The organism is Paenarthrobacter sp. NPDC089322 (genome assembly GCF_040684895.1).
Classification (GTDB): Bacteria; Actinomycetota; Actinomycetes; order Actinomycetales; family Micrococcaceae; genus Arthrobacter.
On sequence record NZ_JBFBGW010000004.1, the window covers coordinates 1 to 56888 of the forward strand.

Consider the following 56888-nt stretch of genomic DNA (forward strand, 5'->3'; position numbering starts at 1 on the left):
ACACACTGCACGCGTCCACTATGTGGTTCCCAACCAACAACCCCCGGGAACACAACACAACTGAATAACAACACCACAGTTCCCCAAACCAGGGAACACGTTGTAACCACAGACTTCCCACCCACCCCCACACCCGGGGGCCCGGGCCGGGTAACAAAGTTACGGCGGTCATAGCGTGGGGGAAACGCCCGGTCCCATTCCGAACCCGGAAGCTAAGACCCACAGCGCCGATGGTACTGCACCCGGGAGGGTGTGGGAGAGTAGGACACCGCCGGACACACATTCAGGGGGAGCCCCGACCATGACGGTCGGGGCTCCACCCATTTAACCCATGAACGCAGAGCCAACGGGGGCAAAGGGTCGGTGGGTGGCGGGGCCCGGTGTGCGCCCCCAAAAAGCAAACAACAGGGCGCAGAGCGGGCCTAACAACCAAGGGGACGCAGGTAGAGTTGGTGCTCATGGACAGTCTTTTCAGCCACCCCGATTCGGAGCCTGGACCCTCGCAGGCAGACACTGATGGCCTTGAGCCGCTGGTTGTCACCGTAGTGGTTCCCAGCACTGTGTCCCACGCCTTCATGGGCTTCACGGACCACCCGCACCTCTGGTGGCCGCTTGCGGAGGAGAGCGTGTTCGGAGCCGGCTCCCACGTGGAGTTCGAAGAAAACCTGATCCTGGAGACCGCAGAGGATGGCCGTACCTCGGTTTGGGGAACCATCGACGATTGGCAACCGCCGTTGTCCTTCCATGCCAGTTGGTACCCCGCGAGCACACCCCTCTGGTCTACTGAGCTGCGCGTTTCCTTCCGTGCCGTGGAGGACGGGACAGAGGTGCGCTTGGTGCACGATGGCTGGGAAGGCGCTGAGGATCCTGCGGCCAGCCGTGCGTCGTATGCGGAGGGCTGGCCCCGCGTGCTGGAGCGTTATGTTCGATTCATGGGCGGAGCCGTTGCCTAGAATCCGACGGCTGGACCCTGCGGACTGGCGACTCCTGAAGAATGTGCGCCTGGAGATGCTTGCCGATACTCCTATGGCGTACGTCGAAAGCCTGGAAGCTGCACGCCGGCAAACCGATGCCCAATGGCAAGCGCGTGCTGCCGCAATGACAGGGGATTCGAGCATCACCTTGGTGGCGGACGGCGGGACGGAAGGTTCAGCGTTCTGCGCATTGATGAGAGTGGCCGTGAAGCAGCCCCAGGATACCCACAAACCACGGCAAGCGATGCTCATCAGTGTGTACGTCGCTCCGGAACACCGTGGGTTGGGGCTGGCAGACGAGTTGCTCCGCGAAGCCTGCGTGGCAGCCCGGACAGATCTGGGTGCCAGGATCCTGGAGTTGGGGGTGCATGAGGACAACACAAGGGCATTGGCCTTTTACAAGAGGCAGGGATTCGACGCTACGGGTGCCAGCCGACCCTATCCGCAGGACACGTCCAAGCGGGAACTCGTGATGGAACGGCGCCTGAGCTAGCTGCTTGATGCCCTAATCGGTCAGCCGGGGCACTGCAGTGCTGGACCTGACAACGAGCTTGGTGGGATGTTCGGCGTCCGTGGGTTCCATGACCAAGCCGTTGTTGATGGCGCCAAGGAGCGTTCGTACAGCGATGGCTCCCTGCCCCTTGGCGTCCTGGTCGATGGTGGTGAGGCCCATGACATTGCCGAGGTCGTGTCCGTCGATGCCGATCACCGAAAGATCGTCAGGTATCCGTAGCCCGAAGTCCCGTGCAGCGAGAATGGTCCCGATTGCCATCTCGTCGGAGGCTGCAAACACTGCGGTGGGCCGTTCAGGCGTGCCGGCCAAAAGCTGCCGCGCAGCGGAATATGCACCCTCAGTAGTGAAGTCCGCGGAAACGATCCATTCGGGCCGGAGCGCGCACCCGGCGTCGTTCATGGCTTTCTCGAAACCACTGCGCCGGGTTCCCGGCAATTTGAAGTCCTGCTCGTAGGCCGCGTCTCCGGTGATGTGGGCGATCTTCGTGTGCCCCAGCCCAAGGAGATGGTTGGTGGCCTTCTGCGCGATCGCGGTCTCGTCGATCCGGATGGTTGATGCCCCTGGCAGCGGACCGCCGATGCCAACAATGGGACGGTGGACGGCCAGAAGCTGCTGCATTTCTGCCTCGCTCAGCTCCAACGATACAGCGATGACCGCATCAACACGCTTCCGGAGCAGGAAGTCGTTGAAGACGCTGTGCCTATGCCGGGGATCCTCACCGATGTTGTACAGGGTCAGGTCATAACCTGCTTCGAGCAGTGCCGCGGAGGCGCCCTCGATCACGGCTGAGTAGAACCAGCGATGGACTGAGGGTACAACGAGGCCGACATTGTGCGTCCTGCCGGATGCCAGGCTCGAGGCATGGTAGGACAGCACAAAGCCAAGCTCGGCGGCGGCAGCCCGTGCGCGTTCCCGGCTTCCCGGGGAGACATGGCCTTTGCCGCTGAGGGCGCGGGAAACGGTGGCAACGGAGAGCCCTGCGCGCTCGGCGACGTCCTTGATGCCGGTCATGCCGCTCCTCGGGTAAGAAATTAGCTGGTGCTGAGCCAGATGCTCTCACCTGAGCCTAATGGATGGGCACTCCGCGGGTCGGCCACATCCGGTGCGCTGCGGAGGATGACACTGCCGTACGGCAGCGGTATCGGCTTGCTCCCGATGTTCATGATGACCAAGGTTTCGCCGTTGAGGTACGCGAGCGAGGATTCCGTGCAGTAGTCCTCCACCCACGCCAGGGAGCCCTGCCCCAGCCGGCGCATGGCGCGCTGGTCCAGCATCTGCCGGTAGAGGTTAAGGTGCGACGACGGATCGGCCTGTTGCTTGTCCCTCGCCAAGGTGGTCCAGGACTCGGGCAGCGGGAGCCAAGGGTCGGCGCCGGACCCAAACCCGGCATTCGGTTCCGAGGAGCGCCACGGCAGCGGCACGCGGCAGCCGTCCCGGCCGATCCTGGCTCCGCCTGTACGGGCAAACGTCGGGTCTTGGCGCATTTCGGCAGGAATGTTCGTGGAGTCGGGCAAACCCAGCTCTTCACCTTGGTACAGGTAAGCACCTCCGGGCAGGCCGAGCATGAACATCGTCGCCGCGGCAGCCCGCCGTCGTCCTAGTTGCTCGTCTGGTTGGAGGTCGTCAGGGCCTATCCCGTCCCCGTCACGGGGCCCCGGCCCGTCGTACCCGAAGCGGGAGGCGTGCCGCACGACGTCGTGGTTGGAAAGAACCCACGTGCTGGGTGCACCGACGGCGTCGAGAGCCACCAGTGATTCCGTAATGATGTGGCGGAGCCGGTGCATGTCCAGGCCTGCATGAAGGTAGGGGAAGTTGAAGGCTTGGTGCATCTCATCGGGACGAACCCACTGGGCGAGCCGGGGCAGGGGATCGACATTGGCCTCGGCGCACAGGATGCGGTCCGGGCCGTACTCCTCCAGGAGTGCCCGCCAGCCGCGGTAGATATCGTGCAGGGCGGGCTGGCCGAACATGGGCGCCTCATGCCCGGGGAAGCCTTCCGAGCTGTTGCCGTCGGCCCGGCCGCCCCAGTCGGGAAGGCCTGCAGCTTTCACCAAAGCGTGGGCCACGTCCACGCGGAACCCGGAGATACCGCGGTCGAGCCAGAAGCGCAGTACCCTCTCAAACTCGGCATGGACCGCGGGGTTGTCCCAGTTGAAGTCAGGCTGTGACGAATCGAAGAGGTGCAGGTACCACTGTCCGGGCCGGCCATCCGGCTCCGTGATCCGCGTCCAAGCGGGACCGCCAAAGTGCGATTGCCAGTTGTTGGGCGGTTCCATGCCGTCGATTCCCCGGCCGTCGCGGAAGACAAACATGTCCCGCTCAGGGCTGTCGGCAGGTGCCGCGAGTGCCGCTTGGAACGCGGCGTGCTGGTCGGATGAGTGGTTGGGGACCAGGTCTGCAATGACGCGGAGGCTGAGGCGGTTGGCCTCGGCGATGAGGGCGTCGAAGTCTGCGAGCGTACCAAAGAGGGGATCGACATCGCAGTAGTCGCTCACGTCATAGCCCGCATCGCGCTGGGGTGAACGGTAAAACGGCGACAACCACACAGCATCCACACCCAGCTCCGCGAGCTGCGCAAGCTCGGCCGTGATTCCTGCGAGATCGCCGATGCCATCGCCGTTGAGGTCGCGGAAGGACCGTGGATAGATCTGGTAGATGACTGCCGAGCGCCACCATCCATATGCGGAGGACGCCTCATGGACAGGGGTTACGACGGCGAATGCAGCAGCGGGAACAGAAGCCTCAGCTGAGAGCAATGAATCAACGGACATGAACACATCGTAGGAGAACCCGCTCTCGAATGGAAGCGCTTACATTTTCTAAACCCTGCGCCTGGCTGGATATTGAGAATGCGGCCTACCGTCCAGGATGTGCCGCGATATACATGATGGAAACGCTTGCAGATGACAGGGAACCTCCCTCAACCGTGCTGCAGGCACAAGGGATTTAGCTCTGCCGTGCCAAATAAAACCTGCTGTCCAAGGACGGCTGGGTTTCAGGCCGCTGGCTAGACTGTGAGCACTGAAAACACTGCGAAGACTGCCGGTTTGGCGTGTCCGTGGTGCTCATGTGAAGGGACCACCTTGTCGGACGAAACGGCCATGGCCGGAACAACACAGGAAAGCATCGAAAGCCGCACAGTCGGCCACCAGGATGAAGGGCAGCCAAACGCTCAGCAGCGCAGGTTCCTCGACGAACTCGCGGCAGGGCTTCGGATCGGCCAAATCGCCGAGGATGAAGCCACCCGCACCACCTACTCGGCGGACCAAGGTCCCCTGCTTGAACGGCACTTGCCCCTCGCCGTCGTCTGGGCTGAGTCAGTGGAAGACGTCCAGGTAATCGTCCGTCAATGCGCCACGTATCGGGTGCCGATCGTCTCCAGGGGAGCGGGGACTGGTGTTTCGGGCGGTGCGCACGCCACCCGTGGGTGCATCGTGTTGAGCCTCGAGCGGATGAACCGCATCCTGGACCTCAACCCGGACGACGAGACCGCCGTCGTCGAACCTGGTGTCATCAACGCGGAACTGAACGCGGCCGCAGCCGAATACGGATTGATGTACGCTCCGGACCCGGCGAGCTACAAGATCTCAACGATCGGTGGAAACGTAGCAACGAATGCCGGCGGGCTCCGCTGTGCCAAGTATGGAGTGACACGCGATTCCGTTCTGGCCCTGGACGTGGTCCTGGCAGATGGATCGCTCCTGCATACAGGCCATCAGACATTCAAGGGCGTGGCGGGCTACGACCTGACTGCCCTTCTGGTCGGCTCCGAGGGGACGCTGGGAATCGTGGTGGGTGTCACCGTCCGCCTGAAATACCTCCCCCGCGAAGTGCATACCATTGCAGCGTTCTATAAGGACTTCCGATCAGCGGCTGCCGGCGTGCTGGCGGTAGGCAAGGCCCGGGTACAGCCGGCCATCATGGAGTTGCTCGACAACGGTACTTTGGTGCAGCTGGACGAACTTAACGGCTCGGACCTGCAAACCCGGGGGAAGTCGTTGCTGCTCATCCAGACAGACGGCTTTGGCGCAGCTGCCGAGGCCGCCGTGGTCCGGCAGGTCCTGGCCGATGGTGGGGCCACCGTCACCATGGAAGCCAGCGAAGAAGCGGAAATGCTCGTGGAACTGCGGCGCAACAGCCGCGGCGTGGAGGTCGACGACGAATTCCGGGTGGGCGAGGATATCGCCGTTCCGCGCTCGCGGCTGGTGGACTTCGTTGCCGAACTTGAGGCGATGGCCGCCCGCTTCAATGTACGCCTCAAGGTGGTAGCCCACGCCGGCGACGGCAACCTGCATCCCACGTTCTGGATGGACCGTGTGGACCCTGCCACCGACGCCGGCGCCCTGATGAGGCTTAATGCTGCACTGGACGAATCTATTCGGGTCGGCCTGGAGATGGGCGGGACCATCACGGGCGAGCACGGCGTGGGGCAGTACAAGCTGCGATGGCTCGGCTTGGAGCAGCCCGAACCTGTGCGTGAGTTGCAGCGGAGGATCAAGGAACTGTTTGATCCCGCAGGGATCCTGAACCCGGGGAAGGCCATCTAGCTTCCGGGCCTGCCCTGTCGTTGCAGGCTCCCGCTCCTGGGTTTAGGCCACGTCATCTCATCTGGTATTCCAATTGATCTACACGCTGCCGCCTGATCACAATTTACAACCGTGTCATGCCTAATCTATTGTTACTTGGTATACCAAATGAAAAGAGTGGGGTAACGGTGGATCGTAGGGCCTGGAAGCGTGGCACGGGCAGTTCGGGGCTGGTATTGCTGGCGTTGGTCCTGGTATCCGTGAATCTAAGGCCTGCCATCACGACCATCGCCGGTGTCATGAACCAGCTGCACGGAGCCTTCGATCTGGATCCTGCGTTGCTTCCATTGCTGGGGACCTTGCCGGTGCTGGCTTTCGGCGTTTCAGGGCCGATCGGACCGTGGCTGGCTCAGCGACATGGGACCGGCAGGGCGGTAGCACTTGCCATGGTGGTCCTCACGGCAGCCCTCATTGTCCGAGCGACGGTGCCTGCGCTTCTCCTGCCCGGCACGTTCGTGGCGGGTATGGCCATTATGACCGCGAGCGTTCTGGTTCCCCGGATAGTCAAAGCGAATCGAGGGACGGGCTGGTGGACGGGGCTATGCACCATGGGCTTTGGGCTCGGTGCCGCCCTGGGTGCAGGCTTGGTCCAGCCGCTTGAACAGGCCTTGGGCGGCAGCCTGGCCTTTGCCCTGGCGGTCTGGGCCATGCCTGCGTTGCTGGGTGCAATCCTCATCCTCCGCGCTGAACCTCAGACGGGCTGTGGCCGGACGCCTCCGCCCACAGCCCCTCCGCCCACAGCGCTCCTGAGCGGGACGACGCTGGCTGAAGCGCCGCCGTCGTTGTCTGTTGCCAAGGCGAGTCCCCTCAGAAAGCAACGTACGGCGTGGGCCGTCACCGCGTTCTTTGGACTGCAGGCCATGTTGTACTTCGCCATCACGTCCTGGTTGGCCGTGTTCCTCACATCCAAGGGTCACTCCACGGCGGATGCTGCTGCGTTGCTGGCATGGTTCAGCCTGGCGGGGCTTCCCGCCAGCCTGATGGCTCCGGTTCTGGCAAGCCGCCCGAAGGTCCTTCGGGTACTCGCTCCCGGCCTGGGGGTCTCCGTCGCGCTGGCCCTGGTGGGCGTCCTGGTATCGCCGGCCGGGCTTCATTTCGCCATGGTCGGTGTGCTGGGAATAGTCCAGAGCGCCGGTTTTGGGCTTGGCATGGCGCTGGTGGTGATCCGTTCGGCAGGGCCCGAATCGGCGGGGAGGCTCTCAGCCATGAGCCAGGGCTTGGGTTTCGCCTTGGCGTCTCTCGGTCCACTGGCGGCCGGCGTGCTGCGTACGTGGACAGGCGGCTGGGAAGCGACCTTCCTGGCCTTGGCCGCGGAGGCACTGGTCCTGGCGGCGGCGGGCTTCCTTGCCATCCGTGGGCCGTTGGTGAGCCTTGAATCCACGGACGCTCAGTCCGGACCACGGAGTCGTCCGGAGCTTGTTCGCTGATCCTCCCGTCCAAGACAAAGGCTAATCCGGGCGGAGAGGCATGCGTCCCCTGTTCCGCGGGGCGCCGCCCGGCGTATCCTCGGCGGTATGACCAACTCAGCTAGCGGGACGAACGCGCAGGACACTCCTGCAACGGAGATTCTGGAAACCAACGAATGCTGGAAGTTGCTCCGCGGAGTTTCCGTGGGCAGGCTCGCCGTGTGGGTGGACGACCACCCGGACATCTTCCCTGTGAATTACAAAGTGGACCACGGAACCATGGTTTTCCGCACGGGAGAGGGCACCAAGCTCCACGCTGCCCTGAGTGACGCACCCGTGGCCATCGAAGCCGACGGTGTCAATGCGGAAACCGGGGTGGCCTGGAGCGTCGTCGTGAAGGGGCAGGCGTCCGCAGTGCAGCTGACACAGGACGTTCTGGACACCATTGGCCTCCTGTTGTTCCCCTGGGAAGCCGGGCAGAAGGACCAGTTCATCAGGATCACTCCGAGCGATGTGTCCGGCCGCCGCTTTAAGGTGACGCCCCCGGTGACGTGGTGGACGCCGTTGGACGATGCGCCCACGGCACGAGGAGAGTAACGCTTAACGCACAAACCGCCCTTGTTCGACCAATCGCAGGAGGACGGTCGAACAAGGGCGGCTTCTGCAGGGGTTAGACGAGCTCCAGTTGCTCGGCGACGACCTTTCCTGCATGGATCACAGTCCGGTCCTTACCGCGGTCCATAACCGTGGAAGCCACGGTTTCCCCGTCGACCAGGAGCAACTCAGCAGGGTCACCCACTTCGACGCCGGGACGATGGGCGGTGTCTTTGAGCCGCGTCGCGCGCGGGTCAAGGATGCTTGCGCCACCGATGGTGGCGATCGCAAGGCAGTGCTCGATCAGCTCGTCCTTGCGGAAACCGTGCGTGAAGGCCAGTTGCCAGGTGCGGTCCAGCATGTCTGTGTTGCCATAGGGGGACCAGTAGTCGCGCTGGCCATCCTCGCCCAAGCCCAGCCGAACCCCCGCTTCGGTGAGGAGCGGGATCGGCAGCTGACCGGCAGCAGCCGGAGCCACGGATGCGAGGGAGACGTCCAGTTCAGCGAACGCATCAATGATCCTGCGCGTGGTGGCCTCGTTGACGCTTCCCAATTGGTAGGCGTGTGACATGGTGACTTTGCCCTGCATCCCCAAGGCCCGGGTCCTTTCCAAGACGAGGTCCGTACTGAAGACGCCGAGCTCGCCCGGCTCGTGGAGGTGGATGTCGATCGGAACCTGGTACTTCTCGGCCAAGCCAAAGACGATGTCCAAGTGCCTGGCAGGATCCCGGTCGAGGGAGCACGGGTCGATTCCGCCCATCACGTTGGCACCGGCCTTCAGCGCCTCCTCCATGAGCTCCACCGTGCCCGCTTCCAACAACAACCCGGCCTGCGGGAAGGCGATGATGTCAACGGAGGCCTGGCCGGAAAAGCGGTCCTTGGCAGCAGCCACCGCTTCGAAGCGTTCCAGCCGGCAATCCACGTCCACTTGGGCGTAGGAACGCACCCGGGTGGTACCCCGTGCGATCATTCGGCCCAAGGTGTCGTTGACCCGATCCTGCAGGGGAACCTCGGCCTTGCGCCAGTTCTGCCGATCGTTCATCATCATGGCCCAGACGCCGGGGCCGCCCGTATGTTCCCGGAAGGGCAGGCCGATCCGGGTGGAGTCCAAGTGCACGTGGACATCCGAGAAGGACGGCAGCAGCAGGCGGTTGCGGCCGTCCAGGACGGCGGTCCCGTCCGGGACCGCCCGACCCGGGTCATGGGGTTCGACGGCGGTGATCTCGCCGCCCGTAAGCGTGACGTCGCTCAGGGATTGCCCCCAGGGACGGGCGGCACGGATCAGGGTGTTCAAGGTGTTCTCCTTCGATCGTGGGTCTATTGCACACCCGCCAACGCTTGGGCGGCCACCCCGGGGTGGTGGCAGGCGGGGGCGGAAGGCGTGGCGGGTACAGGAATTTCGTTCAGGCACCGCTGGCGCTGCTCTTCGGGAAGCGTGGCGATCAGCGGGCAACGGGTCCGGAAGACACAGCCGCTCGGCGGATTAGCCGGCGAAGGCAGGTCTCCACGGAGCCGGATCTTGACCTGTTCGCGGGCTGCCCTCGGGTCTGGTAGCGGCACGGCAGAGAGCAGTGCCTTGGTGTATGGATGCCGGGGCTCATTGAACAAGGCATCACGAGGACCTTGTTCCACGATCTTTCCCAGGTACATCACGGCCACGTCATGCGAGATATGCCGGACCACGGAGAGGTCGTGTGCGATGAAAATGTAGGAGACCCCGGTATCGCGTTGTATCTGCTGCAACAGGTTCACCACCTGCGCTTGGACTGAAACGTCCAGGGCGGAAACGGGTTCGTCGCACACAATCACGGACGGGTTCAAGGAGATGGCCCGGGCGATGCCGACCCGTTGGCGCTGACCGCCCGAGAACTCGTGCGGGAACCGGTTGTAGTGTTCGGGCTTGAGGCCTACTTGGTCCAGGAGTTCCTTGACGCGGTTCTTCAACCCACCAGGCGGGTTGATTTTCTGCGCAACCATTGGAGCGGCGATGGCCGTGCCCACAGTTTGGCGCGGATTCAAGGACGCGAAAGGATCCTGGAAGATCATCTGGACCTTGCGACGGAAGTTGTAGAGGTCCCTTCCACGCAACCGGCTGATGTCTTCGCCGTCTACGAGGATGCGACCGCCGGTCGGGTCCATGAGCCGGGCCACCATTCGTCCAGTGGTCGACTTACCGCACCCCGACTCGCCGACCAGCCCCAAAGTCCGGCCTCGCGCCAGACTGAACGTCACGCCGTCGACGGCTTTGACGGAACGCTTGGCGGCACCCGGCAGCAGACCGCCTTTGAGCGGGAAATGTTTCTGAAGGTTCTCCACCTGGAGAATTGGCTGACTGTCCATGGCGGGTCCTAACGGGAAGTACGGATGGTGAGGAGCTGTGGGCCGCTTAGATGGCAGCGCTTGCCATGACCTGCCTCGACCGTGAATTCGGGACGTTGCTTGGCGCAGACACCGTTACCGGCTAGCTCGGCGTATTGGCACCTCGCGCTGAAGATGCAGCCCTTGGGCAGGTCAAGGAGCGACGGCGGCTGGCCGGGTATGGGGTTCAGCTCGCTTGAGGCGGTGGTCAAGGTTGGCATCGAGTTGAGTAGCCCCAAGGTATAGGGGTGCCGCGTGTCGTAGAAGATCTCGTCCACCGGACCGGACTCCACGCACTGACCGCCGTACATGACCAGTACGTCATCGCAAACTTCGGCCACCACGCCGAGATCGTGCGTAATCAGGATGAGGGCCGAGTTGGTTTCCTGCTGCAGTTCAGCCATGAGATCCAGGATCTGCGCCTGGACTGTGACATCCAGTGCGGTTGTGGGCTCGTCTGCGATCAGCAGCTCCGGCTCGCAAATCAACGCCATGGCGATCATGGCCCGCTGGCGCATCCCGCCGGAGAAGTGGTGCGGGTACTCGTCGAACCGCTGTCCTGGACTGGGGATTCCCACCCTTCCCAGCATGTCGACGGCCGCCGCCCTGGCCTGCTTCCTGCTGGCGTTGTTATGGACCAGGTATGCCTCGGCGATCTGGTGTCCCACAGTGTAGAAGGGGTGCAGGGCGGAGAGCGGATCCTGGAAGATCATTCCGATGTTGCGCCCGCGCAATTGCCGCATGGCGGACTCAGGAAGCGCTACCAGGTCCTTGCCTTGGAACATCGCCTGCCCGGTGACCTGTGCAGAGGTGCCTTTCAGGAGTCCCATGAGTACTTGGCTTGTGACCGACTTTCCAGAGCCGGACTCGCCAACGATGCCCAGCGTCCGGCCCCTCTCCAGAACGAAGTCCATGCCGTTGACGGCGGACACCAGGCCATCGTCTGTAGGGAACTTCACGGACAGGTTGCGGACATCCAGGAAAGCGCTGCCGGCTGCGTGCTCGACGTCGATGCCGGCCGGACTGGTCAGTGATTCGGGAGCCAGTGGTGCGTGGGTCATTGGAGCCTCACTCGGGGATCGATGGCGGCGTAGGCGAGGTCGACCAGGACGTTGGCGACGACGACGAAGAAAGCAGCGAGCATGGTGATGGCCATGGTCACGGGAAGGTCTCCGGAGATGGCCGCATGGACCGCGGTGAAGCCCAGTCCGGGAACGGAGAAAATCTGCTCGGTCAGGACCGCACCGCCCAGCAGCAGGCCGATGTCCATGCCAAGCATGGTCACCACCGGTGTGATGCCGGCACGGACGCCGTGTTTGAAAGTGACGGTCCGGGGTGCCAGTCCCTTGGCACGGGCAGTCCGGATGAAGTCCTCGCCGAATGTCTCGATCATGTTGGTCCGCGTGACCCGGATGTATGAGGCACTGAAGAGTACGGCCAGTGCGATCCATGGCAGGAGGTAGTTGGCTACCCACGCTCCAGGGCCCTGGGGGCCGAAGGGGCTGTTGATCTCATTGGTGGTGAAGGGCAGCAGGTGCAGCTGGTTGACGAAGAGGAGCAGAAGGAACAGGCCGGTGACAGGGATGGGCAGCGAAACGCCTACGGACGCAGCGCCCACAATGAACTTGTCCACGGGCGAACCTTTGCGGAGCGCGGCCAGGAGGCCGAGCCCCACACCGGAGATGGTCCACAGCACCAGCGCACCGATGGCCATGGAGAAGGTGTACGGGAGCGAACGGCCGATGATGTCGGCGACGTTCTCGTTGGTCTGGAACGACTTCCCCAGGCAAGGCCACTCGCACAGGGTCTGGGCACCGGGGGCGCCGATCATCCTGGATGAGAAAAGCCCTCGCATGTAGTCGGCGTACTGAACAAAGAAGGGCTGGTCCATTCCAAGCGCTACACGGGCCTCGGCTACGCGTTCGGGTGTGCACTCCTGTCCACAAGCGGCAGCGGCGGGATCTGATGGGCCGAGCTGGAAGAGCGTGAAGGTGATGAAACTGACGGCGGTGAGCAGCAGGACCAACGATCCGGTCCTGCGAAGAATGAAAGTCAACATGGTGGTGGTTGCGGGCCGCCCGTTGGCACGGGCGGCCCGTTTCTCCTTCCGGACGAAGCCCGTTAGTGCTCGACGCCGACGATCGAGAGGTCGATGCCGCCGAAGAAGTAGCCCACCTGCGCGTTCCGGACGTTGGATCCGACCACACTGTTGGTGTGGCTCCGGATCAGGGGGACGATCGGGTAGGTCTTCAAGGCCGTGCCGAATGCCTCGGACCACTTCTTGCCAAGTTCTTCAGACGAACCGTCGGTGTTCCGCAGTTCGAACATCGTCTTGGAGACCTCGGAGTCGAAGTAGCGGGAAGTGTTGGAGAAACCGTAAGTCGTGCCGTCGTTGTTTGGTCCCAGCAGGGGATCGGCCGACGTGCGGACCGAGGCGGGGTCGGCGCCGCCGCACCAGCCGGAACGGCCAAGGTCGGGGAGTTGCTCGCTGGCCATGATGGAGTAGTAGTTCGGCGCCGGGATGGCCACGAGCTCGACGTCAATGCCGAGGGCCTTCAGGTTCTGCTGGACCACGGTGCCGGTGTTCTTGTAGGCATCGCGGTTGTTGGCGTAGCCGTACGTGAGGGTCTTGGGGTATTCCTTGCCCTCGAGGAGCTTCTTGGCTTCCTCGAGCTTGGGTTTGCCGGCGGGATCCAGTTCAAGTTCGGTCTCCACGTACCCGCGCATCTTGTCGTTCAGCGGGCTCTGGGTCAGCTCGCCAAAGCGGCGTCCGCCGTATTGGACCAGGATGGATTGGCGGTCCAGGGCCAGGGCGATTGCCTTGCGGACGTCCGGGTCCTTGATCTTCTCCGTGTTCAGGCTCAGGACGTCGTTGCAGCCCAGGAGCCCGGACGCAACGCGGTCCTTGACCTTGGCATCCGCCAGCTTGGCCGAGTCCGAGGTCTGCAGCGCACCGTTGGAGTCCAGGGTGATGGCGTTCGGATCCGAGTCGGCCAGGAGCTGCTGGCTGATGGTGGCCTGCGATGTGGAGAGCGAGAAAGTGAAGGTATCCGGCAGTGCCGTTCGGTTGGAGTCCGTGGCGGGATCCCAGTGCGGGTTGCGGACCAGCTTCAGGGACTTGCCCCGGTTGTAGGACTCCACCATGTATGGTCCTGAAGACACCGGGTGGTTGGTGTAGTCCAGCTTGGTGTCCTTGGCCTTCGGGACGGGGGCTGTGTTGGAACGGGACGCCAACGCGGGGAATTCGGCAAAGGGCTTCTTGAGGTGGAAGACGACCGTGCGGTCATCGGGTGTTTCAACCGCCTGAAGCACAGCGGCAGGATCCTTGTACGGCCCCTTGTACCCGCCGGCGTCGAGGGCTGCATTGAATTCCTGCGGCGCCTGGGTGAAGACGTCTTGCGCGAAGGTGCGTTCCACGCCGTACTTGATATCCGCGGAGGTAATGGGGGTGCCATCCTCGAACTTCACGCCTTCCTTGAGGGTGAACGTCCAGCTGAGGCCGTCATCGGAAACTTTTCCGGTGTCCGTGGCGAGGTCGGGAACAACTGTTGGCGGCTGTCCCGCTGTTTCCTTGGCCATGGTGAGTGTCCGGTAGTAGAGCTGGCCAACGTTCGCAGTCTGGACATAGTTGCTGTTGCCGGGGTCCAGGGTCTGGAAGTCCGAGGACATCAGGACGTTGATGTTGCCGCCCTTGGTGTCGAAGCCGGACTTGACCACAACCGGGGCCAGCTCGGTGACGGACTCCGGCTTGGAGTTGTTGGGCTGGTTCTGCCCGGCGCTGCAGCCGGTGGCGGCCATGGCGATCAGCACGGAAAGCGCCAGTGCTCTCGTGGGGGTTTTCATGTTGCTCCTCTGAGGGTGGGTGAAAAAACAGGGGGTTTAGTGGCGGGATGCCTTGGGATCCAAGGCATCCCGGACGGCGTCACCCAGGAGGTTGAACGCCAGGACGGTGACGATGAGCATGACGCCCGGCACGGCCAGGAACCATGGATCACTGAGGTACCAGTTGCCCGACTGTGCTGCGTTCAGCATTTGGCCCCACGACGGTGTGGGGTCCTTGACGCCGACTCCCAGGAAGGACAGTGCTGCTTCTGCGGAGATGTTGGTGGGGATCAGCATGGTGGCGTACACCAGCACGACGCCCATGACGTTGGGGATGATCTGACGGAAGAGGACACTCACATGGGAGGCGCCGAACGAGCGGGCGGCTTCCACGAATTCGCGCTCCCGCAGGCTCAGCACCTGTCCCCGGACAATCCGGGCAAGGTAGGCCCAGCCGAAGAAACCAAGGATGATCACCAGCGACGCCATGGGAAGGAAGCTGCCTTCACCAAGCGGCGTATCGCGGAGGCGTGATTGCAGGATGGGGGTCAGGGAAAGGACCAGGAGGAGGTGGGGGAAGGCAAGAAAGAGGTCCATGATCCGGCTGATGATGGCATCGGTCCTGCCGCCGAAGTAGCCCGCTGTGGCACCCAACACAGTTCCAAGGACTACGGAAACCGCCGTGGACAGCAGGGCGATCGTGAGGGAGACCTGTCCGCCGTAGGCGAGCCTGGCAAAGAGGTCGCGGCCCAGGCCCGGCTCGACTCCGAGCCAGTGTTCGGCCGAGGGGTACATGTAGCCGGGGAGCGGCAAACCCGGTGTCTGGAAGTCGTCCAGTACTTGGGGGCTCGTGTTGGACGTGAAGGGGTCGTTCCCGGACATCGCGCTGAGCACGGGGGCAAGGATGGCGAACAGCATGATGGCTATCACTACGCACAGGCTGAGGAGGGCGATTTTGCTGCGCCGGATCCTCAACCAGGCCGTGGCGAGCAAGGAGCGTGCCTCGGCGGGTGCTTCCTTGGACTCCGGCGACGCTGCCGGAAGGAGCGGCGGACTGCCGGTGTTCGCTTCGACGGGTTGTAACTGGGTCAACGGTTCTGCTCGTTTCATGATCCACGGAGCGGGCTCCGAAAGTTTTGTATACCAAAGTAGACTAGATCACGATTGATGCGATGTAAATCACAAACAATGTACTGTTTGGAATACCAGATACCTGTTTTATGGACCGAAGGAGCCACCCTTGCCTACCAAGGTCACCGCCCGCTATGTGTTGGGTTTCAAGAACGGACAGCATGCGCTGTTGACGGACGCCTGCGTGGTTTACGACGGCGACGTCATCGTCCATGTAGGCCGCGACTACCAGGGGCCAATCACAGAGGAACGGCATCTCGGCGATGCGCTGCTGATGCCGGGCCTGATCGACCTGGACGCACTCACTGACATTGACCACCTCATCCTTGACAGTTGGGCCGGACCGGAGCACGCCAAGGGACACCAGTGGTCCGAGGACTACTTCCGCAACCGCCGCGCGGATGTCTTCACCGCGGAAGAGCGCCAGCAGATCCGGGAGTATGCGTTGATCCAGTTGGTCCTGCACGGGATCACCACGTACATGCCGATTGCCTCCGAAGTGCACTCCGAATGGGCAGAGCCGCTGCAGGAACTCATCGGCATGGCTGAAACCAGCCGGCGGCTGGGCCTGCGCGCCTACCTTGGCCCCGCGTACCGCTCGGGCGTGAATGTTGTATTGGACAACGGCGAACGTTCGGTGATGTTCGACGGCGGCCGTGGCCGTGAGGGACTGGCCGACGCCTTGCGCTTCATTGACTACGCGACAGAACTGGCTGATCCGCTGGTCACCGGTGTACTCCTGCCGTGCCGCATCGAAACCCTGGACATGGAAGTCCTCGCAGCAACGGCGGCAGCTTCCGAAGAACGGGACGTTCTGGTTCGCCTGCACTCACTGCAGGGACTTGTGGAGCGCGAACTCATCCTGGACTGGCACGGAATCCCGCCCTTGGAACTCATGGAGCGGGCGGGCCTGCTGAATCAGCGGCTCCTCATTCCGCATGCAACCTTCATCGACCGCAATCCTGCCGTTCATGGAGAAGACCGGGGTGACCTGGCCCGGTTGGCAGGCAGCGGCGCCAGCATCATCCACTGCCCGTTGACGTCCATGCGCTACGGCAGCACGCTGGATTCCTTCAACGCCTACAAGGAAGCCGGCGTCAACATCTCCCTGGGCACCGATTCCTTCCCGCCCGACCTGATCCGTGGCATCGACGCCGGGGTCCAGCTTGCCAAGATCCTGGCAGGGAGGAACGACGCCGGCGACGTCGCCGGATACTTTGACGCGGCAACTTTGGGCGGTGCCAACGCGCTCCGGCGTCCCGATCTTGGCCGACTTCAGCCGGGAGCCCAAGCAGACCTGGTGGCGTTCTCTTTGGGAGACATTCGCGACGGAGTGCACGACGACCCCCTCCGCACCCTCACCCTCAACGGAACAGCCAGGCAGGCTGTGCTCTCTGTGGTGGCGGGACGCACCATCATGGCAGACGGCATGATTGACGGAGTAGACCTGGACTACTGGCGCGGAAGGGCGCAGGAACTCTTCGAAAAGATGCGTGCCGCCTACTCCGACAGGGACGCGCTCAAGCGTCCCGCCGACGAGCTCTTTCCGCCCGTGTATGCTCGGTTGGAACGCTGACCGGCACCGTCCGGCAATTGGAGCGGACGCTGGCATGAAGGGAAGTTGGACAGTGGCTGAGGCGATGCCGGAAACCGGAAATGGCCGCGATGACGAGGCCCGCGCGGAGTACGTCTACCAACTGGTGCTGGAGGGCATCGTCACGGGCACTTTCGCCCAGGGATCCCGGCTCCGGGAACGGGAACTTTCCGACTTGTACAGCGTCTCCAGGATTCCGGTCCGCGAGGCCATCCAGCGTCTGGAGCAGGATGGCTTCGTGGCCACCTTTCCCCGCCGGGGGGCCGTGGTCCGCCAGTTGACTCTTGCAGACGTCAACGAACTCTTCGATGTCCGGCTTTGCCTGGAGACCTTCGCCGCCCGCATGGCAGCCACCCGCGTCGCCGAAGGGCACTCCGGCGGGCGGCTGGAAGAGCTCATGGAAGCATCCAAGGCCGCCATCGATGAGGACCGCGTGGACGATGTTGCCCTCATCAGCGCCGAGCTCCACGCCGAGATTGTTCGGCTCTCGGGCAACAGGCTCCTCATGGAATCCGTGAAACCACTGTTCGGACGCATGCGCTGGATTTTCGGGCTGGCGCATAATCGCAGCAACGAACTCCAACGCGACGAACACACGCAACTGTGCAACGCGATCCTCAAGGGCCGGCCGGACCTTGCCTACTCCTTGGCGTATTCGCACATCGAGCTGGGGCGCGAACCCGTCCTGGCAGGCCTGGCCGAAACCCTGGAACCCTGAAAATCCAGGTCAGTCGTCGGCGTCGGGGTACTCTTCCACCTCGTCGTAGCGCCCTGATTCCTCTACTTCGACTTCGAGGATCTTGAGCATCTCCGTGTCCGGGTTCAGCATGATCGCGGCTTCGTCGCGGCGGTGCTGGAGCACCGAGTCCAGATAGGACTGCACGGTCTCCGCGAGGGGGACGTAGCGGTCCTGCTTTTGGCTCATGTACCACCGGTGCTCCAGGACCTCGTGCACCACTTCCGCGGGCTCCAGCTTTCCAGCAAGGTGCCTGGGGATGGAACGCACAATCGGCTCGAAGATCTGGCTGACCCAGGCATGGGCGCTGATTTCCTCGTCCAAGTCCGGGTTGTTGTCCGCCCGGAACTGGTCCATATCGTTAAGCAGCCGGCGGGCCTGGTTTTCCTGCGCGTCCAGTCCGGTCAGGCGCAGCAAGCGCCGCTGGTGATGGCCGGCGTCGACGACCTTGGGCTGCAACTGGATGGTTGAGCCGTCCGCCGTGGTCTTGATGGCGTATTCCTCGACGTCGAAGCCCAGCTCGTTGAGGCGCCGGATGCGGGCGCCCACGCGCCAGCGCTCGCCGAGCTCGAAGGATTCCTTCTCCGTCAGTTCAGCCCACAGCCTGCGGTAGCTGTCCATGATGAGCTCACTGGTTGCTACCGGATCCACCTTCTCCTCGATCAGCCCGCCATCCAGCAGGTCCATCAGCTCGCCGGCAATGTTGACGCGGGCGATCTCGAGGTCGTATTCGCGCTGGCCCATGGACAGGTCCGGGTAGAGCTCGCCCGTTTCGGCGTCCACAAGGTAAGCGGCGAACGCGCCGGCGTCGCGACGGAACAGGGTGTTGGACAGTGAAACGTCACCCCAGTAGAAGCCGATGAGGTGCAAACGGACCAGCAGCAATGCCTGGGCGTCGATCAGGCGCGTCAACGTATCCTTGCGCAGCATCTGCGAGAAGAGCGCACGGTACGGCATGGAGAACTTCAGGTGCCGCGTCACCAGCACCGGATTCAGCGGTTTGCCGTCTGCTGTGGTGCGGCCGGTGATAACGGCAACGGGCTCGACGCACGGAACGTCCAGCCGGGCAAGCTTGCGCAGCATGTGGTATTCATGGCGGGCAACGTGCTCCGACGTTTCCTTGATGGCAATGACCGAGCCGCCCAAATGGGCAAACCGCACAATGTGCCGGGAAATACCGCGGGGGAGCGCCGCCAGGTATTCGGCAGGCCAGTCTTCCAAAGCGATGTGCCACGGCAAGTCCAGCAGTTCCGGGTCCGCTGCGGCAGCGGTGATATTCAGCGAGCCGATGACGCTCGCCGGTGGTGCGGTGTCCTGCGCGCTCGCAGCCTCGGTGCGGGGGAGCTTGCCGATCTGGCCGTAGTCCGTAGGTTCATCGTGCCACTGGGCTTCGTTCTGCTCGCTCATGCCTCAATTGTTCCGTACTCGCCGTTGTTGGTTGTCATTGTTCCCGGGAAGGGGGAAACGGGCTTTGCGGACCAGTCGACGCCGGGTGCTTCCTGGAAGGTGACCCCCTGCCTGGTGAGGCGCTCGCCAAAGGCGCCCAACCGGCGTCGGAAATCACCAAGGTCCCGGGCATCCTGATCCGACCACGCGACTTCAGCCAGAGCGATGGTCCTCGGATACATGAGCCAGTAAGCCTGCTGGTTGCCGCGGACTGTTTCGGTCCACAAAGGGCCCTCCACGCCCAGGATGTGGTGGTCTTCCAGGCCACCCTGGGCTGGGTTCCAGTCGTAGGACTCGGCCCAGGTGAACGGTCCGCCTTCCACCCAGGAAAGTCCGATGGGGCTTCCGGCGTCGTACTTCTGGTCCAAGTAGGTGGTGGCCGCCGGGGACATGATGACTTTGGATTCACCGTTTGCGGCCCGGCGGAGGACGGGGGCGAAATCGCCATGCCAGTACTGCACCGCGGCCCCGTCCGGAAGGTCCACCTCCGCGTATTCGTTCCAGCCCACCACGGCCTTGCCCGTTTCGGCGCCGATCCGGGCGAACTCCTTGACCATGGTGACGTAGTTGTCATGCCCGGTGACCAGGGCTTCGTCGCCACCGATGTGCAAGTAGGGGCCGTCAGTTGTGGCAGCCAGCTGGCCAAGGACCTCACGAACGAATTCGTAGGTGACGGGCAACCCCGCGTCCAGGGTCGAATAGCCAACGTCACCGGTAGTGTTCATAGGTTTCGCTTTGCCGTCCGGGTTCAGCTGCGGGATGGCAGCCAGGGCGGCATTGACGTGGCCGGGCAGGTCGATCTCCGGAACCACCAAGACGTTCCGTGCTGCCGCGTAAGACTGGATGTCCCTAAATTCCTGCTGCGTGTAAAAGCCGGTGTGCCCGGGTCCCAGGCCTGTACCGGGATGGTCCACGCCGCCGCCGACGGCAGTGAGATTCCTGTAGTCCAGTCCGGACGGGTTGTCGGCCGGCTGGTGGATCTCGATGCGCCACGCCTGGTCATCGGTCAGGTGGAGGTGCAGTGCGTTCAGCTTGAACTGGGCCATGACATCGATCTGCTCCTTTACTTCGTCCACCGTGAAGAAGCTGCGGGCTACGTCCAGCATGAGACCCCGATATCCGAACCGGGGTGCGTCCTTGATTTCGACGGCGGGAATCGCCCAGATGCCCCGCTCTGCATTAGCGTCGGTGGATTCGGGCGATTCGGTGAGAGAGCGTTCGATGGCAGGAGGGAACAGTTGGCGGAGTGTTTGGAAAGCGTTGAAAAGACCGGCCTGCGTTGTCGCCGTGAGCCGGGCACCGGCGTCGGTGACGGTGAGCGCGTAAGCCTCGGGGCCGCCGTCGGGCGTTTTCCCCAGTTCCACCGAGATGTCACCCGGGCTGAAGAGATCGACGATCGGCAGTTCAAAACCGGTGCCACGACGCAAGAACGCCGCGAGTTGCCCGGCCACTGGTAGCGCCTCGCCGCTCGCGGCGATCCGCGCATTCGGGGCGAGCGTGAAACCGTTGCTTTCCATGCGGGCGACGTGCGAGGGCCGGGGGATCAGGTCTTCGGAGGTTGTCATGCCGTTCTTTCTGCGCGGGAAGGGTTAACGCGAGAGCGGCCCGACCTTGAAGGGTCGGGCCGCTATCAGTACTGAGCTGGGCCCACGCCGGCAGGGTTCCCTGGCCGAAGCGAAGCGAGGCTAGGGGGCCGGTGGGTGGGCCCACGCCGGCAGGGTTCCCTGGCCGAAGCGAAGCGAGGCTAGGGGGCCGGTGGGGACTAGTCGCCGAGGCGCAGGCCGGTCTTGGTGTCGAACAGGTGCACGTGGCCCTGCTGCGGACGTACCCAGATGGAGTCGCCCTTCATCGGAGGACGGCGGCCGTCGACGCGTGCGACGATGTCGTGGCTCTTGCCATCGAGGATGGTGTGGCCGTAGACGTAGGCGTCGGCGCCGAGTTCCTCGACCACGTCAACCTCGACCTGGAGGCCTTCGCCCTGGGGGACGGTCTCGAGGTCTTCCGGGCGGGAGCCGACGGTGACAGTCTTGCCCGTGGCGTCTTCGAGGACGTCGTGCTTGACCGGGTAAACGGTGCCGCCGAACTGGACGCCGCCGTCAACAACCGGAAGCTCCAGCAGGTTCATGGCGGGGGAGCCGATGAAGCCTGCAACGAAGACGTTCTGCGGGCGGTCGTACAGGTTGCGCGGGGTGTCCACCTGCTGGAGCAGGCCGTCCTTCAGGACGGCGACGCGGTCACCCATGGTCATGGCTTCGACCTGGTCGTGCGTCACGTATACCGTGGTGACGCCGAGGCGACGGGTCAGGGATGCGATCTGCGTACGGGTCTGGACACGGAGCTTGGCGTCAAGGTTGGACAGCGGCTCATCCATGAGGAAGACCTGAGGGTTACGGACGATTGCACGGCCCATGGCAACACGCTGGCGCTGACCGCCAGAGAGTGCCTTCGGCTTGCGGTCCAGGTACTGCTCAAGGTCGAGAAGCTTGGCGGCTTCGCGGACACGCTCGGCGCGCTCTTCCTTGGAAACGCCGGCGATCTTGAGTGCGAAGCCCATGTTGTCCGCAACGGTCATGTGCGGGTACAGGGCGTAGTTCTGGAAGACCATTGCGATGTCGCGGTCCTTCGGCGGAACGTCCGTGACGTCGCGGTCACCGATCAGAATGCGGCCGGCGTTCACATCCTCAAGACCTGCGAGCATGCGCAGGGAGGTGGACTTACCGCAACCGGAGGGTCCAACGAGGACCAGGAATTCGCCATCGGCGATGTCGATGTTGAGCTTATCGACGGCGGGCTTATCTGTGCCCGGGTACAGACGCGTAGCGTTATCAAAAGTAACTGTAGCCACAGTTATCAATCCCTTCACCGGCAGGTACGTGCCGGACGATCCGTTGTGAATGGTTCATTTTCTTCAGTTGAACTCCCCGGCCGTGGGCCGGGGAGGATCCTGTGACGTCGCACGGTACTGTGCGTCACATCACACCCAAGAGTATGTCAGACTTTTTGATTAATAACCCAAATGTTACGAACGTCACATGTCGTTCTGCTCACACTAGGTGTTTGCGGTGGCCTTCCGCCGTTCCCGGAGGAGTGCTTCCAGCAATTCCGCAACGTGGACGGGCGCCTCCACCCGGTACTGCGCCTGAGTGAAGTCCAAACCCACCTTGATGCCGACGTCGTCACCCATGAGCCTGCCCAAGGCGTCCTCATCGGTCACGTCGTCACCGGCGAAGAGGATCGCCGTGGCGCCGGTAGCCTGACGAAGGAACTCCACGGCCTCACCCTTGGACGCCTGCACCACGGACGTTTCCAGCACCCGCTTGCCTGTCTTCAGGTAGACGCCCGGGTGGTCCCGAAGTTCCCGCATGGCAGCCTCGACCGCGTCTTCTGCGACATCGTCGTCGGCGAGCCTGGTATGCAGAACGACGCCCGCAGGCTTGTCCTCGAGCAGTGTCCCGGGAGCGACGGTGACAATACCCGCAAGCACTTCGCGGACCGACGCGAGGCGTTGCCGCTGCTCCTCATCCAGTTCCAGCCCCAGTGACCCTTCGCCCAGCCATACCTCCGCGCCGTGGCTGCCAATCAGCAGCGTGTTGACCGGGGGCGAGGCGACCAGCCGCAAACTGGCCAACGCACGTCCCGAGATGAGTGCCGTCGTCGTGTGTGGAAGTTCGGCGAGTGCCTCCAAAGCCGCGGCCGACCGCGGCAAGGGGCGGGCGTCGTCGGCGTGGTCCACGATCGGGGAGAGCGTGCCGTCAAAGTCGAGCGCCACCAGGAGTTCTTCCGTTTGGGCGATGCGACGGACGGCATCCAGCAATTCGGGCGAGAGGGTAAGGGGCGCCTGCTCAGCTGTCATCGCGGACCACCTTCTCCTCAAGGGCGGCCAGGAACTCCGCTGACCAGTGGTCGACGTCGTGGTCAAGGATCTGCTTCCGCATGAGCTTCATGCGCCGGCGGGCTTCCTTGGGTGGCAGGTTCACGGCGCGAAGGATGGCGGACTTCAGCCCATCAATATCGTGCGGGTTGATCAAAAAGGCTTGCTTCAGCTGGTCCGCGGCACCGGCGAACTCGCTGAGCACCAAGGCGCCGTCGTCGTCCGAACGCGCGGTGACATACTCCTTTGCCACCAGGTTCATCCCATCGCGGAGGGCTGTCACCAGCATGACGTCCGCGGCGAGGTACAGGGCCACCATCTCCTCCACCGGGTAGCTGTGGTGGAGATAGCGGACCGCGGTGTTCTGGATGGTGTCGTAAGTGCCGTTGATGTGGCCCACGGTGCCTTCGATTTCCTCGCGAAGGAGACGGTACTGCTCCACGCGTTCACGGCTGGGACTCGCCACCTGGATCAGGGTGGCGTCCTCTACCTTGATGCTGCCCTCGCGGAGGAGTTCTTCGAAGGCCTTGAGCCGGTGACCGATGCCCTTGGTGTAGTCGAGGCGGTCCACGCCCAGCAGGATGGTTTTAGGGTCGCCGAGGTCCTTGCGGATCTGCTTGGCCCGTTCAATGATGTCCGGGCGCACGGCCAGGTCCCTGATCTGGTCCACGTCGATGGAGATGGGGAAGGCCTGAGCACGGGCAATGTGTGTGACCTCGCCGTCCGGGCCCTTCACATGAATTTGCTGCTGCTTGACGCTGGCACCCAGGAAGCGGCGCGCGGATCGCATGAAGTTGCCCGCATCGCTGGGGCGCTGGAAGCCCAGGAGGTCGGCCCCGAGCAGGCCGTCGATGATCTCCCGACGCCACGGCAGCTGCGCAAAAATCTCCGGGGGCGGGAACGGAATGTGGTTGAAGAAGCCGATCTTCAAGTCGGGTCGCGCCTCACGAAGCATCCGCGGGACCAGCTGGAGTTGGTAGTCCTGGACCCAGACCGTGGCGCCGTCGGCAGCGTGCCGGACCACGGCGTCGGCGAACTTCTTGTTGACCTGGCGGTACGAATCCCACCACGTACGGTGGAACTCCGGCGGGGCAATGACGTCGTGATACAGCGGCCAGATCGTGGCGTTGGAAAAGCCTTCGTAGTACAGCTCAACGTCGTGGCTGCTGAGTTGGACCGGGACGAGGTCCATGGCTTCGTGGCTGAAGGGCCGCACAGTCTCGTCGGGCGCGCCGTGCCAGCCGACCCACGCGCCGTCGGACTTGGTCATCATCGGGGCAAGCGCGGTCACCAAACCGCCGGGCGACCGGCGCCAACCGCCGCCGCCGTCACCATTGCCGTCGCTGCTGCAACGGTCGACGGGCAGCCTGTTGGACACCACCATGAAGTCGAACGTGCTTGCCGTCGGCTTTCTGGTGGGAGAGGCCCTAACGCCTTCTTCCGTCGTGAGTTTTTCGCTTGCCAAATCCTGCATTACTGCTCCCTGGGGTTGCTGTGACTCAACTCCCAGCCTACCGGCGGAATCATGTGAGGCGGTTGTACGTTCAACAACCGGGTCAATGGACGCGCGCCGAATCTTCACGTTTGCTCCCGTAAACTGACCCCGTTGCCACTACGACGTCGAGTAACCCCGAGGAACTGATGAGCCCCGCAAACGAACCCCGCCTGTCCAAAGCAGAGCGCACCGCCCAGGCACGGGAAAAAGCGCGCGAGATCCGCGAAGCGCAGCTGAAAAAGGAAAAGCGCAACAAGCTCCTGATCGGCTGGGGCATCGTAGTGGCCGTAGTGGCGATCCTCGCCGTCATCGCGCTGGTTGTCACCACCAGCCTCCAGCAGAACGCCCCCATTGCCAACGAAGGTCCGACGCCGGCCAACGGAAACGTCCACGGCGGCGTAACATTGCTGGCCAACACCGAGGTTCAGAAGTCCGAGCCAGCCACCGTCAATGTGGCCGATGTTCCGTCCGCGCCCGCAACCAAGCCTGCCACCGTGACTGTTCCCGGTGGCGAAGCCGAGGCCGGCAAGCCCGTCAAGGTCATCGCCTACATCGACTTCATCTGCCCGGTCTGCAAGCGCTTTGAAACCACATACGGTGAATCGCTGACCAACCTCCGCAACGAAGGCAAGATCTCCCTGGAGTACCGCCCTCTCGGTTTCCTGGACCAGCAGTCCACCACCAACTACTCCTCCCGCGCAGCCAACGCAGCTGCATGCGTGGTGAACTCCTCGCCTGAGAAGTACGCCGAATTCTTCAACCTGCTCTTCGAGCGCCAGCCTGCTGAAGGCGGCGCCGGCATCTCCGACAACGACCTCAAGGGCATGGCCACCGAGATTGGCGCGGCCAACATCGACTCCTGCATCGACAACAAGCAGTACAGGCCGTGGGTCAAGGTTGCCACGCAGGAAGCCGCAGCCATCGGAATCACCGGTACCCCCACAGTCTTCGTTGACGGCAAGCAGTGGGACGGCACCACCGACCTGAATGCTGAGATCCAGACTGCGGTTGACGCCAAGGGCTAGGTTCAAAGAACGTACGACGGCGGCTGGCCACCTTTGGGTGGGCAGCCGCCGTTTTGCTTGGGCTTCTGCAGTTGCCCCCAGGGCAGTCTTGGCCGGGCGAATTTCCGTGCGGGGGATGGTCTGGGCTAACCTTGTGTAGCGCCGTTTTGCAACGCCGCCCAGCGCATTGAGCGCTACGCCTCCTTAGCTCAGTTGGCCAGAGCACCTGTCTTGTAAACAGGGGGTCGCCGGTTCGAATCCGGCAGGGGGCTCCACGAAACCCCTCCGAATCAGCATCGTCTGGTTTGGAGGGGTTTTTTCGTGTTGTTTGGCCGTCCTTGGGGGTCAGTTCCAGCGCAAGGTTTGGGCTGCCTCAAAAGTTCTTGAAAGTTTTTCGAGTTTTCGCGTCACGATTCGGCGGTGGCCGACACTGTAGCCGTTAGGGAGACTCTGCGCTCGCGGCGCCTCAGTTCACTTCCTCGTGCTGCGCAGCCACTCCCGTATGGCGATGCTGACGCAGGGCCAGCGTCGGAAACAACAGAACGGACAACATCCCAGCGCCAACAAGCGCGGAGGAAATGCCGCTGGTGATGAGTCCTTCGTCCCGGCCTATGGCGGTCACGGCGACGATGATCGGCAGTCCTGTTGCGGCAAACAGCACCACCGCCCTTTTGTCGGCGGCCGTGGACCTGGCAGGAGCCGCCAGTAACGACGGCAGGCCGCGGACCGCCAGCAACAGGAGCAGGAACAAGGGCACCATCGCGAGAGTGATAGGACTGTCGATGAGGGCACGGAGATCGAAGTCGATGCCGGTGTCGATGAAGAAGATCGGCACCAGGAACCCGAAGGCGACGGCATCGATCTTTGTCTCGATGACCTTCCGGTCCCGTTCGGGAGCTCGGGCGATGGCAACCTTCCACAGCACCCCGGCGGCGAACGCACCCAGGAGCATGTCGAGTCCCAGCACCATGCTGAGAACTACGAGGCCGGTGAGGATGAACATGATCGCGCGGACTGCGAACTGGCCACTCGTGTGCAACGTCCGGGTGACTTGTGAATGAAGCAAGGTGTGCTTTGCCCGCGAGGCCAGGAAGATCGCCACACCCGTCAGGAGGACAAACCCGAGAAGTACGCCGGTCGCCGGCCCCAATTCCCTGCCGCTGAAGAACAAGGAGATCGCAATGAGGGGACCGAACTCTCCGACAGCACCCAGCGCCGTCACGGCGATCCCTAGCGGGGTTTTTGATTCTCCTGCATCGCGGAGGATGGGAAGCAGCGTCCCCAAAGCCGTGGAGCACAAAGCCACACCTATGATCACCGCCGCTTCCGGAGCGGGAACCAGAAGCAGCCCTGCACCAATGCCTGCACCGAGTGAGATGACCCAGCCCAGGGAAGCACGGATGGCCGGCCGCCCCCGGATCAACGCGAAGTCGATTTCGTTGCCCGCCACGAAGAACAGCACAGCCAAACCGAAATCGGCCAGCGTATCCGTGAATTCCGAAGATTGAATCCAGCCCAACAGGCTGGGTCCGAGAAGCATTCCAAGGACAATCTCGAACACCACGATCGGTACCCTGACTACGCGGTCGAGGAACCGCGCTGCAAGAGGCGCCGCTACAGCCAGCACGGCGATCAGCACCAGCGACGTGGACAAGCCCTGCATCAGCGGTACCTCCGGCACCTCGGCTGCTTCGGATGAAGAGTAGTCCAAAGCTACCGCCACACTCAGCAAGGCGCCACAACCACGGAACCTTGATACGGCACCGAGGTTATCCACAGCCTGGACGACGGCGGACGACGGCGGCACCGACCGCGCGCTAGGCTGGTTACCTCGGCTGAAGCAAGCGGCCGCAGGATCTACTGTGGAGCCGCTTCCGATGACGAGCAATCCTGACCTGAGCGCCCTGGCGGCGTCTTCCTTCTCCCTGCCCCACCTACGCGATGGACAACTGTCCGCCATGACCGCGCTCGCAGAGGGACGTGACGTCCTGGCAGTCATGCCCACCGGCTACGGCAAATCGGCAACCTACCAAGTGGCAGCCCGGTACCTTTACAACAAAACCGGACGTCCCGCCGTCGTGGTCTCTCCTCTCATCGCTTTGCAGGAAGACCAACTGGACGGGTTGTCCGGGCACTTGGGCGACGCAGCCGCCGTCGCCATTAATTCCTCGCGAAGTGATACGGAAATCGAGGCTGCATGGCGGGCGGTCGAGTCCGGCACCGCCACGTTCCTGTTCCTTGCTCCTGAGCAACTGGCCAAGCAGGAGACCGTGGCGCGGATTTCAGAGCTCGGCATCTCTATGTTCGTGGTGGATGAGGCGCACTGCGTGTCTTCGTGGGGGCACGACTTCCGTCCTGATTATCTCGATCTGGGGACCGTCCGTGAACACTTGGGAAACCCACCGGTCGCGGCGCTCACCGCAACAGCGTCGCCGCCGGTACGGGACGAAATCGTGGAGCGGCTCCGAATGCAGGATCCTTTGGTCCTTGTTCGCGGCTTTGACCGGCCCAACATCAGCCTCGACGTCGTCCGGCACCAGGAGGACAAAGGCAAACGGAAAGCGATCCTGGACCAGGTTGCGGAATTGGCCAAAGGATCGGGCTACGGGCTGCTGTACGCCGCTACACGCAAGGATACGGAGAGGTACGCCGCCAAACTGGCCGAAGAGGGGCTCAGGACCGAGGCGTACCACGCCGGCCGCACGGGCTCGGACCGCGAACGCATCCACGAGCAATTCCTGGACGACCACCTGGATGTTGTAGTTGCCACCACCGCGTTCGGCATGGGAATCGACAAGCCCAACGTTCGATTCGTGGTCCATGCCGATATCCCGGAGTCGTTGGACGCTTACTACCAGGAAATCGGGCGTTCCGGCCGCGACGGCGAACCTGCCGCCGCAGTCCTCCATTACCGCGCGGAGGACCTTGGCCTGCGGAAGTTCTTCGGTACCCACACGCCTGACCCGGATTCCCTCCTCGCGGTGCTGAAGGTCCTGAAACATGCCGGCGCGCCCGCTCCGAAGGGCGCAATTGCGGAGCTCACCGGTTTTCCGGCCCGGCGCGTGACAAACCTGGTGAACCAGTTGGAGGAAACCGGCGCCGTTACCGCGGGAAAGCGGGGCGTGCGGCTGGTGTCCAAGGCCAAGCTGTCCGCGCTGGTGGATCGGGCCGTCGAGCTGGCGGAAGCCCGGCAGCGTATCGATCAATCGCGCCTCACCATGATGCGGGCTTACGCCGAGACAGAGAGCTGCCGCCGTCAATTCCTGCTGGGCTACTTCGGCGAAGAACTGGCCGAGCCGTGCGGCAATTGCGATGCCTGCGCGGAAGCCGCCAGCCGCAGCGGTGCGACCGTCGTCCAGGAAGAAACGCACGACGGCGGTCGGCCGGGTTCAGCGAACGGAGCAGCCTCGCCTGCCAACGAGCTTTTCCCCTTGCAATCGTCTGTTATTCACAAGGAGTGGGGTGCAGGTTTGGTGATGCGACATGAAGACGACGTGATAACAGTCCTGTTTGAGCAGGAAGGCTACAAGACACTCTCCACCAGCGCAGTAGTGGAACATGAGCTGCTGAAGCCTGCGTAGCCCCACTCGCTGAGCACTGGACCCTCGCTACGATGGCAGGAGAGATACCGAGCGAGGAGAGCCATGTCTTTGAAGGAACGCCTGAAAGCGGATGTTGTCGAGCATATGAAGGCCGGCAACAAAACAGCGCTGACCACCGTGCGTAACGTTCTGGGAGAGATCACCACGCGCGAGAAGTCGGGTAAAACGCCTGTTGAGCTGGACGACGCGCAGGTGACGTCCTTGCTTCAAAAGGAAGCGGCAAAACGCCGGGACACTGCCCGTATCTACACCGAGGCCGGCGAGCCGGACCGGGCCGCGGCGGAAATTGCCGAAGCCGAAGTCATCGAAGCCTACCTGCCCAAAGCGCTGACGCGCGAGGAAGTGGAAGCGATCGTGGATGAGGCCATATCCGCGTTGAAGGCTGAAGGGCAGGAATTGTCCCTGCGTTCCATTGGCGCCGTCATGAAGCCGGTGACTGCACAAGTCGCGGGTCGGTTTGATGGCAAGACCGTCAGCGAGATCGTGCGGGGACGCTTGGCGTAGCTTCGCTGCGGCTACCCGTTAGCCAACGCCAAGCAGCCCCCGCAAAGTGTCAGCATTCCGCACGGCGTTACCGCCGCCGTCGTTGTTGAAATAGACGTAAACATCCCTCCCGGAGTTGCTCCATTCGCGGATCCGCTCGGCCCACCATCGCAGATCGTCGTCCGAGTAGGAGCCGCCATAGAGATGCTGTTGGTCCGGCCCGTGGAGCCGGACGTACACGAACGGGGCAGTCGCCCGGAGGATGCACGGCAGGTTGGCGCCGCTCATGATGCAATATGCTGCGCCGTGACGCTCCAGCAAGGCATAGACGTCGGGGTGGTCCCAGCTGTCGTGGCGGAACTCCACAGCGACGCGGATCCAATCGGGTAGCGCGGCCAGGAAGTAATCGAGCCGGGCGTCGTCGCGGGCAAGGCCGGGCGGAAGTTGGGCCAGCAGGACAGCCCGCTTATCACCGAGCTCGTGCCAACACCGCGTGATGCGCTCTACCCAGACCTCAGGGCCGTAAAGCTTCTTCGCATGTGTCAGCCCCCGTGGAGCCTTGACGGACATGGCAAAGCCGGGCGGCAGCCGACGACGCCAACTTGCGAACGAGGTGTCGCGGGGCCAGCGGTAAAAGCTCGCGTTAAGTTCCACCGTGCTGAAGCGCGCCACATACGCTTCAAGCCGTTTAGCCGTTGGCAGGCCCGGAGGATAGAGCACGTTTTCCCAGTGATCGTAACTCCAGCCCGACGTTCCGATGTGGATGCCCATAGCTTGGATGCTAGTTGGCGGGGCGGGGTTTATGCACGCGCCTCACGGTCGTACCCCGGCGCCGTGGCTGATGATCCGTGTCTGCTGCGGCTAGTGCTTTGTTGCAACGCGCGCCATCAGCGCTTGGAGGTCCTCCGCCACTTTTGCGACTTCGCGCTGCCTCGCAGCCCGAGCGGGGTTGCTGCCATGGGATCCCGGCCTGGGCTTGCCGGCGTTGGTGCGCCGTTGGGGTTCGCGACGGAACGCAGCGTCGCGTCCGATCTTGGGGTCACGCACGGGCGCGTCGACGGTGACGTTTCCTTGCAGGGGGTCGTGAAACAGTGGGAGGTTCATGGTCCATTCCGGAAAATGCGGGTCGCGAAGGTACGCGACGGGATATGATTTCTGATCCTTGCATACTTGAAATGTCCCTGATATGGACATTTGCATACCGACTCACGGGATGGCTGTGCAGTTGTCCAAGGGTTTAGTGAGGTCAGGCCCTAGCTCACCAAGAGCCTAGGCCCAGAGCGCCTTCCTCAGCAATGCCTTCAGCTGCGCGACTTCGTCCTGGCTCAGATTGGCCAGCTGCTCCTTTTCGCAAACGTCCAGTTCGGTCCGAAGCTTGCTGTGGATGCGGCGGCCCTCGGGGGTGGAGACGATGGCCCGTGACCGCCTGTTCCGTTGCCCCGGAACGCGCTCCACCAAGCCACGGTGCTCGAGATCGTCAATCAGGCCAGCCACCTGGTTGAGGTCAAGTCCCAGGAACTCGGCAAGCTCCCGCTGGGTGGCCTCGAGTCCGCTGCAGGCCACCGTGAGTACCGAGAAGGACCGCTCCCGTAACCGGAAGTCGCTCAGTACGCGCTTGTTGAGGGACGATACCCCGGCGTGAAGCTTGCCGAGCAGGAGGCTCGCGTCATTCCCGATCTCCGCAGCCGCCAGGCGTGGAATGTGTACTTCAGCGCTCAGCGGACCCATGACAACCCCAAATAGTAAATAACGACCACAACCGTTGCATTCTTTCAGAGATATGGTGCCGGACGGCCATGACGAGGATCTCATGACGCTGCGGAACGTCAGGCCGAGCCGGGGGAAGGCCGTGGGCTAAGGTGCTGTAAAGACTCATCATCAGCCTCAAAGGGGTTCCAACACACTATGGGCGCGCTCGGATATCTCGCCGCTTCCGTTCCACCACGGATGGCGAGTGCCGGGGCCGCAGTAGCCCTTCCCATCCTGGCCGTGCAGCAATTGGGGGACGTCGCCGTCGGGGGCCTTTTTGTAGCCGCGTCCCTGGGACCCAGCGTGCTCGCGGCGCCGCTTGTTGGGACGGCGCTGGACCGGGCTGCGAAGCCCGGCCTGCTCGTGGCCGGATCCGGGCTCCTGACGGCGGTGGCTTTTGCGGCCGCAGCTTTCGTCGGCACGATCCCGCTACCGGTGATTTTCCTTCTCCTGGTTCTGGCTGGTGCGGTATCGCCGTTCTATATGGGTGGCCTGTCCAGTTTCGTCGTGGGTGCAATTCCCGACGGCCGGCGGGCGTTCGCCTATGATGCCTTGTCCTACAACGTCTCGGCCGTGGCTGGCCCGGCCGCCGTAGCTGTCATCGCGGCTTTCCTTCCCGCCCAAGCGGCGCTGGGCGTACTGGCGGTGGCCGCTGCGCTGGGCGCAATTGCCGTGCGCAGCGTCCGCCTACGCCCTCACGGACGTGGCGGAGGCTCGCCATGGCAGGCCATCAAGTCCGGACTGCACAGGATTTTCAGCCACCGTCCCCTGGCTGTGGTCACGGCCTCGTCCACCCTGACGCAACTCGGCCAAGGCGGCTTGGCCATTGCTGCTGTGGCTCTTTCCATAGAGCGGATCGGTTCACCGGGCGAGGGCGCTGCGTTGGTCACTTCCTTTGCCATCGGCAGCCTTTTGGGTGCGCTCTACGAAACAGCCCGTCCCACGCGGCGGCGTCCGCAGGGTGTCATGATGGCAGGGTTTCTCGCTACGGGAGTGCTGACCGTTGCAGCAGCGATCAATCTGGGGACTGTGTGGACACTTGTGGTCCTTGGCTTGTCGGGAGTGTTCACAGCGCCAACGGCCGCGGCCATGCTGTTCCTGCGAAACAAGCACAGCCCCGTCCATATGAAGTCCCAGATCTTTACCGTCAGCGCCGGCTTCCGTGCCAGCGCCTCAGCCGGCGGCGCTGCACTGGCGGCCTCGGTTGCCGGCCTGGGAGGAGCGGTCATGGTGGTCGCGATGGGTGCCATCTGGATCGTCTCCGCGGCTGTGATGATCGGCTACCCGAAGGATGTTGAGCCGTAGCAAATCCGGATCCGGCTCACTGCCCAATAACACGAGACCATGACACATTCCGTTAATCGGCTAAATCGCGGTTAATTTTGTCCATCGAACTGCCTTAATTGCCCGCGGAGCATTACGATGAGCAACGACTCATCACTGAGTACGTGTCATCACTTTGTCTCACACCTATCCGGGGGAAATACAAATGAGCTATCAGCAACAACCTCAGCAGACCCAGCCCTATGGCGCACAGACGGGCGAACCGCCGCTGTGGGCTCCCTACTACGGTGCACCTATCGGCGCCGCCGTGAAGCGCTTCTTCAAGAAGTACACCGCGTTCAACGGCCGGGCCAGCCGTAGCGAGTACTGGTGGTGGGCACTTGTGGCCGCCGTCATTGGTTTCGTGCTCCAGATCCTCACCACCGTCCTCGGTGCTGCAGGTGCAACGGTCACGGCTGACGGCACCGCCGTCCCGGGCCCCGGCGCACTCGTGGGTGGCATCCTCCTCATCATCTTCGGTCTCGCCACCATCATCCCGTCCATTGCCCTGATTGTCCGCCGCCTGCACGACGGCAACTTCAGCGGCTGGCTCGCGCTGATCGGCCTGGTTCCGTTCCTGGGCGGCCTTGCGCTGCTCGTCCTGATGCTCCTGCCGTCCAACCCGGCCGGCCAGCGTTTCGACGTTCCCACCGCATAGCCTTTCCACATACTGGCCCAAGAGGGGCGGCACACCATGTGCCGCCCCTCTTTTGCGCCGCGAAAGCCCCAACCCTCAACGGATCAGGAAACCACGCGGTTTCGTGAAATGCTGGCAGCACACCACGGTCGAGGATGAAAGTGATGAGGGAACCCGGATGCCCAACACCGCCAGAGTCAGCACCATTAAACGTTGCGCCGTCATCGGCGGTGGCATCATTGGCGTCGCGGTGGCACGGGAACTGATGAGCAGGCTGGACGGCGTGCAGGTCACCATCTACGAGAAGGAAGATCGGCTGGCCGCACACCAGACAGGCCACAACTCGGGCGTAGTTCACGCCGGCCTCTACTACCAACCGGGCGGTCTCAAGGCAACACTCTGCCGCAGGGGAGTGGAACTGCTCCAAGAGTTCGTTGGAGAGAGGGACCTCCCCTACGAGGCATGCGGCAAGCTGGTGATAGCCCAGACCCCCGAGGAATCGAAGCGTCTGGACAACATCTTTGCCCGTTCCAAGGTTAATGGAGTGCCCGGCGTGAGGATGCTCGGCGCCAGCCAAATACGCGAGGTGGAGCCAAACGCCGTCGGGCTTTCTGCCCTACACTCGCCGGAAACGGCAATAGTGGACTACGCGGCCATCACTAACGCTCTCGCCGACGACGTCCGCCGCGCGGGCGGGCGGATCCGGCTTGGGCAGGAGGCTACCTCGCTGGAACAGCGGACGAGGGGCGCTGTGGTGCGAACGAAAGACGATGCCGAAAACTATGACCTTGTGGTGGCCTGCGCCGGTCTTCAATCCGACCGGCTGGCGAAGGCAACAGGCGAACCGGCAACGCCGCGCATCGTGCCGTTCTTTGGCCAGTACTTCCTGCTTGGCCGTGAAGCCCGTGATCAGGTCAAGGGCCTGATTTATCCGGTTCCGGACCCCAAGCATCCTTTCCTTGGCGTACACCTGACCAAAAGGATCGACGGCGAAATGATGCTGGGTCCCAATGCCTTCATTTCCTTCGGCCGCGAGTCCTATTCATGGCGGAACGTCAACGTCCGCGATGTCCTGAATTACACCCTCTTCCCGGGCTTCTGGAATTTTGCGCGCCAGAATGTCCCGTCCGCGGTCCGGGAGTTCCAGACGGTGGTCAGCAGGAAGAAATTCATCAAGGAAGCCATGCGTTTTGTTCCTTCGTTGGAGGGCGCTAAAGTCCTGCCGGGCACCCGCGGCGTCAGGGCCCAGGCCATGAACGGTGACGGTTCGCTGGTGGACGACTTCGTGATCGCACGACGGCGGGACGTGGTTCTGGTGCGGAACGCACCTTCGCCGGGGGCTACTTCGTCGTTGGCGATCGCGGAGTACATCGTGCAGGAGGCGCTCCGTAGTTGACGTGGATCCTGCCGGGACCTCCCTGGAAAGCGGCTAAATGTCGCGTTGGGCACACTATTCGTTGATCGCTTGCACAATGCCCTAAACTGCTGCACTGAGGTGCCGGAAAGGCACTATGCAGCAACGAAAGCGAACCCTCAATGGCTACTGATTACGACGCCCCGCGCAAGACAGAAGAAGAGTCTCCCGCTGAATCGCTTGAGGCTCTCCAGGCATCCCGCGGGACCGGTGCCCAGACTGCTGTCATCGACGTCGACGAAAACGACACCGCAGAAGGAATCGACCTTCCCGGTGCCGATCTTTCCGGTGAAGAATTGACCGTTATCGTGGTCCCGGAACAGTCCGATGAATTTACTTGTGGTTCCTGCTTCCTGGTCCGCCACCGGTCACAGGTAGCCGTGGAAAAGAATGGCCTCAAATTCTGCAAGGACTGCGAAGGCTAAGCATCCGGGCATCGCAAGCAAGCCCCGTCAGGCGCTCAGGGAGTTCCGGCGGGGCTTTTCGCGTTTCAGCGCCTTATGTAACGCTCAGGTGTCGTTATCTTCGATTACGAACTGAGGCTTTAAGGCCCTCAGAATGGTCTCTTCAGGGCTCCGTGAGGGCCTGACGATGACTCTCCTGTGACCACCCAAATGCCCTTTTAACGGTTGTGCGCCGAAGCGGATACAAGCCCTCCAAACCCGGGAATGCGCTCCTAATCTGGACGTATCAATCTCGCCTTGAAGGGGGCAAAAAATGAGGAAGTTCAGTGCGGGTTTGGCGGCCGTCCTTGCAGCCGCCGGACTCGGACTTGTGGCACCGGGGCCAGCCTCGGCTGCATCTTACTGCGGCATCATGTGGGGTTCGCTGGCCAAAGCCGACCCCGACATGAGTTCCGCGCAGGTCACCAACGTACGGACGGGCCAGCAGCCCTGCTATGACCGCTTGGTGATCGACATGGCAGGCAAGGTGGCCGGTTATTCGGTGCAGTACGTGCCCGTGGTTGTGCAGGACGGGTCGGGCTTCGAAATCCCGGTACTCGGCGATGCGGACTTGCAGGTCGTTGTGACCGCCCCGTCCTACAACCAAAACAACGAGCCGACGTACCTGCCGGCCGCGAAAGCGGAGTTGTCCAACGTTTCCGGCTACCAGACGTTCCGCCAGGTGGTCTACGCGGGCAGCTTCGAAGGCTACACCAGCATTGGGTTGGGCGTCCGTGCGCGGCTTCCGTTCCGGGTCTTCACCTTGGACGGTCCCGGCGGCGGTTCCCGCCTGGTGGTGGACGTCGCCCATCGCTGGTAGGCCTACCCGACCGGGATAAGGCCGAACGCAGGGAAAGCTGCCTGTTCGTACGGAGAACTCCGCATGAACAGGCAGCTTTCCAGCGAACCCGCAGAGCAGGCTTACTCGGGAACCACCAGGGCCGGGGTGTCCTTGCGGATGGTTTCACCGCGGAAGAATCCGGGCCTGAGGCGGGACATGACCAACATGACCACCACGCCAAGGGCAAGGATTCCCACACCGAGCACAAACACCAGGCCTACGCCGAGGATCTCCGAGCCGCTGCCGAACTCCGGTGCCCAGCTGTCCACGGCAGTCTGGATGAAGACAACGAACAGGCCGACGCCACCCACCAGCGGGCAAAGGAACCGCAGGAAGAGATTCCGTGCGCTGGAGAACAGGCTGTTGCGGAAGTACCAAACGCAGGCGATCGCGGTCAGTCCGTAGTAGAAGCAGATCATCAGGCCCAAGGCCAGGATGGTGTCGTTCAGGACATTTTCGCTGATCACATGCATCACCGCGTAGAAGCCCGCGGACAGGACGCCGGCCGCAATGGTGGCGTAGCCCGGCGTCGAGAATTTCCGGCTCATCCGGCTGAAGCGCTCCGGCAGGGCGCCGTAGTGCGACATGGCAAGGAGGCTGCGCGATGGTGACGTGAATGTGGACTGCAAGGACGCCGCCGAGCTGGACAGCACTGCGAGGGACATCAGGATGGCGAACGGACCCATGACCGGGGATGCGAGGGCCGTGAAGATGTTCGCGTGGTTTTCTTCGTTGTTGAGGCCCACGCCGGAATCCCCGACGCCGGCAAACATCATGGTGGCGATGGTGACCAGCAGGTAGATGCCCAGGACGGCCACGGCCGTCAAGGTTCCGGCGAGGCCGGCGGTCTTCTTGCCGTTCGCGGTTTCCTCGTTGACGGTGAGGCACACGTCCCAGCCCCAGTAGACGAAGATCGAGAGGGAAATGCCTGCGGCAATCTGGCCGAAGGTTTCAACCTTGGTGACATCGAACCAATCCCAGCTGAAGGGAATGGCGGTGGGGGAGGAAGACCAGTTGGCGAAAGCCATGGCCACGAACAAGCCCAAGGCCACCAACTGGAAGCCCACCAGCCCGTACTGGACGATCTTGGTGGTGTGCAGGCCGCGGTAGCTGACCCAGACAGCCAGTGCCACGAACACCAGGCAGGTCACCACGTTCAGGAGCTTGTTGGAGGCTAGGTCGGCAATCTCCGGATTGCCCGCCAACTGGGACAGGAACAGGTAGAAGAAGTCCACTGCCACGCCGGCCAGGTTGGACAACACAATGATGTTGGCTGCGAGCAGCCCCCAACCGCCCATCCAGCCAACCCACGGGCCGAACGCCTTGGTGACCCACGTGAACGTAGTGCCGCTATCGGGGGAGTCCGCGTTGAGTTCACGGTAGGCGAGCGACACGAGGATCATCGGGATGAACCCGATGAGGAAGATTGCCGGAAGCTGAAGGCCGACCGCGCTGATGGTGGGGCCCAGGGCCCCGGTCAACGTGTAGGCGGGTGCGATGGTGGAAATGCCAAGAACGACGACGGCGAGGAGCCCCAACTGCCCCGTCTTCAGTCCCTTGCCGCTAATGTCGTGCGACGTCGCGGCTGCGCTGCCGCTGCGGATTGTCTGGCTCATGATGGGCCCTTTCTAGATGGCCGTAGGCTGCTGCTGCGTGATGCAGTGGATGCCGCCTCCACGGGCGAAGAGCTCGCGTGCGTCAACACTGACCACGCGGCGTCCCGGGTAGGCATCGGCGAGAATGCGGAGTGCCTTCTCGTCCATGGGGTCGTTGAAACTGCAGGCTATGACCCCGCCGTTGACAACAAGGTGGTTGATGTAGCTGTAGTCCACATACCCTTCGTCGTCAGTGAGCGTTTCCGGTGCGGGAACTTCGATGATGTTCCAGTCCCTGCCGGCTGCGTCATGGGTGGTACGCAGGAAGTCGATGATGTCGCGGGAGACCTTGTAATCGGGGTGCTCGGGGTTCTGCTGGGAGTGGACCAGCAGGGTGCCAGGGCTGGGGATCGCGGCCACGATGTCCACGTGGCCGCGGGTCCCGTACTTCTCCGAGTCGCGGGTCAGGCCACGAGGCAGCCACACCACGTGCGTGGCGCCGATGGTGCGTCCCAGTTCCCCTTCGATGTCCGCTTTGGTCAGGCCCGGGTTGCGGCCCTGGTCGAGCTGGACAGTCTCCGTGACCAGGACGGTGCCTTCGCCATCTACCTGGATGCCGCCGCCCTCGTTCACGATGCCGGAGGGAAGGTGGCGCGCATTGGCCCGGCCTGAAACGAACTCGGCGATGAGGGAGTCCTTGTCCCAAGCAGCCCAGTCCTGTCCGCCCCAGCCGTTGAAGATCCAGTCCACCGCGCCCAATTGCATGTTGGCATCGAGCACGAAGGACGGGCCAATGTCCCGCATCCAGGCGTCATTCAGCTCAGCGGTAAGTACCTCCACGCGAGGATCGAGATAGCGCGCGGCGGTCTCGACGTCGTCGGGGTGTACCACCATGGTGACCGGCTCGAACTCAAGGATGGCATTGGCCACATTCGCCCATGTGGTGCGTGCAGCGTGCGCCTCTTCTTCCGTGTCGCCAAGGGTGTAGCCGCCGGTGGGGAAGGCCATCCAGACGCGGTCCTGCGGAGCCGTCTCGGACGGCATACGCCACGCGCTCATGCTGCAACTGCCTGGGTCTGAGCGCCGAGGGGAGCGTTCGGGTTCACGGGTTCCGTGAGGCGGCCGTAGGTTTCCGGGCGGCGCGTTGCCAGGAACGGGAAGAGGGTGAGCCAGTCCTTGCGCTGGTCGAGGTCAAGGTCTGCAACCAGGACGGCGGATTCATCGCGCGGTGCCTGGACCAGGATGCGGCCATAGGGATCGGAAATGAAGGATGAGCCGTAGAAGTTGAGCGTGCCCTCGCTGCCGTGGCGGTTGGGGGCGATCATGAAGAGTCCGTTGGCGATGCCGTTGCCAACGATCACCTGCTGCCAGAGGGGTTGGGTGTCGAAGTCCGGGTGGTCAGGCTCGGAACCGATGGCCGTGGGGTAGACCAGGATCTCGGCTCCGCCGAGGGAGTACATGCGGGCGAGCTCGGGGAACCACTCGTCCCAGCAAGTGGGCATGCCCAAGCGTGCACCGCCGAGTTCTGCGGGTGCGTGGACTGCATAGGCGTCCTCGGCGTCCGGGCCTGGGCGGAAGAACTTGTCCTCGTAGTAGCCGGCGGTCACAGGGATGTGCAGCTTGTGGGTGCGGGCAACGAGTTCGCCTGCGGGAGATACCAGGATGGCCGTATTGAGTCCGAGGCCGTCGTCGGTGCCGTCAGCGTTCTCGGCCCGCTGGTAGAGGGAAGCGTGCACGGAAACGCCGTACTTCCTTGCCGCTTCGGCTGCGAAAGTGAAGGTCGGGCCGGTCAGCAGGTCCTCTGCAATGTCGGAAGGGCGGATACCAGCGGCCGGGTTGTTCTCGGGGCGGGTGTCAGCGGGGTAGCGGGACAGGGTCAGCTCCGGCAGGAAGACAACCGTGGCTCCCAGCTTGGCCGCCCGTTCGATGCCTTCCGTGAGTTCGGCGCGCAGGGCGTCTTCGTCCGCATGCCACTGGTGCTGGACGACGCCGACGCGCAGCGGGGTGCGCGTGGACGGTTCCGTGCGGGCCAGGGAGGCAGGGGCTTCGAGGCGGGTAATTTCAATCATGAGGGCATGTACTCCGGTGAGACGACAGTCACTAAATGAATAGCGTTCATTTAGTATGGCGGGAGTCACGCCTCGATGCAAGGGGCTAAACGAAGTCCTTTCATTTATGTCCCCGCCGCGAGATGGCATTTGATGACAATGTTCGACGCGAACATTGTCATCAAATGCCATCTCGGCGGGTCTAGCGCTTCGGCCTCGCGCGCACATGCATGCGCTCACCTTGCTGGCCGAACAACGTCAGGAGTTCCACGGGATCCTTGGTGGCGCTCGCGAACCAGTGTGGCGTGCGCGTATCGAACTCCGCAGCCTCGCCCGCTTTGAGGATGAAGTCGTTCTCGCCCAGAACCAGGCGGAGTTTGCCGTTGAGGATGTACATCCAGTCGTAGCCTTCGTGTGACTGCGGGGCTGGTATCTCTTTGCCCGTTCTTCCGGGCAGCACCATCTTGAACGCCTGGATCCCACCCGGACGTCGGGTCAGTGGCAGGGCAGTGCCCCACTCGTGGACATGAGGCTTGAGATGGATGCGGGGATCGCCTGTTTCCGGAGCATCGATGAGTTCCTCGAGGGGGATCTGGTGCAGGCGCGCGATCGGCAGCAGCAGTTCAAGCGTGGGCTTCCGCTGCCCGGACTCGAGCCTGGAAAGGGTGCTGACGGAAATCCCGGTTGCTTCCGAGGCTTCCGCAAGCGTGACGTTCCTCTGCGTCCGCAACGCGCGCAAGCGGGGTCCGACGGCGTCGAGCATCTTGCTGAAATCGGTGGTCATGCGGTTCATTTTGCCATATTGGCAAACTTTCTTGCCGTTCCTTACGCGGCTAGCCAACCATGGAACAAGGCTTGTGAGGCCCAGTGTGCGTCCGAAAACCAAGGAATGGCGCGCAAACCGGGCCCAGCAATGGAAAGGAAGGCAGACATGGAACAGTACGACGTCGTCATCATCGGTGGAGGTGCGGCCGGGCTGAGCGCTGCGGTTACGTTAGGAAGGGCCCTGCGCACGGTCCTCGTGATCGATGCGGGCGAGCCTCGGAATGCGCCCGCGGCCGGGGTGCACGGCTTCTTGTCACGCGACGGAATCAGCCCGGTCGAATTGCTGGAGGCGGGTCGCGGCGAGGTCCGGAAGTATGGCGGCAAGGTTGTTGCCGAAGTGGCGGTATCGGCCCGTTCGACGGCGGCACCTGAGCCAAGTGCCGAACCCGCGTTTGAGGTGGAGCTGGCTGACGGGCAGTCGGTCGCAGCGCGTCGTTTGCTTGTAGCTGCCGGCCTGACGGATATCCTCCCGGACGTGGAAGGCCTCAAAGAGCGCTGGGGCAGGGATGTTCTCCACTGCCCCTATTGCCATGGCTGGGAGGTCCGCAACAGGGCTATCGGCATCCTGGGATCGGTGCCGATGGCCATGCATCAGGCGCTTCTTTTCCGTCAATGGAGCAAGGACATCACGCTCTTCTTGAATGACGTCGTGGAGCCCACCGAGGACGAATGGGAGCAACTCGCAGCGCGTTCGATTTCAGTGGTGGAGGGGAAGGTCAAGTCCCTGAAGGTCGCCGATGATGTGCTCAACGGGGTTGTCCTGGAATCCGGAACGGTGATTCCCGTGGAAGCGCTCGTCGTTGGTCCGCGAATGGAAGCCCGGTCGTCTGTACTGGCCTCGCTCGGCATCCAGTCCGTTGAGCATCCGATGGGCGTGGGCAAGCATGTTGAAGCAGCACCCCAGGGTGGCGCAACAGCCGTCCCAGGTGTGTGGGTTGCCGGCAATGTCACCGATCTGACGGGGCAGGTCATGGCTTCAGCCGCGGCAGGCAACATGGCCGGCGCCGTGATCAATGCCGACCTTATTGCTGCGGAAACAAGGGTGGCCGTGGAAGCGGCCCGCAAACGCCTGGAGCCGCGGTTCCAGGAACTTGCACCAACCAATTAATGGTCGACTTGGGGCGCGTGTGCGAGGACCATTAAAGGACAGCCAGTTAAGGAGGTTGGGTATGTGCTACTCGTACTATGAGGACTTCGAGCGGCGCACGAAGAAGGACTCCGCGCGCAAGCCCGAGACACGCGAGACTGAGGCAAAGCCTGCCGAGAGCCGTCCACAGACAGAAGGAACGTTGTGGACATTCCTGGCCCGTCGTCGCCGGGAATTCGAGGTATCGGAGCCGAAGATCGACCGCATCCGCGAGAAGGTCTGATTCGAAGTTCAGGAGAGGCGCTGCACCCGCGGTGCCTCTTCTATGTCCGCGGGGAGGCCCGTGCGGTAGTGCCGCGCACTACGAGGTTCGGCTCAATGAGGGTCTCTGACGGTTCCAGGGCAGGTTCGTCAAGTCGTGCCAGGAGCCGCCGGGCCGAAGCCGCACCGACGACGTCACTCCGGTTGTCGATGGAGGTCAGGTCCAGGTAGCGCGACTTCGCCAAGGGAGAGTTGTCGTAGCCGATCACGGAAATATCGTCCGGGACGGAGAGGCCGCGGGCCTTGATGGCCGCGAAAGCACCCAGGGCCATGGTGTCGTTGGCCGCGAAGATCGCCGTCATATCGGTGTGCCGGTCCAGAAGCCGGCTGGCGGTACCGTAGCCGTCCTCCTCTGAAGTTCCAGCCGACTCACCCACCAGAAGTTCGACGCCGGCACCCGCCACAGCGCTCCGGAAACCTGCGCGCCGGTGGGCTGACGCGCCGTCGGATCCGGAAAGGTGGCCTATCCGGGTATGTCCCAGCCCCAGCAAGTGGTTCGCGGCCATGCTGCCTCCGCCGTCGTCGTCGTTGGTGATGAGGTCCGCACCCGCGGGGACGCCTTTCCGCCATCCGGCCACCACGGTGGGCACCCAGGTCCGCTCGAGCATCGAGGTACTCGGTTCAGCCGCGATGACCAGGGCGTCGACATGCATCGCGAGGAGGCCATCGGTGGCTTCCTTGATGCGGTTTTCGCCGGGTCGGGAATCGGCCAGGGTTACTTGGTAGCCAAGGTCTGAGAGGACGGATTCCATGCCGCGAAGGAGGTCGACGAACCAAAGGTTCCTGAAATCGTCGATGACCAGGCCAACGCTCTTGGTGCGGTTGCTCGCCAGCGTTGTCGCGGCGCGGCTGGGCCGGTACCCGAGGTCGGTGATGGCGTTCCGGACGGCATCACGACGCTTCTCGCTGACCCTGTCCGGGTCCTTGAGGAAGAGGGAAACCAACGACGGCGAGACTCCGGCCTGGGTGGCGACGTCGTAGAGGGTGGGGCGTCGGGACCGCGGGCTGTCCCGCGGTTCGGGTCTCTTCAAAGGAATCCTTTCGTAGTCTGCACTTGAGGATAGTCTGCGAATGATTGACAGGACATATAGACATAGTTACGATCAAACCCAGCGTAAAAATTGTAGCGCTACAAAATGCCGCATCGCCCCCGCGGTGGCAACCTTTCAAAGGAGAAAATCAATGGCTGAAGGCCTCGGCGTCGCCGTTATCGGTGCAGGCATGGCGGGCAAAGCCCATGCGGCCGCGTACCGCACCGCATCTGCCCTTTACAGCCCGGTGCTGCCCCCGGTGCGCCTCGTTTCCATTGGCGACGTCAACGCTGAGTTCGGTTCACTGGCCGCACGCCGCTTTGGCTACGAGCGCAACGACACCTCATGGCAGGCAATCGCCGAGGCAGACGACATTGACGTTGTCAGCGTCGTGATCGCCAACTCCCTGCACCGCGAAGTGGTGGAGGGCCTGTTGGCTGCCGGCAAGCACGTGCTGTGCGAGAAGCCGCTGAGTGACACCCTGGACGATGCCCGGGCCATGGCTGACGCTGCCCGTGAGGCCGAGGCAGGCGGCAACCTGGCACGTATCGGTTTCACGTTCCGCCGCACTCCGGGCATCGCCTACATTCGGGACCTCATCCGGAACGGGGTGCTCGGCAATGTCCTGCACTTCAGTGGCCGGTACTGGACCGACTACGGTTTCAGCCCCTCGGCACCCATGAGCTGGCGCTACAAGGGCGGGCCCGGCTCCGGTGCGCTGGCCGACGTCGGAAGCCACCTGACGTATGTCTCCGAATTCCTGTGCGGAGACATCCAGTCCATCAGTGGTGGCCGCCTTGCCACGGCCATCGACAAGCGGCCCCTTCCGTTGGCCGCGGTCATGGGCCACGACCACGTTGCCGTCAGCGACACCTTTGAAGCCGTGGAGAACGACGACTACGCCGCGTTCAACGCCGCCTTCGCCCATGGCTCCGGAAGCTTCGAAGTCTCACGGGTTGCCGCAGGCCACGCCAACAGCCTCCAGTTCGAGGTCTTCTGCGAAAACGGCGGGGCCAAGTTCGACCAGCGCCGTCCGAACGAAATCCAACTGTTCCTCAACGATGAATCCGGCATCCAGAATGGCTACCGGCAGGTCATCCTCGGCCCCGGACACCCGTACATCGCCGGTGGCCTGGCCATGGACGCCCCCGAGGTCGGTTTCGGCCAGAACGACGCGTTTGGCTACCAGGCACGCGCGTTCCTTGAAGAAGTGGCAGGTTTCCCGGCCGGGGAGTCGCTGCCCCGTTGCGCCACGTTCGATGAAGGCGTCCGCAACATGGAACTCCTCGCCGCCGTCACCGAGTCCGCCCTGAACAACGGAAAGAAGATCACGCTATGAAGCTCGGCGTCTACAACGCAATCCTGCACGACCGGCCGCTTCCCGAAGCCTTGAAGGTCATTGCCGACCTTGGGCTGACGGGCATCGAGATCAACACCGGCGGCTTCCTGCCGGCCGTGCACGTGCCCACCTTCGACCAGATCCTGGTAAGCGACGCTGCACGGGATGACTACCTGGCGATCTTCGAAGGCACGGGTGTGTCCATCGCAGGCCTGAACTGCAACGGCAACCCACTGCACCCTCGCCGGGAGATCGGTGAAAAGCACGCCGAGGACATCCGGCGTTCCATCCGCCTGGCCCACCGGCTCGGCCAGAACCGCGTGGTGACGATGTCCGGCCTTCCCGGCGGCGAACCCGGTGCAACCACAGTCAACTGGGTGGTCAACGCCTGGAACTCCGCGGCCTTGGACGTCCTTGATTACCAGTGGGGCTTAGCCGCGGACTTCTGGAAGGAAACCGACCGACTTGCAGCGGACCACGGAGTCAAGGTGGCATTGGAGCTGCACCCGCAGAACATTGTGTTCAACACTGCGGATGTATACAAGCTCGTCGAACTCACCGGGGCCACGCACGTTGGCGTGGAACTGGACGCCTCGCACCTGTTCTGGCAGCAGATGGATCCAGTGGCCGTGGTACGCGAACTCGGCCCGCTCGTGTTCCAAGCCGCAGCCAAGGACGTCCGCGTCAACAAAGACAACGCAGCCCTTTACGGTGTGCTGGACAACAGCTTCCGACGCCTCGCTCCGGACGAGAATCGGACCAACCTGGGCGGCGACGAATGGGCCAACGAGTGGCCCAAGAACTCTGCCTGGGATTTCGTCGCCCTGGGCCGTGGACACGACACTGCCTACTGGACCGAGTTCCTCCGAGCGCTCCGCGAGGTGGACCCCGACATGCTGGTCAACATCGAGCACGAGGACGTCTCCCTCGGCAGGATCGAAGGCCTCGAGGTAGCTGCGAAGGTCCTCCGTGACGCCGACGCTGCGCTCTTAGCCTCTACCCCATCTGAGTCGCATTAGTGCGCGTTTTGACGGCTCAAAACGCGCACAACTGCGACCTACTTGGGTGCGGCAAGGAACTCGCGCGCCGCCGTGACCAAGGCTTCCGTGCCGAACGTGAGCGTGGGTTGGATGACCGGGGCGAAATACGGCGAGTGGTTGGAAGGAACGTCCTCCGGAAGCCTGCCCTGGTCGGCCCACTGCCGGGCGTAGGATTCATCGATGCCGCCCAGGAACCAGTAGACCAACGGCGCGCCGGCAGCTGTTGCGAGTTCTCCTACGTCTTCGCTGCCTGAAACCGGTCCTGGGTCGATCACCTTGTTGTCCCCGAAAGCAGCGCGGAAAGCCGCAGTGATCCGGTTTGCCGCAGGTTCGTTGTTCACTGTCAGCGGGAAGCGTTCTTCGTAATGGAAATCCGGTTCCTTGGGCGCATCGGAGGCTGCTGCCTCACTGCGGACGATGCGCTCAATGGAGCCGAGCACCTTATCGCGCGTGGATTCGCTGAAGGACCGGATACTAAGCCCCAGCGTCGCCGTTTCGGGAATGATGTTGTTCTTGGTTCCGGCGTGGATTTGGCCGACCGTCACCACAGCAGCGTCACTGGCGGCGAGTTCGCGGGATACCACTCCCTGCAGGCGCATGGTTGCCGCGGCAGCCATGAGCACAGGATCGACGGTGGTTTCAGGGCGGGATCCATGGCCGCCGCGCCCATGAAGGGTCACGTTAAGGGAGTCGGCCGATGCCATGGCGACGCCCGGGCGGACGCCAAACCAGCCGGCAGGGAAGGGTGCAACGTGCTGGCCCAGGACGATGTCCGGTTTGGGCACCGCATCGTAGAGCCCGTCCGCGACCATCGCCTGCGCACCTCCGCCCCATTCTTCGGCCGGCTGGAACACTGCGATGAGGGTTCCTTGCCAGTCATGTTTGTTCCGTGCAAGGGTTTCCACGGCGCCGATGAGGCATGTGACGTGCACGTCGTGGCCGCACGCGTGCATGACAGGTACCTCCCGCCCGTCATGGTCGACGCCGACTGCCGCACTTGCGTAGTCCAGTCCGGTTGCTTCCTTGACGGGCAAGGCGTCCATGTCGGCACGAAGCATGACCACAGGGCCCGGTCCGTTGTCCAGGACGCCCACTACGCCTGTCTTTCCAATGGCCCGATGCACCAGCAACCCCAGGTCCTCGAGGTGGCCGCTGACGATGTCGGCGGTTCTGACCTCCTGGAAGGACAGTTCAGGATTCGCATGCAGGTCGCGATAAAGCTCTTCAAGGTCAATGTTCATGAGGTCTGCCCCTACTGTTCAACGCCCGGGTCCGGCCAGTGTATCGAGCGGGACCGTTGTTGGCCCGGGAAGCTCATGCGTTGTCAGGCCCGATCCACGTGTTATCGCACGTGATTGGAGCGCAGAACAGGCTCCACAATGACAGACTGGGCTGCATGGCTGCTTCCGATGAGATCACCACGCAGAATTCCACGGTGGAGGAATGGACCGAAGGTTTGGCCCAATCCAGCGGTTCGCCCGGGGGTGGGGCCGGGACAGGAGTGATGCTGGCCATCGCTGCCTCCCTGACCTCCATGGTCGCGGGTTACTCCGACAATGCGGGAGAGGAGTTGCTGGGCAGGGCACGCACTCTGCGGGAGGCTGCCCTTCGGTTGGCGGATGAGGATTCGGTTGCTTCCAAGGCTTTTGGTGCGGCGTTCCGACTGGCCCCGGGCCCCGGGCGCGAGGAAGCCATCCATCAGGCATCCGTGAAGGCGGCGAAGGCTTCCGCTGCATTGGGCGAACAGGCGATGGATGCCATCGAGGATTTGGGCTGGCTTGCAGCAAACGGAAATCCGGCACTCATTGCCGATGTGGTGGTGGCGTTCGGGGCGCTCCGGGCGGCCATTGCCGGAGCGCGCACCAACGTCAGTTTCGATCTCGCTGCCCTTGCAAAGGACGGGACCCCGCTTGAAGAAGTCCGGTCGCAGCACCCCGGACTGTGGGAAACAGTTGGGCGGCTGAGCGATGCCCTGGACCGGATCGACGAACTGACAGCACAAGTGGACAACAAAGCTGCCCCGACTGACGCGTTGTGAGGCCTCGGCTGCGGCTTACTGCGCCTTGGGCACACGCCGGAGTACGACGGCGGCAAGCACCGCCGCGCCTGCCATCAGTACCAGCCCAATCGCCGCCGTGATGTGGACACCCGATTCGAAGGCAACCCGTGCGGCTGTCGTCAAGGCTTCCGACAGGGGCGCGGGCAGTGCAGCAGCAGCGTCCACGGCACCGGCCAGTGTCTCACTCGACTTTCCGGCAGCTTGCGAGGACAAGCCGTCCGGGATGACCAGGTTGTGCTGGTAGGAAGCCGTCAGGATGGAGCCCAGAACGGCCGTACCGAGGAGCGAACCGAGCTCATAGCCGGTCTCCGAAATCGCGGATGCGGCTCCGGACTTCTCGGCCGGTACGGAGGCGAGGATCAGATCGTTGGAGATGGTCTCTGCCGCGCCGACACCCACGGCCAGGACCGTCAAGGCTGACAGCAGGAATACAGGGCCGCTGCCGTGATCACCCATGGTGGCCACGAGATAACCCACAGCACTCAGGCTCAACCCGCCGGCCACCACGAATCCCGGCCTGATCCGTTTGACCAGTGGCACAACCAACAGGCCGGCAATGATCGTGGCCAGGAGGGCCGGAATCATGGCGATGCCGGCCTCCATGGGTGACTGGCCTTCAACGAGCTGGAGGTGTTGTGCGAAGAAGTAGATGAAGCCGGTCATGGAGAACAGGGACAGGACGTTGGCCACGATGGCCGTGCTGAACACCTTGTTGCCGAAAAGTTGGACATCCAGCATCGGGCTTTGGAGTTGCCTCTGGCGACGAACGAACAGGACACCCATGGCCACCCCGAAGACCATGAAGGCCATGGCCGAAACTCCGAAGCCGTGCACGGCGGATTCCTTGATGCCGTAGACGAACGGAGCCATGGTCAGGACGGAGAGAGCAATGCTGGGCATGTCCACACGGCCCGGGTTGGCGTCCTTCGACTCCGGAATGAGGGCCTTACCGAAAGCGAGGAGCGGGAGCAGGAGGAACGTTGCCACAAGGAAGACGGCACCCCACCAGAAATGCTCCACGAGCCAGCCGCCGAAGATCGGGCCCAGTGCGGCACCGCCGGAGAAACCGGCAGCCCAGACGGCGATCGCAAGCCTGCGACGGTTCGGATCGGTGAAGATGTTCCGGATCAAGGACAGGGTTGAGGGCATCAGCATGGCGCCGAAGACCCCAAGGGCGGCGCGTCCGGCGATAAGCCATTCAGCGGAAGGCGCGAACGCCGTAGCAGCCGAAACCGCAGCAAAGCCGGTGCTGCCGACCAGGAGCAGCCGCCGTCGTCCGATCCTGTCCCCGAGGTTGCCCATGGAAACCAACAGCGCTGCCAGCACGAGGGGGTAGGCGTCAATGATCCACAGGAGCTGTACGCCGCCAACGTCCAACGAACGCGCGATTTCGGGCAGGGCGAACGTGAGCGCGGTGTTGTCGACGGCCACCAGCAGCACCGGGAACATCAGGAGTGTCAGGGCCATCCAGTCACGCCACGGAGCTGCCGTGCCCTTGATGGGACGAGCTGAGCGGGGTGCAGGGGTGGAGGACGACGTGAACATGACGATTACTGTACCGTCTGGACGGTATAGTTTCAACTTCGAAACTGCATGTCTGATAGGGAATGATTGAACCCATGCCACGAAAACCAGTAGCCAAGGACTCCGTGCTGGACGCCTTCGAAGCCCTCCTCATTGAGGTAGGGGAGCGGGCTGCCACCCTGGACGCGGTCGCCAAACGGGCGGGCGTTTCCAAAGGCGGGCTGCTCTACCACTTCCCCAATAAGGAAGCGCTCATCAGCGCGCTACTGGAACGCCTGGATTACCTCGCGCTGGAAGATACCGAGCAGATGAAGGTGGCTCCTGATGGCGCCGCCGCATACTTCATCCGCTCATCGCTGTGGGCCGGTACTCCCATGGACCGGGCGTTCGTGGCTGCCACCCGGCTTGCCGAGGTGGCGCATGAGGAAACCCGACGGCGGTTCGCGGCCATCCAGCAGCGGTGGCTGGACGTCCTTGCCGTGGATGTCGGCCCGGAAGTCGCCAAAGCGGTCAGTTACATGGGCGACGGCCTGTACTTCAACGCCATCTTCGAGGGCGGACAGGAAGCTGCCGACGGCGGGCGGGAGGCCGACGTCGAAATCCTCCTGAACGTGCTGCAGCGGCTGCGAAAGTAGCCCTCCCTCACCATTTGCGGCGGCGCCCGCCGCATAGGACAATTAAGCCTTGGTGGCGTGCCTTCCCAGCACCCGCCGACAACTTAATAAGCCTTTGATCTGCGGCGGGAGAGTCCTGCAAGCACGAGATGCAGGCGCCGTAGGAGCAAATCCTCCCCAGGAATCTCTCAGGCCCACGCACCGCCGCGGCGAGGCAACTCTGGAAAGCAGCAGGCATCCAGGCGTCACCACCGGCGCCCTGAATGCTGTGCTCACCGACGGTGCAAGCGGCTGGTTGTGTAAACAACACGCGGAAACTCTCAGGTCCAATACAGAGCGGGGAGGAACCCGAGTCGCTGCGGCGTACCCAAACGCCGCCCAAGTATTGGAGTTCCTTCGTGACGGTTAGTTCTGCCTCCACAACCTTCGTCGACCGGCATATCGGTGCCCGCCGCCAGGCCGACATTGAGACCATGCTGAAGTCGGTCGGCTACGACACTGTCGACTCGCTGGTCGACACCGCGGTTCCCAACGACATCCGCCAGGACGTGGCACTGACCCTGCAGAACGCTCTGAGTGAGGTAGAAGTCCTCGCGGAGCTCCGTAAGCTTGCAGCGAAGAACAAGACGGCTGTCCAGATGATCGGCCAGGGCTACTTCGACACCATCACCCCTCCGGTGATCCGCCGCAACATCCTTGAATCCCCGGCCTGGTACACGGCCTACACCCCGTACCAGCCTGAAATCTCGCAGGGCCGCCTCGAAGCACTGCTGAACTTCCAGACCATGGTCCAAGACCTGGTGGGACTCCCGATCGCGAACGCCTCCCTGCTCGATGAAGCCACCGCCGTGGCCGAGGCCGTCCTCATGATGCGCCGGGCGAACAAGAACAAGGCAGCCCAGGACGGCAAGACGGTCCTCGACGCCGATTGCCTCCCGCAGACCATCGCGATCGTGAAGGGCCGTGCCGAAGCCCTCGGTTTCGAGGTGGAAATTGCCGACCTTTCCGAGGGCCTTCCGGAAGGTGCCATCAACGGGATCGTCCTGCAGCAGCCCGGCGTGTCCGGCCGCGTGTTCGACCACTCCGCCGTGATCGCCGAAGCGAAGGAGCGCGGTGCCTTGGTCACCGTTGCCGCCGACCTCCTGTCCCTCACACTCATCACCCCTCCGGGCGAGCAGGGCGCCGACATCGCCGTCGGTTCCGCGCAGCGCCTGGGCGTCCCGCTCTTCTTTGGCGGCCCGCACGCCGCGTACATGGCGGTCCAGAAGGGGCTCGAGCGTTCCATGCCCGGCCGTCTGGTGGGCGTTTCCAAGGACGACGCCGGCGTCCCCGCCTACCGCTTGGCGCTCCAGACCCGTGAACAGCACATCCGCCGCGAGAAGGCGACCTCCAACATCTGCACCGCGCAGGCCCTCCTGGCCATCGTCGCGTCGATGTACGCTGTCTACCACGGTCCGGAAGGCCTGAAGGCCATTGCCGAGACGGCTCATGGCCATGCCCGCACGCTGGCTGCTTCCTTGAAGGCGGCAGGCGTTGAGGTCCTGCACGGCTCCTTCTTCGACACCATCACCGTCCGCGTTCCCGGCAAGGCCGCATCCCTGGTGGCTGCTGCCGAGGCGCGCGGTATCAACCTGCGCAGCATCGACGCTGACATGGTGGGCATCTCCGTAGACGAGACAACCACGACGGCGGTTGTCGCCGACGTCGCTGACGTCTTTGGCGCTTCGGTCAGTGAAGCCGTTGAAGGCTTCGCGCTTGAGGCTTCCGTTGAGCGTTCCAGCGGATACCTGCAGCACCCGGTGTTCAACACCCACCGTTCCGAGACCCAGTTGCTCCGCTACATCCGCAAGCTTTCGGACCGCGACCTCGCGCTGGACCGCACCATGATCCCGCTGGGTTCCTGCACCATGAAGCTGAACGCCACGGCGGAGATGGAGGCCATTTCCTGGCCCGAGTTCGCCTCGATCCACCCCTTCGCTCCGGATTCCCAGACGGCTGGTTGGCGCGAACTGATTGCCGACCTTGAGGCACAGCTGACGGAGATCACCGGCTATGACCAGGTTTCCATCCAGCCGAACGCCGGTTCCCAGGGTGAGCTTGCAGGCCTGCTCGCGATCCGGGGCTACCACCTGTCCCGCGGCGATGATCAGCGCAACGTGTGCCTGATCCCGGCCTCCGCCCACGGGACGAACGCGGCTTCGGCCGTGCTCGCCGGCATGAAGGTTGTGGTCGTGGCCACGGCTGCCGACGGCACCATCGACCACGCCGACCTGAAGGCCAAGATCGAGGCCAACCGGGACGCCCTTTCGGCCATCATGATCACCTACCCGTCCACGCACGGTGTTTACGATGCCGACGTCCGTGAAGTGTGCGATGCCATCCACGAGGCCGGCGGTCAGGTGTACATTGACGGCGCCAACCTGAACGCCCTGGTTGGCCTGGCCCAGCCCGGCAAGTTCGGCGGCGACGTGTCCCACCTCAACCTGCACAAAACCTTCTGCATCCCGCACGGCGGCGGCGGACCCGGCGTGGGCCCCGTTGCCGCCAAGGCGCATCTGGCTCCCTTCATGCCGGGTGATGCTACGTCGTGGACCGAAGGCAACGATGTCCCGATCTCGGCATCCCGTTTCGGTTCTGCCGGCGTCCTGCCCATCTCCTGGGCTTACGTGAAGCTCATGGGCGGCCAGGGCCTCACCGAAGCAACCAAGTCCGCGCTGCTGGCGGCCAACTACATCGCGGCCCGCCTCAATGACTACTTCCCGGTTCTTTACACCGGTGAGGCCGGCCTGGTTGCCCACGAGTGCATCCTCGACCTCCGCGAACTCACAGCCAAGACCGGGGTGACTGCCGAGGATGTGGCCAAGCGCCTCATCGACTTCGGCTTCCATGCCCCGACTCTCGCCTTCCCGGTTGCCGGGACTTTGATGGTGGAACCGACGGAGTCCGAGGACCTCGTGGAAATCGATCGCTTCATCGAGGCCATGATCACTATCCGCAAGGAAATCGACCAGGTGGCGCACGGCGACTTCTCCGTGCAGGAGTCCCCGCTTCGCCGCGCGCCCCACACGGCTGCCGCCGTCGTAAGTTCCGACTGGGACCGTGCGTACCCGCGCGAGCAGGCAGCCTTCCCGGTCCACCACCTCAAGCAGGACAAGTACTTCCCGCCGGTGGGCCGCATCGACGGCGCGGCAGGCGACCGCAACCTCGTCTGCTCCTGCCCGCCCCTTGAAGCGTTCGAGGACAACACCGCAGACTTCGAGAACTAAGGGGTTCCGGAAATGACTGAGAACTACACCGCACTTTACGAAGAGCACAAGAAACTCGGCGCGTCCTTCACCGACTTCGGTGGATGGCAGATGCCCCTCAAGTACACCTCCGAGCTGGCTGAGCACCACGCGGTCCGGAAGTCGGCGGGCCTGTTCGACCTCTCCCACATGGGCGAGGTCTGGGTCACCGGACCGGAAGCCGCTGCGTTCCTGGACTACGCCCTGGTGGGAAAGATCTCCGCCATGGCCGATGGCAAAGCCAAGTACTCGCTGATCTGCCAGGAAGACGGCGGCATCATCGACGACCTCATTGTTTACCGACGTGGTCCGGAGAGGTTCCTTGTGGTGCCGAACGCGGGCAACGCTGCGGTTGTGGCCGCTGCCCTGCTCGAACGTGCGGCTGATTTTGATGTTGCTGTTGAGGACGCCTCGGCCGAGACCTCTCTCATTGCGGTCCAAGGCCCGCTCGCCGAGGCCATCCTACTGCGTTTGGTTCCTGCGGAACAGCACGCGCTGGTCACCGGACTGAAGTACTACGCTGCGGTTGAAGTGCCGTTCACGTTCGACGGCGGCACCCAGGACCTGCTGCTGGCCCGCACCGGGTACACCGGGGAAGACGGCTTCGAAATCTTCGTGGCCAACGAATCCGCGGCTGCGCTGTGGCAGGCCATCTCCACGGTGGCTGAAGAAGGCGAGCTGGTCCCGGCCGGACTGGCCTCACGCGACTCGTTGCGCCTCGAGGCGGGTATGCCTCTCTACGGCAACGAACTCTCCCGCGAAGGAAACCCCTTCGCTGCCGGGCTCGGTCCAGTCGTGGCCCTGTCCAAGGAAGGCGACTTTGTTGGCAAGGAAGCCCTGGCTGCTTTGAAGGCCGCGGGTGCGGGTGTGACCAGCGGACGCAAGCTCGTGGGCCTCAAGGGACTCGGACGCCGCGCCGGGCGTTCGCACTACCCGGTGCTGAAGGACGGTGCCGTGGTCGGTGAAGTGACCTCCGGCCAGCCGAGCCCGACGCTGGGATACCCCGTGGTTCTTGCTTACGTCGACGTTGCTTTGGCTGAGCCGGGGACTGCTGTGGATGTGGACCTCCGTGGCAAGGCTGAGCCATTCGAAGTCGTCGCATTGCCGTTCTACAAGCGCTCTAAGTAAGCCGGACTTTCGGTCCCGACGGGTCGCCCTTTGGCCCGTCGGGTCCGGCATCCTCCGCGGGCTCGGTCGCCTGGGCGCCCGCTGCGCGAACGCGAGGCTCCCTTAGATGCCCGCTTCCGGATACCGGACCCGAAGGGGCCACTCCATCGGGCACTTCGTGAATCACTAAGTGCTGAGAGTGTTGCCGCCTGCCGCAGGTGATTGCCCGCATACAGATTTGTCCATACAACGTAAAGGAAACAGAATGCCCAAAGTAGCGCCTGAACTGCAGTACTCCGACGAGCACGAGTGGGTGAGCCGCGGGGACGGGAACTCGGTGTCCGTTGGTATATCCGAGGTTGCCACCGACGCGCTGGGTGACATCGTGTACGTTGACCTGCCCGAGGTCGGTTCGACCGTGACTGCAGGTGAGACCTGTGGCGAAGTCGAGTCCACCAAGTCCGTGTCCGACCTGTACTCGCCCGTCACAGGTGAAGTTACCGAGATCAACGACGCCGTTGTGTCCGATCCCGCCCTCATCAACAACGATCCGTACGGTGCCGGCTGGCTCTTCAAGGTAGCTGCGGAGTCTGACGGCCCGCTGCTCTCCGCGCAGGAATACGCCTCGAAGAATGGCGGAGACCTGGCCTAGCCCTTCACCTCCGTTTCGTGGGCTCGCTGCGGAGTATGCCGTGCGCACGGCATACTCCGCAGCGAAGCCCCGAAACGGACTCAGGTGGTGCTGAGTCTTTTTACTGTCAGTGCCCAGTGCCATGCTGTATCCATGAGCGGGGGATACGACAGGGATTTTTTGAGGGCACGGCTTGAACTGCCAAGTCCGTCGGCAACGACGGTTCTTTTGGACTACGTCCATTTCTCGGTGCGTTTGCGGCCTGCGCGCAAGCTTGCCGCGATCGTGGGCGTCAATATCAGCGGGAGCGAACTGAATCCCTTGGCGCGTGAGGGAACCTGGCATTTCGATGACAGGATCCCCCGGGAACAACAGGCCGGGCCGGACGTCTATAAGAACAACGCGTTCGACCGTGGGCATCTGGTTCGCAGGCTCGATCCTGTCTGGGGAGATGCCGCCACCGCAAAGAAAGCCAACCAAGACACCTTTGCCTTCACCAACGCGGCGCCCCAAGTGGACGACTTCAACCAGGGCAAGGAGCTTTGGGTCGGGTTGGAGGACCACGTCCTGGACCACGCTGACGCCCACGACGCCAAGCTCAGCGTGTTCACCGGGCCCGTCTTTGCGGACGATGACTCCGAGTACAGGGGTGTGAAGATTCCCAGGAAGTTTTGGAAGATCGCGGCCTGGACCAACGACGGAAACCTCGGCGCTGCGGGGTTCGTCCTGGACCAGTCACCGTTGCTTGGCAAGGTCGAGCTCAAAAAGGCGATTACCGAACGGCTCCTCGAAGGCGAACCGCCGCCGCTGGGACCTTTCAGGACGTTCCAGGTTCCCATCGGACAGATCGCAGACCTCACAGGGTTGAGCCTGACCAGATTGTCGAACGCAGACCGCCTGACCAGCGGCCAACGTGAGCTGGGGAAAGCACCGAAAGCCATTCAGTTGGAGAGCATGGAACAGGTCAGGCTGTAGATAGGTGGCGTGGGAGCCACGGGTTAGACCCGGATCGGGCGATGTACCCATCCCCGATAGACTTGATCCTGCATGCCCGCATGCATACGAAGCTTTGAACACTGCACTGAACCCTGAGATTGGACACCGGCCACCTTGCGAGAATTTACTGCCCGCTTTGCCACCGCCGAGGAAATCGAAAACTGGGACAAGCACGTCACAGCGAACCCCAATGGCGGCAACATGCTGCAGTCGGACGCTTACGCGGCAGTCAAGGACGGCGCCAACTGGCTGGTCCGCCGGCTCGTCATCGAGACCGCCGAATATCCCAGCTACAACCTGCTACTGGAGAAAAAGCTCCCCATCCTTGGTCGGCTCTGGTACCTCATCAAGGGGCCGGATACGGCGGACGTCAAGGACATCGAGCCGATGCTCACTGCCGTCGCGAAACTGGCCAGGGAGCAGAAGATGAACGTCTTCGCGATCAAGATCGAGCCGGACATCGTCCAATCCCCGGAGGCCGCAACCCAACTCAACGCGGCCGGACTGGTCAAAGCGCCCAACATCCAGTCCAATGATTCCACGGCACTTCTGGACATCTCGGCTCCTTCCAACGAGGTCCTTCGCAGCATTTCCTCCAGGGCCCGCAACGCGGTGCGCCGGGCGGAGCGCGAAGGCTGTAAGGTCCTTCAGGAAGAAGCGGGTGAAGAGAGCTACAAGAAGCTCTACGCGCTCATGCAGAACACGGTGAATGCCAAAGGTGCCATGCCGTTGCGCAGCTACGAGTACTACGCCAAGTTCTGGAGTGAGTTCAGCAGTCGCGGTCAGGGCCATTTCTTCTTTGTCTACGAGGACGGCCAGCCGAGCGTTGGCGCTTTCGTGATCAACTACGGATCCAAGGCAACGTACAAGGACGGCGGCTCCACCCAGAACCGCAAGCATTATGGCGACTCGCACCTCGTCCAGTGGGCGGCGATTCAGCGTATGCAGGAGCTCGGCTGCGTTGAGTACGATTTCTGCGGGACTCCCAGCGCGGCAAGGATCAAGGACAAGTCGCACCCTCTCTATGGCATGGGTTTATTCAAGACCAGTTTCACCAAGACCGTCACCGACTTCGTCGGCTGCTATGACCTCGTCCTTAGCCCCCTTCGCTACAAACTCTGGAACAAGGGCGCGGAGCGGATCTTCCGCCGCATTGAAACCATGCGAACCGGTGGCCAGTTCTACTGATCCCACAGCAGCCAAGCACAAGCCAAACTCAGGCAAGGCCCGGCCACCAACGGGTGCACATCAAACTACGTGAGGAAATTTCTTTGACTCCGATCGAGGCGGGAACCGACATGGAATTCGTGCTCCTCAGTGACGCCGACTATGAGACCTTTGCCAAGGGACACCCCCAGGGAAGC

The 56888-nt window shown here is 63.1% G+C and carries 51 protein-coding genes, 1 tRNA gene, 1 rRNA gene and 1 riboswitch (1 of these 54 running past the window's edge); of the genes, 29 read left to right on the top strand and 24 right to left on the bottom strand.

What is annotated here, in order from left to right:
* Positions 1-160: 160 nt before the first annotated feature.
* From rrf to AB0N65_RS05695, 3 genes are all read left to right on the top strand, one after another.
* Positions 161-277: ribosomal RNA gene (gene rrf / locus AB0N65_RS05685) — 5S ribosomal RNA — on the top strand.
* A 181-nt stretch (positions 278-458) separates the two neighbouring features.
* Entirely contained in the window at positions 459-953 is a 495-nt protein-coding gene (locus AB0N65_RS05690) for an SRPBCC domain-containing protein (RefSeq protein ID WP_364158887.1), read from the top strand.
* The gene (locus AB0N65_RS05695) at positions 946-1467 is read left to right on the top strand and encodes an N-acetyltransferase (protein ID WP_364158890.1); all 522 of its coding nucleotides are present in this window, start codon (positions 946-948) and stop codon (positions 1465-1467) included. Before AB0N65_RS05690 ends, AB0N65_RS05695 begins: the two co-directional genes overlap by 8 nt.
* A 12-nt stretch (positions 1468-1479) precedes the next feature.
* Here the strand turns inward: AB0N65_RS05695 and AB0N65_RS05700 are convergent, their stop codons facing one another.
* Together AB0N65_RS05700 and AB0N65_RS05705 are read right to left on the bottom strand one after the other, a co-directional pair.
* A complete protein-coding gene (locus AB0N65_RS05700; RefSeq protein WP_364158893.1) occupies positions 1480-2499 on the bottom strand; it encodes a LacI family DNA-binding transcriptional regulator in 1020 nt (339 codons plus the stop codon).
* A 20-nt stretch (positions 2500-2519) separates the two neighbouring features.
* Complete coding sequence (locus tag AB0N65_RS05705) at positions 2520-4259, bottom strand: glycoside hydrolase family 13 protein (protein WP_364158895.1); 1740 nt, start codon at positions 4257-4259, stop codon at positions 2520-2522.
* Between the two features lie 330 nt (positions 4260-4589).
* Here AB0N65_RS05705 and AB0N65_RS05710 point away from each other — a divergent pair, with 330 nt between their 5' ends.
* The 3 genes from AB0N65_RS05710 (at position 4590) to AB0N65_RS05720 (ending at position 8077) form a co-directional block, all read left to right on the top strand.
* Positions 4590-6035, top strand: coding sequence for an FAD-linked oxidase C-terminal domain-containing protein (locus AB0N65_RS05710; RefSeq protein ID WP_364159574.1), 1446 nt, complete (start codon positions 4590-4592; stop codon positions 6033-6035).
* Positions 6036-6202: 167 nt separating this feature from the next.
* The gene (locus tag AB0N65_RS05715; RefSeq protein WP_364158897.1) at positions 6203-7501 is read left to right on the top strand and encodes an MFS transporter; all 1299 of its coding nucleotides are present in this window, start codon (positions 6203-6205) and stop codon (positions 7499-7501) included.
* An 87-nt stretch (positions 7502-7588) separates the two neighbouring features.
* Complete coding sequence (locus AB0N65_RS05720) at positions 7589-8077, top strand: pyridoxamine 5'-phosphate oxidase family protein (protein ID WP_364158900.1); 489 nt, start codon at positions 7589-7591, stop codon at positions 8075-8077.
* A 73-nt stretch (positions 8078-8150) separates the two neighbouring features.
* Here AB0N65_RS05720 and AB0N65_RS05725 read toward each other — a convergent pair whose 3' ends face one another.
* From AB0N65_RS05725 to AB0N65_RS05750, 6 genes are all read right to left on the bottom strand, one after another.
* Positions 8151-9368, bottom strand: a complete 1218-nt coding sequence (locus tag AB0N65_RS05725; protein ID WP_364158903.1) for an amidohydrolase family protein — start codon at positions 9366-9368, stop codon at positions 8151-8153.
* Positions 9369-9391: 23 nt separating this feature from the next.
* Positions 9392-10414 (bottom strand): ABC transporter ATP-binding protein, encoded by a 1023-nt coding sequence (locus AB0N65_RS05730; protein ID WP_364158906.1) that lies wholly within the window; start codon positions 10412-10414, stop codon positions 9392-9394.
* A gap of 8 nt (positions 10415-10422) precedes the next feature.
* Complete coding sequence (locus AB0N65_RS05735; RefSeq protein ID WP_364158909.1) at positions 10423-11493, bottom strand: ABC transporter ATP-binding protein; 1071 nt, start codon at positions 11491-11493, stop codon at positions 10423-10425.
* The gene (locus AB0N65_RS05740) at positions 11490-12491 is read right to left on the bottom strand and encodes an ABC transporter permease (RefSeq protein WP_364158911.1); all 1002 of its coding nucleotides are present in this window, start codon (positions 12489-12491) and stop codon (positions 11490-11492) included. Before AB0N65_RS05740 ends, AB0N65_RS05735 begins: the two co-directional genes overlap by 4 nt.
* 62 nt (positions 12492-12553) lie before the next feature.
* Positions 12554-14275, bottom strand: coding sequence for an ABC transporter substrate-binding protein (locus AB0N65_RS05745; RefSeq protein ID WP_364158914.1), 1722 nt, complete (start codon positions 14273-14275; stop codon positions 12554-12556).
* 36 nt (positions 14276-14311) lie between these two features.
* Positions 14312-15364: an ABC transporter permease gene (locus tag AB0N65_RS05750; RefSeq protein ID WP_364158916.1), complete on the bottom strand. Its 1053-nt coding sequence runs from the start codon at positions 15362-15364 to the stop codon at positions 14312-14314.
* Positions 15365-15494: 130 nt separating this feature from the next.
* Between AB0N65_RS05750 and AB0N65_RS05755 the strand changes: the two genes are divergently transcribed.
* Positions 15495-16961, top strand: coding sequence for a chlorohydrolase family protein (locus AB0N65_RS05755; protein ID WP_364158918.1), 1467 nt, complete (start codon positions 15495-15497; stop codon positions 16959-16961).
* 34 nt (positions 16962-16995) lie between these two features.
* Entirely contained in the window at positions 16996-17697 is a 702-nt protein-coding gene (locus AB0N65_RS05760; protein WP_364158921.1) for a GntR family transcriptional regulator, read from the top strand.
* Between the two features lie 9 nt (positions 17698-17706).
* Here the strand turns inward: AB0N65_RS05760 and AB0N65_RS05765 are convergent, their stop codons facing one another.
* The 5 genes from AB0N65_RS05765 to AB0N65_RS05785 all read right to left on the bottom strand — a co-directional run bounded on the left by AB0N65_RS05765 (position 17707) and on the right by AB0N65_RS05785 (position 24506).
* On the bottom strand, positions 17707-19122 hold the full coding sequence (locus AB0N65_RS05765) for a DUF4032 domain-containing protein (protein WP_364158923.1): 1416 nt from the start codon (positions 19120-19122) through the stop codon (positions 17707-17709).
* Positions 19119-20726, bottom strand: coding sequence for a beta-N-acetylhexosaminidase (locus AB0N65_RS05770; protein WP_364158926.1), 1608 nt, complete (start codon positions 20724-20726; stop codon positions 19119-19121). The genes AB0N65_RS05765 and AB0N65_RS05770 overlap by 4 nt, the downstream gene beginning before the upstream one ends.
* A 197-nt stretch (positions 20727-20923) precedes the next feature.
* Complete coding sequence (gene ugpC / locus AB0N65_RS05775) at positions 20924-22006, bottom strand: sn-glycerol-3-phosphate ABC transporter ATP-binding protein UgpC (protein WP_364158929.1); 1083 nt, start codon at positions 22004-22006, stop codon at positions 20924-20926.
* 204 nt (positions 22007-22210) lie between these two features.
* Positions 22211-23014: a trehalose-phosphatase gene (otsB, locus tag AB0N65_RS05780; RefSeq protein WP_364158931.1), complete on the bottom strand. Its 804-nt coding sequence runs from the start codon at positions 23012-23014 to the stop codon at positions 22211-22213.
* The gene (locus tag AB0N65_RS05785) at positions 23004-24506 is read right to left on the bottom strand and encodes a trehalose-6-phosphate synthase (protein WP_364158934.1); all 1503 of its coding nucleotides are present in this window, start codon (positions 24504-24506) and stop codon (positions 23004-23006) included. The genes otsB and AB0N65_RS05785 overlap by 11 nt, the downstream gene beginning before the upstream one ends.
* A gap of 167 nt (positions 24507-24673) precedes the next feature.
* Between AB0N65_RS05785 and AB0N65_RS05790 the strand changes: the two genes are divergently transcribed.
* Positions 24674-25552 (top strand): thioredoxin domain-containing protein, encoded by an 879-nt coding sequence (locus AB0N65_RS05790; RefSeq protein ID WP_364158937.1) that lies wholly within the window; start codon positions 24674-24676, stop codon positions 25550-25552.
* A 177-nt stretch (positions 25553-25729) separates the two neighbouring features.
* Positions 25730-25806 (top strand) — tRNA-Thr (locus AB0N65_RS05795).
* A gap of 191 nt (positions 25807-25997) precedes the next feature.
* Here AB0N65_RS05795 and AB0N65_RS05800 read toward each other — a convergent pair.
* Complete coding sequence (locus AB0N65_RS05800; protein WP_364158940.1) at positions 25998-27338, bottom strand: cation:proton antiporter; 1341 nt, start codon at positions 27336-27338, stop codon at positions 25998-26000.
* A gap of 70 nt (positions 27339-27408) precedes the next feature.
* Here AB0N65_RS05800 and AB0N65_RS05805 point away from each other — a divergent pair, with 70 nt between their 5' ends.
* Positions 27409-29112 carry a RecQ family ATP-dependent DNA helicase gene (locus tag AB0N65_RS05805; RefSeq protein ID WP_364158943.1) on the top strand — a complete coding sequence of 568 codons (1704 nt, stop codon included), beginning with the start codon at positions 27409-27411 and terminating at the stop codon, positions 29110-29112.
* 63 nt (positions 29113-29175) lie between these two features.
* Positions 29176-29637 (top strand): GatB/YqeY domain-containing protein, encoded by a 462-nt coding sequence (locus tag AB0N65_RS05810; protein WP_364158946.1) that lies wholly within the window; start codon positions 29176-29178, stop codon positions 29635-29637.
* A gap of 18 nt (positions 29638-29655) precedes the next feature.
* Here the strand turns inward: AB0N65_RS05810 and AB0N65_RS05815 are convergent, their stop codons facing one another.
* The 3 genes from AB0N65_RS05815 to AB0N65_RS05825 all read right to left on the bottom strand — a co-directional run bounded on the left by AB0N65_RS05815 (position 29656) and on the right by AB0N65_RS05825 (position 31344).
* Positions 29656-30387 (bottom strand): DUF72 domain-containing protein, encoded by a 732-nt coding sequence (locus tag AB0N65_RS05815; protein WP_364158949.1) that lies wholly within the window; start codon positions 30385-30387, stop codon positions 29656-29658.
* Positions 30388-30477: 90 nt separating this feature from the next.
* Positions 30478-30720, bottom strand: a complete 243-nt coding sequence (locus AB0N65_RS05820; protein ID WP_364158952.1) for a hypothetical protein — start codon at positions 30718-30720, stop codon at positions 30478-30480.
* A gap of 165 nt (positions 30721-30885) precedes the next feature.
* Positions 30886-31344, bottom strand: coding sequence for a MarR family transcriptional regulator (locus AB0N65_RS05825; protein ID WP_364158955.1), 459 nt, complete (start codon positions 31342-31344; stop codon positions 30886-30888).
* 177 nt (positions 31345-31521) lie between these two features.
* On the opposite strand from AB0N65_RS05825, the gene AB0N65_RS05830 reads away from it, so the two are divergent.
* The 5 genes from AB0N65_RS05830 (at position 31522) to AB0N65_RS05850 (ending at position 36002) form a co-directional block, all read left to right on the top strand.
* A complete protein-coding gene (locus tag AB0N65_RS05830) occupies positions 31522-32670 on the top strand; it encodes an MFS transporter (RefSeq protein WP_364158958.1) in 1149 nt (382 codons plus the stop codon).
* 184 nt (positions 32671-32854) lie between these two features.
* A complete protein-coding gene (locus AB0N65_RS05835) occupies positions 32855-33346 on the top strand; it encodes a DUF805 domain-containing protein (RefSeq protein ID WP_364158961.1) in 492 nt (163 codons plus the stop codon).
* A gap of 157 nt (positions 33347-33503) precedes the next feature.
* Positions 33504-34721 carry an L-2-hydroxyglutarate oxidase gene (gene lhgO, locus AB0N65_RS05840; RefSeq protein ID WP_364158964.1) on the top strand — a complete coding sequence of 406 codons (1218 nt, stop codon included), beginning with the start codon at positions 33504-33506 and terminating at the stop codon, positions 34719-34721.
* Positions 34722-34861: 140 nt separating this feature from the next.
* Positions 34862-35164, top strand: coding sequence for a DUF4193 domain-containing protein (locus AB0N65_RS05845; RefSeq protein WP_364158967.1), 303 nt, complete (start codon positions 34862-34864; stop codon positions 35162-35164).
* 292 nt (positions 35165-35456) lie between these two features.
* The gene (locus AB0N65_RS05850; protein WP_364158970.1) at positions 35457-36002 is read left to right on the top strand and encodes a hypothetical protein; all 546 of its coding nucleotides are present in this window, start codon (positions 35457-35459) and stop codon (positions 36000-36002) included.
* 101 nt (positions 36003-36103) lie between these two features.
* On the opposite strand, the gene AB0N65_RS05855 is transcribed toward AB0N65_RS05850, so the two are convergent.
* The 4 genes from AB0N65_RS05855 to AB0N65_RS05870 form a co-directional block, all read right to left on the bottom strand.
* Positions 36104-37639 carry an APC family permease gene (locus AB0N65_RS05855; protein ID WP_364158973.1) on the bottom strand — a complete coding sequence of 512 codons (1536 nt, stop codon included), beginning with the start codon at positions 37637-37639 and terminating at the stop codon, positions 36104-36106.
* 12 nt (positions 37640-37651) lie between these two features.
* Complete coding sequence (locus AB0N65_RS05860; protein WP_364158976.1) at positions 37652-38677, bottom strand: agmatine deiminase family protein; 1026 nt, start codon at positions 38675-38677, stop codon at positions 37652-37654.
* On the bottom strand, positions 38674-39687 hold the full coding sequence (locus tag AB0N65_RS05865) for a nitrilase-related carbon-nitrogen hydrolase (RefSeq protein WP_364158979.1): 1014 nt from the start codon (positions 39685-39687) through the stop codon (positions 38674-38676). The genes AB0N65_RS05860 and AB0N65_RS05865 overlap by 4 nt, the downstream gene beginning before the upstream one ends.
* Before the next feature lie 181 nt (positions 39688-39868).
* A complete protein-coding gene (locus tag AB0N65_RS05870) occupies positions 39869-40450 on the bottom strand; it encodes an XRE family transcriptional regulator (protein WP_364158982.1) in 582 nt (193 codons plus the stop codon).
* Between the two features lie 147 nt (positions 40451-40597).
* On the opposite strand from AB0N65_RS05870, the gene AB0N65_RS05875 reads away from it, so the two are divergent.
* Positions 40598-41599 carry an NAD(P)/FAD-dependent oxidoreductase gene (locus AB0N65_RS05875; RefSeq protein ID WP_364158985.1) on the top strand — a complete coding sequence of 334 codons (1002 nt, stop codon included), beginning with the start codon at positions 40598-40600 and terminating at the stop codon, positions 41597-41599.
* A 61-nt stretch (positions 41600-41660) separates the two neighbouring features.
* Positions 41661-41861 carry a hypothetical protein gene (locus AB0N65_RS05880; protein ID WP_364158988.1) on the top strand — a complete coding sequence of 67 codons (201 nt, stop codon included), beginning with the start codon at positions 41661-41663 and terminating at the stop codon, positions 41859-41861.
* 40 nt (positions 41862-41901) lie between these two features.
* On the opposite strand, the gene AB0N65_RS05885 is transcribed toward AB0N65_RS05880, so the two are convergent.
* Entirely contained in the window at positions 41902-42930 is a 1029-nt protein-coding gene (locus AB0N65_RS05885) for a LacI family DNA-binding transcriptional regulator (RefSeq protein ID WP_364158991.1), read from the bottom strand.
* A gap of 151 nt (positions 42931-43081) precedes the next feature.
* On the opposite strand from AB0N65_RS05885, the gene AB0N65_RS05890 reads away from it, so the two are divergent.
* Positions 43082-44269, top strand: a complete 1188-nt coding sequence (locus AB0N65_RS05890; protein ID WP_364158994.1) for a Gfo/Idh/MocA family oxidoreductase — start codon at positions 43082-43084, stop codon at positions 44267-44269.
* A complete protein-coding gene (locus AB0N65_RS05895; RefSeq protein WP_364158997.1) occupies positions 44266-45288 on the top strand; it encodes a sugar phosphate isomerase/epimerase in 1023 nt (340 codons plus the stop codon). Before AB0N65_RS05890 ends, AB0N65_RS05895 begins: the two co-directional genes overlap by 4 nt.
* 38 nt (positions 45289-45326) lie before the next feature.
* On the opposite strand, the gene AB0N65_RS05900 is transcribed toward AB0N65_RS05895, so the two are convergent.
* Positions 45327-46550: an amidohydrolase gene (locus AB0N65_RS05900; protein WP_364159000.1), complete on the bottom strand. Its 1224-nt coding sequence runs from the start codon at positions 46548-46550 to the stop codon at positions 45327-45329.
* Positions 46551-46705: 155 nt separating this feature from the next.
* Here AB0N65_RS05900 and AB0N65_RS05905 point away from each other — a divergent pair, with 155 nt between their 5' ends.
* The gene (locus AB0N65_RS05905; RefSeq protein ID WP_364159003.1) at positions 46706-47347 is read left to right on the top strand and encodes a cyclodeaminase/cyclohydrolase family protein; all 642 of its coding nucleotides are present in this window, start codon (positions 46706-46708) and stop codon (positions 47345-47347) included.
* A gap of 15 nt (positions 47348-47362) precedes the next feature.
* Here the strand turns inward: AB0N65_RS05905 and AB0N65_RS05910 are convergent, their stop codons facing one another.
* Complete coding sequence (locus AB0N65_RS05910) at positions 47363-48913, bottom strand: MFS transporter (protein ID WP_364159006.1); 1551 nt, start codon at positions 48911-48913, stop codon at positions 47363-47365.
* A gap of 74 nt (positions 48914-48987) precedes the next feature.
* On the opposite strand from AB0N65_RS05910, the gene AB0N65_RS05915 reads away from it, so the two are divergent.
* The 7 genes from AB0N65_RS05915 to AB0N65_RS05945 all read left to right on the top strand — a co-directional run.
* Positions 48988-49527, top strand: coding sequence for a helix-turn-helix domain-containing protein (locus AB0N65_RS05915; RefSeq protein ID WP_364159009.1), 540 nt, complete (start codon positions 48988-48990; stop codon positions 49525-49527).
* Positions 49528-49622: 95 nt separating this feature from the next.
* Positions 49623-49720: riboswitch (glycine riboswitch) on the top strand.
* A gap of 184 nt (positions 49721-49904) precedes the next feature.
* The gene (gene gcvP, locus AB0N65_RS05920; RefSeq protein ID WP_364159012.1) at positions 49905-52772 is read left to right on the top strand and encodes an aminomethyl-transferring glycine dehydrogenase; all 2868 of its coding nucleotides are present in this window, start codon (positions 49905-49907) and stop codon (positions 52770-52772) included.
* A 12-nt stretch (positions 52773-52784) separates the two neighbouring features.
* The gene (gcvT, locus tag AB0N65_RS05925; RefSeq protein WP_364159015.1) at positions 52785-53918 is read left to right on the top strand and encodes a glycine cleavage system aminomethyltransferase GcvT; all 1134 of its coding nucleotides are present in this window, start codon (positions 52785-52787) and stop codon (positions 53916-53918) included.
* A gap of 244 nt (positions 53919-54162) precedes the next feature.
* Positions 54163-54549 (top strand): glycine cleavage system protein GcvH, encoded by a 387-nt coding sequence (gene gcvH / locus AB0N65_RS05930; RefSeq protein WP_364159018.1) that lies wholly within the window; start codon positions 54163-54165, stop codon positions 54547-54549.
* Between the two features lie 132 nt (positions 54550-54681).
* On the top strand, positions 54682-55503 hold the full coding sequence (locus AB0N65_RS05935; RefSeq protein WP_364159021.1) for a DNA/RNA non-specific endonuclease: 822 nt from the start codon (positions 54682-54684) through the stop codon (positions 55501-55503).
* A 135-nt stretch (positions 55504-55638) separates the two neighbouring features.
* Positions 55639-56712 (top strand): peptidoglycan bridge formation glycyltransferase FemA/FemB family protein, encoded by a 1074-nt coding sequence (locus AB0N65_RS05940; RefSeq protein ID WP_364159023.1) that lies wholly within the window; start codon positions 55639-55641, stop codon positions 56710-56712.
* A gap of 110 nt (positions 56713-56822) precedes the next feature.
* On the top strand, positions 56823-56888 hold the start of the coding sequence (locus AB0N65_RS05945; RefSeq protein WP_364159576.1) for a peptidoglycan bridge formation glycyltransferase FemA/FemB family protein. It continues 1248 nt past the right edge of the window; the window shows 66 of its 1314 coding nt (coding positions 1-66); the start codon lies at positions 56823-56825; its stop codon lies off the right edge, out of view.

Bases quoted from the DNA above. Each gene is read 5' to 3' on its own strand.
- AB0N65_RS05690 (WP_364158887.1), top strand. From the start codon at position 459: ATGGACAGTCTTTTCAGCCACCCCGATTCGGAGCCTGGACCCTCGCAG.
- AB0N65_RS05700 (WP_364158893.1), bottom strand. From the start codon at position 2,499: ATGACCGGCATCAAGGACGTCGCCGAGCGCGCAGGGCTCTCCGTTGCC.
- AB0N65_RS05705 (WP_364158895.1), bottom strand. From the start codon at position 4,259: ATGTCCGTTGATTCATTGCTCTCAGCTGAGGCTTCTGTTCCCGCTGCT.
- AB0N65_RS05710 (WP_364159574.1), top strand. From the start codon at position 4,590: ATGGCCGGAACAACACAGGAAAGCATCGAAAGCCGCACAGTCGGCCAC.
- AB0N65_RS05720 (WP_364158900.1), top strand. From the start codon at position 7,589: ATGACCAACTCAGCTAGCGGGACGAACGCGCAGGACACTCCTGCAACG.
- AB0N65_RS05730 (WP_364158906.1), bottom strand. From the start codon at position 10,414: ATGGACAGTCAGCCAATTCTCCAGGTGGAGAACCTTCAGAAACATTTC.
- AB0N65_RS05735 (WP_364158909.1), bottom strand. From the start codon at position 11,493: ATGACCCACGCACCACTGGCTCCCGAATCACTGACCAGTCCGGCCGGC.
- AB0N65_RS05740 (WP_364158911.1), bottom strand. From the start codon at position 12,491: ATGTTGACTTTCATTCTTCGCAGGACCGGATCGTTGGTCCTGCTGCTC.
- AB0N65_RS05745 (WP_364158914.1), bottom strand. From the start codon at position 14,275: ATGAAAACCCCCACGAGAGCACTGGCGCTTTCCGTGCTGATCGCCATG.
- AB0N65_RS05750 (WP_364158916.1), bottom strand. From the start codon at position 15,364: ATGAAACGAGCAGAACCGTTGACCCAGTTACAACCCGTCGAAGCGAAC.
- AB0N65_RS05760 (WP_364158921.1), top strand. From the start codon at position 16,996: ATGAAGGGAAGTTGGACAGTGGCTGAGGCGATGCCGGAAACCGGAAAT.
- AB0N65_RS05765 (WP_364158923.1), bottom strand. From the start codon at position 19,122: ATGAGCGAGCAGAACGAAGCCCAGTGGCACGATGAACCTACGGACTAC.
- AB0N65_RS05770 (WP_364158926.1), bottom strand. From the start codon at position 20,726: ATGACAACCTCCGAAGACCTGATCCCCCGGCCCTCGCACGTCGCCCGC.
- otsB (WP_364158931.1), bottom strand. From the start codon at position 23,014: ATGACAGCTGAGCAGGCGCCCCTTACCCTCTCGCCCGAATTGCTGGAT.
- AB0N65_RS05785 (WP_364158934.1), bottom strand. From the start codon at position 24,506: ATGCAGGATTTGGCAAGCGAAAAACTCACGACGGAAGAAGGCGTTAGG.
- AB0N65_RS05790 (WP_364158937.1), top strand. From the start codon at position 24,674: ATGAGCCCCGCAAACGAACCCCGCCTGTCCAAAGCAGAGCGCACCGCC.
- AB0N65_RS05805 (WP_364158943.1), top strand. From the start codon at position 27,409: ATGACGAGCAATCCTGACCTGAGCGCCCTGGCGGCGTCTTCCTTCTCC.
- AB0N65_RS05810 (WP_364158946.1), top strand. From the start codon at position 29,176: ATGTCTTTGAAGGAACGCCTGAAAGCGGATGTTGTCGAGCATATGAAG.
- AB0N65_RS05815 (WP_364158949.1), bottom strand. From the start codon at position 30,387: ATGGGCATCCACATCGGAACGTCGGGCTGGAGTTACGATCACTGGGAA.
- AB0N65_RS05820 (WP_364158952.1), bottom strand. From the start codon at position 30,720: ATGAACCTCCCACTGTTTCACGACCCCCTGCAAGGAAACGTCACCGTC.
- AB0N65_RS05825 (WP_364158955.1), bottom strand. From the start codon at position 31,344: ATGGGTCCGCTGAGCGCTGAAGTACACATTCCACGCCTGGCGGCTGCG.
- AB0N65_RS05830 (WP_364158958.1), top strand. From the start codon at position 31,522: ATGGGCGCGCTCGGATATCTCGCCGCTTCCGTTCCACCACGGATGGCG.
- AB0N65_RS05835 (WP_364158961.1), top strand. From the start codon at position 32,855: ATGAGCTATCAGCAACAACCTCAGCAGACCCAGCCCTATGGCGCACAG.
- lhgO (WP_364158964.1), top strand. From the start codon at position 33,504: ATGCCCAACACCGCCAGAGTCAGCACCATTAAACGTTGCGCCGTCATC.
- AB0N65_RS05845 (WP_364158967.1), top strand. From the start codon at position 34,862: ATGGCTACTGATTACGACGCCCCGCGCAAGACAGAAGAAGAGTCTCCC.
- AB0N65_RS05850 (WP_364158970.1), top strand. From the start codon at position 35,457: ATGAGGAAGTTCAGTGCGGGTTTGGCGGCCGTCCTTGCAGCCGCCGGA.
- AB0N65_RS05855 (WP_364158973.1), bottom strand. From the start codon at position 37,639: ATGAGCCAGACAATCCGCAGCGGCAGCGCAGCCGCGACGTCGCACGAC.
- AB0N65_RS05860 (WP_364158976.1), bottom strand. From the start codon at position 38,677: ATGAGCGCGTGGCGTATGCCGTCCGAGACGGCTCCGCAGGACCGCGTC.
- AB0N65_RS05865 (WP_364158979.1), bottom strand. From the start codon at position 39,687: ATGATTGAAATTACCCGCCTCGAAGCCCCTGCCTCCCTGGCCCGCACG.
- AB0N65_RS05870 (WP_364158982.1), bottom strand. From the start codon at position 40,450: ATGACCACCGATTTCAGCAAGATGCTCGACGCCGTCGGACCCCGCTTG.
- AB0N65_RS05875 (WP_364158985.1), top strand. From the start codon at position 40,598: ATGGAACAGTACGACGTCGTCATCATCGGTGGAGGTGCGGCCGGGCTG.
- AB0N65_RS05880 (WP_364158988.1), top strand. From the start codon at position 41,661: ATGTGCTACTCGTACTATGAGGACTTCGAGCGGCGCACGAAGAAGGAC.
- AB0N65_RS05890 (WP_364158994.1), top strand. From the start codon at position 43,082: ATGGCTGAAGGCCTCGGCGTCGCCGTTATCGGTGCAGGCATGGCGGGC.
- AB0N65_RS05895 (WP_364158997.1), top strand. From the start codon at position 44,266: ATGAAGCTCGGCGTCTACAACGCAATCCTGCACGACCGGCCGCTTCCC.
- AB0N65_RS05900 (WP_364159000.1), bottom strand. From the start codon at position 46,550: ATGAACATTGACCTTGAAGAGCTTTATCGCGACCTGCATGCGAATCCT.
- AB0N65_RS05905 (WP_364159003.1), top strand. From the start codon at position 46,706: ATGGCTGCTTCCGATGAGATCACCACGCAGAATTCCACGGTGGAGGAA.
- AB0N65_RS05910 (WP_364159006.1), bottom strand. From the start codon at position 48,913: ATGTTCACGTCGTCCTCCACCCCTGCACCCCGCTCAGCTCGTCCCATC.
- AB0N65_RS05915 (WP_364159009.1), top strand. From the start codon at position 48,988: ATGCCACGAAAACCAGTAGCCAAGGACTCCGTGCTGGACGCCTTCGAA.
- gcvT (WP_364159015.1), top strand. From the start codon at position 52,785: ATGACTGAGAACTACACCGCACTTTACGAAGAGCACAAGAAACTCGGC.
- gcvH (WP_364159018.1), top strand. From the start codon at position 54,163: ATGCCCAAAGTAGCGCCTGAACTGCAGTACTCCGACGAGCACGAGTGG.
- AB0N65_RS05935 (WP_364159021.1), top strand. From the start codon at position 54,682: ATGAGCGGGGGATACGACAGGGATTTTTTGAGGGCACGGCTTGAACTG.